The sequence below is a fragment of the Streptomyces sp. NPDC004539 genome (genome assembly GCF_040610055.1).
GTDB lineage: Bacteria > Actinomycetota > Actinomycetes > Streptomycetales > Streptomycetaceae > Streptomyces.
This window is the reverse complement of record NZ_JBEXLS010000045.1, coordinates 1-55,039: the sequence shown is the minus strand read 5'-3', so window position 1 is coordinate 55,039 and position 55,039 is coordinate 1. Positions and strand designations below refer to the sequence as shown.

At 70.2% G+C, this 55,039-nt stretch carries 61 protein-coding genes, 1 tRNA gene, 5 pseudogenes and 2 riboswitches (1 of these 69 cut by a window edge); of the genes and pseudogenes, 45 read left to right on the top strand and 22 right to left on the bottom strand.

What is annotated here, in order from left to right; genetic code table 11:
* The 22 genes from ABZX85_RS47705 to ABZX85_RS47600 form a co-directional block, all read left to right on the top strand.
* Positions 1–747 carry the 3' portion of a hypothetical protein gene (locus ABZX85_RS47705; protein WP_355884501.1) on the top strand. 75 nt of this gene lie to the left of the window's left edge, so the window shows 747 of its 822 coding nt (coding positions 76–822); the start codon falls outside the window, past its left edge; its stop codon occupies positions 745–747.
* Between the two features lie 374 nt (positions 748–1,121).
* Complete coding sequence (locus tag ABZX85_RS47700) at positions 1,122–1,529, top strand: hypothetical protein (RefSeq protein WP_355884499.1); 408 nt, start codon at positions 1,122–1,124, stop codon at positions 1,527–1,529.
* A gap of 153 nt (positions 1,530–1,682) precedes the next feature.
* Entirely contained in the window at positions 1,683–2,090 is a 408-nt protein-coding gene (locus tag ABZX85_RS47695) for a hypothetical protein (protein ID WP_355884497.1), read from the top strand.
* Positions 2,091–2,205: 115 nt separating this feature from the next.
* Positions 2,206–2,448, top strand: a complete 243-nt coding sequence (locus tag ABZX85_RS47690; RefSeq protein ID WP_355884495.1) for a hypothetical protein — start codon at positions 2,206–2,208, stop codon at positions 2,446–2,448.
* 215 nt (positions 2,449–2,663) lie between these two features.
* The gene (locus ABZX85_RS47685; RefSeq protein WP_355884493.1) at positions 2,664–3,161 is read left to right on the top strand and encodes a hypothetical protein; all 498 of its coding nucleotides are present in this window, start codon (positions 2,664–2,666) and stop codon (positions 3,159–3,161) included.
* A 2-nt stretch (positions 3,162–3,163) separates the two neighbouring features.
* On the top strand, positions 3,164–3,562 hold the full coding sequence (locus ABZX85_RS47680) for a hypothetical protein (RefSeq protein ID WP_355884491.1): 399 nt from the start codon (positions 3,164–3,166) through the stop codon (positions 3,560–3,562).
* Between the two features lie 250 nt (positions 3,563–3,812).
* Complete coding sequence (locus ABZX85_RS47675; protein ID WP_355884489.1) at positions 3,813–4,028, top strand: hypothetical protein; 216 nt, start codon at positions 3,813–3,815, stop codon at positions 4,026–4,028.
* A gap of 117 nt (positions 4,029–4,145) precedes the next feature.
* A complete protein-coding gene (locus ABZX85_RS47670) occupies positions 4,146–4,460 on the top strand; it encodes a hypothetical protein (protein WP_355884487.1) in 315 nt (104 codons plus the stop codon).
* Between the two features lie 375 nt (positions 4,461–4,835).
* Positions 4,836–5,087 carry a hypothetical protein gene (locus tag ABZX85_RS47665; RefSeq protein ID WP_355884485.1) on the top strand — a complete coding sequence of 84 codons (252 nt, stop codon included), beginning with the start codon at positions 4,836–4,838 and terminating at the stop codon, positions 5,085–5,087.
* A 159-nt stretch (positions 5,088–5,246) separates the two neighbouring features.
* Positions 5,247–5,498 carry a hypothetical protein gene (locus ABZX85_RS47660; RefSeq protein ID WP_355884484.1) on the top strand — a complete coding sequence of 84 codons (252 nt, stop codon included), beginning with the start codon at positions 5,247–5,249 and terminating at the stop codon, positions 5,496–5,498.
* A gap of 182 nt (positions 5,499–5,680) precedes the next feature.
* Complete coding sequence (locus tag ABZX85_RS47655; RefSeq protein WP_355884482.1) at positions 5,681–6,055, top strand: hypothetical protein; 375 nt, start codon at positions 5,681–5,683, stop codon at positions 6,053–6,055.
* Positions 6,056–6,067: 12 nt separating this feature from the next.
* Complete coding sequence (locus ABZX85_RS47650) at positions 6,068–6,304, top strand: hypothetical protein (protein ID WP_355884480.1); 237 nt, start codon at positions 6,068–6,070, stop codon at positions 6,302–6,304.
* A 74-nt stretch (positions 6,305–6,378) separates the two neighbouring features.
* Positions 6,379–6,633: a hypothetical protein gene (locus ABZX85_RS47645; RefSeq protein WP_355884478.1), complete on the top strand. Its 255-nt coding sequence runs from the start codon at positions 6,379–6,381 to the stop codon at positions 6,631–6,633.
* A gap of 40 nt (positions 6,634–6,673) precedes the next feature.
* Positions 6,674–6,747 (top strand) — tRNA-Ile (locus tag ABZX85_RS47640).
* A gap of 29 nt (positions 6,748–6,776) precedes the next feature.
* Positions 6,777–7,517, top strand: coding sequence for a hypothetical protein (locus ABZX85_RS47635; protein ID WP_355884476.1), 741 nt, complete (start codon positions 6,777–6,779; stop codon positions 7,515–7,517).
* Between the two features lie 140 nt (positions 7,518–7,657).
* Positions 7,658–8,212 (top strand): hypothetical protein, encoded by a 555-nt coding sequence (locus tag ABZX85_RS47630; RefSeq protein ID WP_355884474.1) that lies wholly within the window; start codon positions 7,658–7,660, stop codon positions 8,210–8,212.
* The gene (locus ABZX85_RS47625) at positions 8,209–8,556 is read left to right on the top strand and encodes a hypothetical protein (protein ID WP_355884472.1); all 348 of its coding nucleotides are present in this window, start codon (positions 8,209–8,211) and stop codon (positions 8,554–8,556) included. Before ABZX85_RS47630 ends, ABZX85_RS47625 begins: the two co-directional genes overlap by 4 nt.
* Complete coding sequence (locus ABZX85_RS47620) at positions 8,553–8,774, top strand: hypothetical protein (RefSeq protein WP_355884470.1); 222 nt, start codon at positions 8,553–8,555, stop codon at positions 8,772–8,774. Before ABZX85_RS47625 ends, ABZX85_RS47620 begins: the two co-directional genes overlap by 4 nt.
* Positions 8,767–9,957: a DUF932 domain-containing protein gene (locus tag ABZX85_RS47615; RefSeq protein ID WP_355884468.1), complete on the top strand. Its 1,191-nt coding sequence runs from the start codon at positions 8,767–8,769 to the stop codon at positions 9,955–9,957. Before ABZX85_RS47620 ends, ABZX85_RS47615 begins: the two co-directional genes overlap by 8 nt.
* Positions 9,958–10,071: 114 nt before the next feature.
* Positions 10,072–11,328: a hypothetical protein gene (locus ABZX85_RS47610; RefSeq protein ID WP_355884466.1), complete on the top strand. Its 1,257-nt coding sequence runs from the start codon at positions 10,072–10,074 to the stop codon at positions 11,326–11,328.
* Entirely contained in the window at positions 11,291–11,809 is a 519-nt protein-coding gene (locus ABZX85_RS47605) for a hypothetical protein (RefSeq protein WP_355884464.1), read from the top strand. Before ABZX85_RS47610 ends, ABZX85_RS47605 begins: the two co-directional genes overlap by 38 nt.
* A gap of 203 nt (positions 11,810–12,012) precedes the next feature.
* A complete protein-coding gene (locus ABZX85_RS47600) occupies positions 12,013–12,459 on the top strand; it encodes a DUF4262 domain-containing protein (protein WP_355884462.1) in 447 nt (148 codons plus the stop codon).
* Between the two features lie 160 nt (positions 12,460–12,619).
* Here ABZX85_RS47600 and ABZX85_RS47595 read toward each other — a convergent pair.
* Positions 12,620–12,730 (bottom strand): annotated as a pseudogene (locus tag ABZX85_RS47595) (transposase); the annotation flags it as partial.
* Between the two features lie 44 nt (positions 12,731–12,774).
* Between ABZX85_RS47595 and ABZX85_RS47590 the strand changes: the two are divergent.
* Positions 12,775–12,957 carry a hypothetical protein gene (locus ABZX85_RS47590; RefSeq protein WP_355884460.1) on the top strand — a complete coding sequence of 61 codons (183 nt, stop codon included), beginning with the start codon at positions 12,775–12,777 and terminating at the stop codon, positions 12,955–12,957.
* Between the two features lie 217 nt (positions 12,958–13,174).
* Here the strand turns inward: ABZX85_RS47590 and ABZX85_RS47585 are convergent, their stop codons facing one another.
* The 3 genes from ABZX85_RS47585 to ABZX85_RS47575 form a co-directional block, all read right to left on the bottom strand.
* On the bottom strand, positions 13,175–13,597 hold the full coding sequence (locus ABZX85_RS47585; protein WP_355884458.1) for a hypothetical protein: 423 nt from the start codon (positions 13,595–13,597) through the stop codon (positions 13,175–13,177).
* A gap of 207 nt (positions 13,598–13,804) precedes the next feature.
* Positions 13,805–15,148 (bottom strand): cytochrome P450, encoded by a 1,344-nt coding sequence (locus tag ABZX85_RS47580; RefSeq protein WP_355884456.1) that lies wholly within the window; start codon positions 15,146–15,148, stop codon positions 13,805–13,807.
* Between the two features lie 10 nt (positions 15,149–15,158).
* On the bottom strand, positions 15,159–15,584 hold the full coding sequence (locus ABZX85_RS47575) for a hypothetical protein (RefSeq protein WP_355884454.1): 426 nt from the start codon (positions 15,582–15,584) through the stop codon (positions 15,159–15,161).
* Between the two features lie 10 nt (positions 15,585–15,594).
* On the opposite strand from ABZX85_RS47575, the gene ABZX85_RS47570 reads away from it, so the two are divergent.
* Positions 15,595–16,044 carry a hypothetical protein gene (locus ABZX85_RS47570; protein ID WP_355884453.1) on the top strand — a complete coding sequence of 150 codons (450 nt, stop codon included), beginning with the start codon at positions 15,595–15,597 and terminating at the stop codon, positions 16,042–16,044.
* A gap of 770 nt (positions 16,045–16,814) precedes the next feature.
* Here the strand turns inward: ABZX85_RS47570 and ABZX85_RS47565 are convergent.
* Positions 16,815–16,937: pseudogene (locus tag ABZX85_RS47565) on the bottom strand (IS5/IS1182 family transposase); the annotation flags it as partial.
* Between the two features lie 365 nt (positions 16,938–17,302).
* Between ABZX85_RS47565 and ABZX85_RS47560 the strand changes: the two are divergent.
* Positions 17,303–17,794 carry a hypothetical protein gene (locus tag ABZX85_RS47560; RefSeq protein ID WP_355884451.1) on the top strand — a complete coding sequence of 164 codons (492 nt, stop codon included), beginning with the start codon at positions 17,303–17,305 and terminating at the stop codon, positions 17,792–17,794.
* Here ABZX85_RS47560 and ABZX85_RS47555 read toward each other — a convergent pair.
* The 10 genes from ABZX85_RS47555 to ABZX85_RS47510 form a co-directional block, all read right to left on the bottom strand.
* Complete coding sequence (locus tag ABZX85_RS47555; protein ID WP_355884449.1) at positions 17,721–18,332, bottom strand: XF1762 family protein; 612 nt, start codon at positions 18,330–18,332, stop codon at positions 17,721–17,723. The genes ABZX85_RS47560 and ABZX85_RS47555 overlap by 74 nt on opposite strands.
* 45 nt (positions 18,333–18,377) lie before the next feature.
* Positions 18,378–19,334 carry a bifunctional lytic transglycosylase/C40 family peptidase gene (locus tag ABZX85_RS47550; protein WP_355884447.1) on the bottom strand — a complete coding sequence of 319 codons (957 nt, stop codon included), beginning with the start codon at positions 19,332–19,334 and terminating at the stop codon, positions 18,378–18,380.
* A gap of 6 nt (positions 19,335–19,340) precedes the next feature.
* Positions 19,341–20,357, bottom strand: a complete 1,017-nt coding sequence (locus ABZX85_RS47545; protein ID WP_355884445.1) for a replication-relaxation family protein — start codon at positions 20,355–20,357, stop codon at positions 19,341–19,343.
* A 40-nt stretch (positions 20,358–20,397) separates the two neighbouring features.
* Positions 20,398–21,402, bottom strand: coding sequence for a replication-relaxation family protein (locus tag ABZX85_RS47540; protein ID WP_355884443.1), 1,005 nt, complete (start codon positions 21,400–21,402; stop codon positions 20,398–20,400).
* A 23-nt stretch (positions 21,403–21,425) separates the two neighbouring features.
* Positions 21,426–23,876, bottom strand: a complete 2,451-nt coding sequence (locus ABZX85_RS47535; RefSeq protein WP_355884441.1) for a DUF87 domain-containing protein — start codon at positions 23,874–23,876, stop codon at positions 21,426–21,428.
* 72 nt (positions 23,877–23,948) lie between these two features.
* Entirely contained in the window at positions 23,949–25,823 is a 1,875-nt protein-coding gene (locus ABZX85_RS47530) for a DUF87 domain-containing protein (protein ID WP_355884439.1), read from the bottom strand.
* Positions 25,823–26,866, bottom strand: a complete 1,044-nt coding sequence (locus tag ABZX85_RS47525) for a PrgI family protein (RefSeq protein ID WP_355884437.1) — start codon at positions 26,864–26,866, stop codon at positions 25,823–25,825. Before ABZX85_RS47525 ends, ABZX85_RS47530 begins: the two co-directional genes overlap by 1 nt.
* Complete coding sequence (locus tag ABZX85_RS47520; protein ID WP_355884435.1) at positions 26,863–28,392, bottom strand: hypothetical protein; 1,530 nt, start codon at positions 28,390–28,392, stop codon at positions 26,863–26,865. Before ABZX85_RS47520 ends, ABZX85_RS47525 begins: the two co-directional genes overlap by 4 nt.
* A 290-nt stretch (positions 28,393–28,682) precedes the next feature.
* Positions 28,683–29,114, bottom strand: coding sequence for a pilin (locus ABZX85_RS47515; protein ID WP_355884433.1), 432 nt, complete (start codon positions 29,112–29,114; stop codon positions 28,683–28,685).
* A complete protein-coding gene (locus tag ABZX85_RS47510; RefSeq protein WP_355884431.1) occupies positions 29,114–30,046 on the bottom strand; it encodes a hypothetical protein in 933 nt (310 codons plus the stop codon). The genes ABZX85_RS47515 and ABZX85_RS47510 overlap by 1 nt, the downstream gene beginning before the upstream one ends.
* Before the next feature lie 854 nt (positions 30,047–30,900).
* On the opposite strand from ABZX85_RS47510, the gene ABZX85_RS47505 reads away from it, so the two are divergent.
* Positions 30,901–31,587 (top strand): DUF2637 domain-containing protein, encoded by a 687-nt coding sequence (locus ABZX85_RS47505; RefSeq protein WP_355884429.1) that lies wholly within the window; start codon positions 30,901–30,903, stop codon positions 31,585–31,587.
* A gap of 322 nt (positions 31,588–31,909) precedes the next feature.
* On the opposite strand, the gene ABZX85_RS47500 is transcribed toward ABZX85_RS47505, so the two are convergent.
* The gene (locus tag ABZX85_RS47500) at positions 31,910–32,347 is read right to left on the bottom strand and encodes a hypothetical protein (protein ID WP_355884427.1); all 438 of its coding nucleotides are present in this window, start codon (positions 32,345–32,347) and stop codon (positions 31,910–31,912) included.
* 591 nt (positions 32,348–32,938) lie between these two features.
* On the opposite strand from ABZX85_RS47500, the gene ABZX85_RS47495 reads away from it, so the two are divergent.
* Positions 32,939–33,061: a hypothetical protein gene (locus ABZX85_RS47495; protein ID WP_355884425.1), complete on the top strand. Its 123-nt coding sequence runs from the start codon at positions 32,939–32,941 to the stop codon at positions 33,059–33,061.
* A gap of 363 nt (positions 33,062–33,424) precedes the next feature.
* On the opposite strand, the gene ABZX85_RS47490 is transcribed toward ABZX85_RS47495, so the two are convergent.
* The gene (locus tag ABZX85_RS47490; protein ID WP_355884423.1) at positions 33,425–33,610 is read right to left on the bottom strand and encodes a hypothetical protein; all 186 of its coding nucleotides are present in this window, start codon (positions 33,608–33,610) and stop codon (positions 33,425–33,427) included.
* A 305-nt stretch (positions 33,611–33,915) separates the two neighbouring features.
* Between ABZX85_RS47490 and ABZX85_RS47485 the strand changes: the two are divergent.
* Positions 33,916–34,530, top strand: a pseudogene (locus ABZX85_RS47485) (transposase); the annotation flags it as partial.
* 304 nt (positions 34,531–34,834) lie between these two features.
* Entirely contained in the window at positions 34,835–35,695 is an 861-nt protein-coding gene (locus tag ABZX85_RS47480) for an alpha/beta hydrolase (RefSeq protein ID WP_355884507.1), read from the top strand.
* Positions 35,696–35,771: 76 nt separating this feature from the next.
* Here ABZX85_RS47480 and ABZX85_RS47475 read toward each other — a convergent pair whose 3' ends face one another.
* A complete protein-coding gene (locus ABZX85_RS47475) occupies positions 35,772–37,205 on the bottom strand; it encodes a hypothetical protein (RefSeq protein WP_355884421.1) in 1,434 nt (477 codons plus the stop codon).
* 101 nt (positions 37,206–37,306) lie between these two features.
* A riboswitch (cobalamin riboswitch) is annotated at positions 37,307–37,382 on the bottom strand.
* A gap of 91 nt (positions 37,383–37,473) precedes the next feature.
* A riboswitch (cobalamin riboswitch) is annotated at positions 37,474–37,599 on the top strand.
* 114 nt (positions 37,600–37,713) lie between these two features.
* Between ABZX85_RS47475 and ABZX85_RS47470 the strand changes: the two genes are divergently transcribed.
* Genes ABZX85_RS47470 through ABZX85_RS47450 form a run of 5 tightly spaced genes read left to right on the top strand, consistent with a single transcriptional unit; the run spans position 37,714 to position 44,873 of the window.
* A complete protein-coding gene (locus tag ABZX85_RS47470; protein ID WP_355884420.1) occupies positions 37,714–40,455 on the top strand; it encodes a prenyltransferase/squalene oxidase repeat-containing protein in 2,742 nt (913 codons plus the stop codon).
* The gene (locus tag ABZX85_RS47465) at positions 40,452–41,333 is read left to right on the top strand and encodes a hypothetical protein (RefSeq protein ID WP_355884418.1); all 882 of its coding nucleotides are present in this window, start codon (positions 40,452–40,454) and stop codon (positions 41,331–41,333) included. Before ABZX85_RS47470 ends, ABZX85_RS47465 begins: the two co-directional genes overlap by 4 nt.
* Positions 41,330–42,472, top strand: a complete 1,143-nt coding sequence (locus ABZX85_RS47460) for an energy-coupling factor transporter transmembrane component T (RefSeq protein ID WP_355884416.1) — start codon at positions 41,330–41,332, stop codon at positions 42,470–42,472. The genes ABZX85_RS47465 and ABZX85_RS47460 overlap by 4 nt, the downstream gene beginning before the upstream one ends.
* Entirely contained in the window at positions 42,469–44,079 is a 1,611-nt protein-coding gene (locus tag ABZX85_RS47455; protein ID WP_355884414.1) for an ATP-binding cassette domain-containing protein, read from the top strand. Before ABZX85_RS47460 ends, ABZX85_RS47455 begins: the two co-directional genes overlap by 4 nt.
* A gap of 38 nt (positions 44,080–44,117) precedes the next feature.
* Entirely contained in the window at positions 44,118–44,873 is a 756-nt protein-coding gene (locus tag ABZX85_RS47450) for an ECF transporter S component (RefSeq protein WP_355884505.1), read from the top strand.
* Between the two features lie 123 nt (positions 44,874–44,996).
* Here ABZX85_RS47450 and uppS read toward each other — a convergent pair whose 3' ends face one another.
* On the bottom strand, positions 44,997–45,428 hold the full coding sequence (gene uppS, locus ABZX85_RS47445; protein WP_355884412.1) for a polyprenyl diphosphate synthase: 432 nt from the start codon (positions 45,426–45,428) through the stop codon (positions 44,997–44,999).
* Between the two features lie 385 nt (positions 45,429–45,813).
* Between uppS and ABZX85_RS47440 the strand changes: the two genes are divergently transcribed.
* Together ABZX85_RS47440 and ABZX85_RS47435 are read left to right on the top strand one after the other, a co-directional pair.
* Entirely contained in the window at positions 45,814–47,001 is a 1,188-nt protein-coding gene (locus tag ABZX85_RS47440) for an FAD-dependent monooxygenase (protein ID WP_355884410.1), read from the top strand.
* A 458-nt stretch (positions 47,002–47,459) separates the two neighbouring features.
* Positions 47,460–47,921 (top strand): annotated as a pseudogene (locus tag ABZX85_RS47435) (DUF4158 domain-containing protein); the annotation flags it as partial.
* A 96-nt stretch (positions 47,922–48,017) separates the two neighbouring features.
* Here ABZX85_RS47435 and ABZX85_RS47430 read toward each other — a convergent pair.
* Entirely contained in the window at positions 48,018–48,497 is a 480-nt protein-coding gene (locus ABZX85_RS47430) for an ArsI/CadI family heavy metal resistance metalloenzyme (protein WP_355884408.1), read from the bottom strand.
* 86 nt (positions 48,498–48,583) lie between these two features.
* On the opposite strand from ABZX85_RS47430, the gene ABZX85_RS47425 reads away from it, so the two are divergent.
* From ABZX85_RS47425 to ABZX85_RS47390, 8 genes and pseudogenes are all read left to right on the top strand, one after another.
* A complete protein-coding gene (locus tag ABZX85_RS47425) occupies positions 48,584–49,000 on the top strand; it encodes a metalloregulator ArsR/SmtB family transcription factor (RefSeq protein WP_355884406.1) in 417 nt (138 codons plus the stop codon).
* Positions 48,997–49,755 carry an aquaporin gene (locus ABZX85_RS47420; protein WP_355884404.1) on the top strand — a complete coding sequence of 253 codons (759 nt, stop codon included), beginning with the start codon at positions 48,997–48,999 and terminating at the stop codon, positions 49,753–49,755. The genes ABZX85_RS47425 and ABZX85_RS47420 overlap by 4 nt, the downstream gene beginning before the upstream one ends.
* A gap of 52 nt (positions 49,756–49,807) precedes the next feature.
* Entirely contained in the window at positions 49,808–50,239 is a 432-nt protein-coding gene (locus ABZX85_RS47415; RefSeq protein WP_355884402.1) for a hypothetical protein, read from the top strand.
* A gap of 11 nt (positions 50,240–50,250) precedes the next feature.
* A complete protein-coding gene (locus ABZX85_RS47410) occupies positions 50,251–50,454 on the top strand; it encodes a hypothetical protein (protein ID WP_355884400.1) in 204 nt (67 codons plus the stop codon).
* 45 nt (positions 50,455–50,499) lie between these two features.
* Complete coding sequence (locus tag ABZX85_RS47405) at positions 50,500–50,919, top strand: arsenate reductase ArsC (RefSeq protein ID WP_355884398.1); 420 nt, start codon at positions 50,500–50,502, stop codon at positions 50,917–50,919.
* A 229-nt stretch (positions 50,920–51,148) separates the two neighbouring features.
* Positions 51,149–51,481 (top strand): annotated as a pseudogene (locus ABZX85_RS47400) (recombinase family protein); the annotation flags it as partial.
* A gap of 100 nt (positions 51,482–51,581) precedes the next feature.
* A complete protein-coding gene (locus ABZX85_RS47395; protein WP_355884509.1) occupies positions 51,582–51,830 on the top strand; it encodes a hypothetical protein in 249 nt (82 codons plus the stop codon).
* Positions 51,831–51,889: 59 nt separating this feature from the next.
* Positions 51,890–52,489: a cation transporter gene (locus tag ABZX85_RS47390; RefSeq protein ID WP_355884503.1), complete on the top strand. Its 600-nt coding sequence runs from the start codon at positions 51,890–51,892 to the stop codon at positions 52,487–52,489.
* A gap of 111 nt (positions 52,490–52,600) precedes the next feature.
* Here ABZX85_RS47390 and ABZX85_RS47385 read toward each other — a convergent pair whose 3' ends face one another.
* Positions 52,601–53,005 (bottom strand): DUF6245 family protein, encoded by a 405-nt coding sequence (locus ABZX85_RS47385; protein WP_355884396.1) that lies wholly within the window; start codon positions 53,003–53,005, stop codon positions 52,601–52,603.
* Positions 53,006–53,408: 403 nt separating this feature from the next.
* On the bottom strand, positions 53,409–54,062 hold the full coding sequence (gene wrbA, locus ABZX85_RS47380) for an NAD(P)H:quinone oxidoreductase (RefSeq protein ID WP_355884394.1): 654 nt from the start codon (positions 54,060–54,062) through the stop codon (positions 53,409–53,411).
* Between the two features lie 432 nt (positions 54,063–54,494).
* On the opposite strand from wrbA, the gene ABZX85_RS47375 reads away from it, so the two are divergent.
* Positions 54,495–55,039: hypothetical protein (locus tag ABZX85_RS47375; protein ID WP_355884392.1), on the top strand; the 545-nt coding region annotated here is incomplete at its 3' end.

Below are 55,039 nucleotides of genomic sequence, written 5' to 3'. Positions count from 1 at the left end.
GGTGTCTCGGAAGACGACTTCTTGGACTTGCGGAAGATTGCGCGCGGCTACTGCCGCACCGTCGACGCGACCCGTTCCCGCAAGCGCATGGACGGCAGCGCGACCGCCGCAAGGGGTGGGCGCGCCCTGTACGGCACCGACGACGTGAGCGACGACGTGACACAGGACGCCGTTTTGATCTTCGCGAAGCGACTGCGCGAGATCATGGAGAAGTACGAGGTAGCGGCAGTCTGGGTCGCCAACCGTGAGCCGTGCGCATGGCAGTACGTTCGTCGGGACGGCGAAACCATCATCGTCACACGGAAGAAGATCCAGTACTGGGCGGTACGGGACGCTGCCGCGCGGAACGGGTACCGGCTGGACATGAAATTCCAGGGGGGCGACGAAAAATCAGGAAAGCAGGCTGCGCGTGGAATCCCGTATGTCGACAAGCTTTCCACGCTCGCGGTCACGTCGTATCTCGCGGGTAACAGTGCGGAGATCTTCCGTTCAGTGTGGGGCGACGGAAGTGAATTCCCAACCCTTAGTGTCTTCCTTCGGTACGCCAGCGAGGCGGATGATCTTGGCCGTGCTGGTGTCTTGGGTCGTGCAGCAGAGGAATTGTACGGTGGTCCCCGGAATTCGTCGTCGAAAGTGCAGCGTGCACGCGATGCGGGGATCAAGGAACTGCGCTCCCTGTCTGCGGCTCTTGACGCCGCGCGGGATGAAATGGTCTACCGCAGCATGCGGCAGCAGGAGACTGGCTAGGCACGGAAAGGCTACCGGAACCCCTGCCCTCAACGGGTAGGGGTGCTGGCATTCAGGGTGAAATAATCTTTGATAAATCCCCTCATGATCGGGGATTGGGGGATTTCTTGAGCCGTATTTAAGTGAGGGACGATACGGCGAGAAGTAACCCGCCGCGATGTCTCGCGCCGGTTTTCCGGTATGGCAAGAAAATGCGCGAGAAATTCACTTGATCGGTAATCGGGTGATTCCGGTCGCCGTATTTAGGTGAGAGTTCACTACGCTTTATTCGCTCTTTCACCGGCTGAGTTCCACTTCAGCGCGCGATTTTCTCGCGCGTTGAGTGGGGTGCTCATGACGGAGCCCCCATGTCCTGAATCCATCGGAGAAGGATCATGGAAGCGAAAAGTGCGATCAGGTTGATATCCGACGTGATCTACAAGCCCGGCTGGGCGTTCGTCGCCAGCGATCACACGGGCCGTTTCGAGGACGCGATCACAGTGCGGATTGCGTACCCGGCCCGCAACAGCAACCGGGACCAAGCCGCGTCCGGATACCCGGAAGAGATCAACACGTACGCGGAATTCCCGTTGGTGGTCAAGGACTGCACCAACGAGGACCTGTACGCGGAACTCCTCCGGATGATCATTTCGATCGAGGAGCACGAGGCACGGGAGTTCCTGCGCGTGGACCCGACCCAATGGGCACCGTTCCACCCTCACCGGGTGGACGGGATGCGCCGCTGGGCGGCACGTACCGGCAGGGACGACCTGCGGGCCGATCTTCAGTTCGGGCTCGCGTGATGTCCGACCCGGCGTGTCGTCCGATCGGCTGGTGCGCGCTGCTGCGCGTGATCGGACCGACCGCCGTGTCCTTGTGCCGATGAGCGAGTCTGCCGCGTTGCATGGGTGCGGCATCCCCACCGAGGGGTGCCGCCGCCCGTCCGCAACAGGCACATGATCATCGAGGAGAAGATCATGCAGCTCATCCATGACGCGACTGCCTCTGTCATCGAACCGGGCGCCACCATCCACATGGCATCCGGCCCGAGTGAAGGGCAGGCGTGGCGGTTCGAGAAGATCAGTGAGCATCCGGCGGATGGTCACCGCGTGCACGCGAGCCGGTCGCACCCCAAGATCGGCCGCGTTCACAGGGAGTTCCACCCCCGGCTGTTCGGTTGCTCGGTGAAGATCGACCTCCCTTGGTACGCCGACCGGGAGCGCATTCTGCACGCCGTTCGCCACACGGGGGCGACGTGCGCGAGCGCGTTCACGGCGGCGGTCGTCGCATGGATGGTCCATGAGTACGGCAACGCCGAATGGGGGCCGGTGCTCAACATGTTGGGCGTGCACGTCGGGGAGTGACCGCCGGATCACGAGAGGCGCGTGTCCATGCTGGGACGCGCGCCTTTCTGATCTTGCGGTCCGCGAGATCCCCGCCTCACCGGGCGGGACCGTGATCGTCCCGGAAGGACTGGCAATGGCCAGGAAGATCAGCTCGATGGACGTTCCGCCGCTGGTCGGTGAGGTCGTCCGGATCGTCGGGCAGGACCGGTGGGGACGGGTTCGCACGGCGTACTACGCCGACAGCCCGGACGCGGGACTGTTCGAGATCGAATTCGCCGACGGCACCTTGGAGAAGCTGCCGTTCGGCGCGGTCGTAGGTCAGTTCTCCGACTACCCGGAGAACCTTGCCTCAGGGCGCGTACCGCCACGGGCGTGAGCGCGTCGTACGGGGCTTGACGGTGATCCTGCCCGTCGGCCCCGGTCACCCCCCTTTTCCCTGTGTGAGGGCCCCCATGGCGCCTGCGGGGATGCCGCCCCGCGCGCCCGGAGTCCGGGCTCCGGGCGTCTCGGTGGCCCTCACCGTCCCGGTCGGATTGGAGAGAACGGGACATGCCCAAGCTTGCCACGCAATCATGGGCGGTACGGAGGGCGTTGGCGAACCGTCAGCCCTTCACCACCTACGGCGCGTTGCGCGCCACGGATCAACAGTCGTACTGCGTCGGCCTGTTGCCGCAGGAGTGGGCCGACCGGTACCGGTCGGACGCCGTCGCCGGACGCATCCGGTATCAGGTGTTCAGCTACAGCACTCCGATCGCGTGGGTGCTGGACGACGGCACGGTCGTCGTTCCGCACGTGCGTTACTCGATCACCACCAGTGGTCATCAGGGTCTGCTGTACGCACTGCACTCGGAGCCTGACACGTTCCCGCAGGACGAACGGGATGTACTGCCGTACGCTCCCACGCAGGCTCCCGGGAGCTGGGACTGGCCCCGGTACGACACTCCGCCGAAGCGCGACCGGCGGGCGGGGGTCCTCGCAGGGGACTTCGCGCCGGTGCGCATGGAGTACAGCGAGAGCTACAGCGTCCGTCAGGGCTGGGCGACGTCGTACGACGTGGGCCCCGCGTCCGGTGTGGGACAGGCGGCCTGACCATGGCGTACACGATCGAGATCACCCGCCATGTGGTCAGCTACCGCACCCCACAGGACGTCACCCCGGAAGGGGAGTCCTGCGGCGGGGAATGGATGGACGGCGACTGGCGCACGATCGAGCGGCCGTCCACCACCCGCGTCGAGTACGACGAGATCGACGCGCAGACGTGGGACGGCGACGTGATCGCCTGGGCCGTCCGCACGATCGGGCCGACCGGGGCGAGCGAGCCGTCGTTCTGCCCGGTCGGTGAGGCCGTCCCCGAACACGCCTGGCTCAGCGGCCGGTACGACGACCCCTACCGGGGCGACAACCGGGTCACGGAGACCAGCGTCCGGCTGACCGAAGACTGGTCCCCGCAGCAGCGCGCGGCCGTCTTCCACGCGGTGAGCCGTGGCTGAGCCCGCCAGCATCCCGTGCCCGCGCGACGCCTCCTGAAGCGGAGGCGCGGGCCTCGGTCGGGGTGACGCCGTCGTACCCGACGGCACCACCCCGGCTTCTCGGGCCCGGCAGAGTTCACCGGCCGACACAGAAAGCTCCCGCGCCTTCCCGGGTTCCTCTGCCCTGGGAAGGCGCGGGTTTTACGCGGGGGCGCCGCAGCGTTCGACGCGGCGGCCCCGACCCTTCCCCGACTCCGAGGAGGAGACGGACGTGAGTACTGAGACGGTGACGGTCGACATGGAGGTGACGGAGACGGTGACGTACGCGTTCCCGGTCACCGTGGAAGTCCCCGTGGGCGTGGCGGACGACCCGGACGCCCTGAACGCCTACCTCGCCGGACACGACGAACTGTGGCTCGGGCAGATGCCACAGTTCCAGCGTGAGCAGGGTGGAACGAGGTTCCCGCCGACCTGCGCGATCACATGACAGGGGTGGCCGCATCCGTGCGGTGAACGACGGGCCCCGGCCCGGCCGTTGGCGGAAGCGCCAGCGGACCGGGCCCGTTCTCCCCGCGCGCCGTTACCGCCCTGGAGGGAGGGACCGATGAGCATGAGTGACCTGTACGACATCAAGATCGGCCGGCGGGTCCGGCACGTCGACGACCCCGCCCGGGACGCCGGGGTCGTCCGGGAGTTCTGTCCCTACCGCCTGTTCGTCAAGGTCGACTGGGGGGAGACACCCCGCGAGCCGATCACGGCCACAGCCTTGCTGACACCCGCGTTCGACACGGTCACCGTGCGGCAGGTGTCGGACGGCCGGGGCCGCGTCCTGCGGGCCGTCGCCTGTGTGAGCGCCGACCCCGAGGGCGAGCGCGTCGTGATCGAGAAGTGGCTCACACCGGGCACGAACGGCGCCTGAGCGTACCCCCGGGACGATCACCTACCGGCGGATCAAGGGCGCGGCCCCGCAGGAGACGTGCCTCGAACCGGAGCGCGTCGTCACCCGGGGCGACCTGTATCCGGACGTCGCGAACCTGCTCTGACCGCACATCACCACGGCGGGGACGACCGGCCTTGCGGCACCCGTGCGCCGAACCGGAGCCGAGAGAACCTCCTTTCACGAACACGGCGGGCGCGCACAGCACGTCCGCCGCCCCTGACGCCCGTACCCCCTCCTCTTCTCCTCCCCCCCCGGAGGGAGGGGGTACGGGTCCACCCGGAGGTGCCACCGCCACCTGGAGCGGCGGCACCCCCGGTCCATCCCGGTAGAGAGGGGGACAAGGGAGTGCAGCACATGGAGAACACGGCGAACGTCAAGATCGAGCTCACGGTGACCGAGGAGGTCACCTACCGGTTCCCCCTCACCGTGGACGTCCCCACCGAGGTGGCCGACGACCCGGAAGCCCTGAGGGAGTACCTCGCCGACGACGACAGCCTGTGGGTCGACGACCTTCCCGTCACCGGCGGCGACGGGGCCAGCCTCAACGTGAACGAACGCGCGGTGGACGAAGTGAAACTCCTTTCCCGGCCGGTGAGCGATTCCTGAGCGGCCCGGCACACCAGCCGCTACGAACTCCCGGCCGACCATCAGAACCCCCGCACCTTCCTCGTTCCCGTCCCCGGGAAGGTGCGGGACCCGCCGGGGGCGCCGTGTTCGGCGGCGTCCCCGGCCCTTCCCGCGACCTGAAGGGAGAACGACGACACCATGACCAAGCAGAAGATGATCGAGATCACGGCCAAACTGAAGGTGGTCGAGGAACTGCTGCGCACGTTCGAGGCCGTCGTGACGGTACCCGTCGCGGTGGCCGACGACCCGCAGGCCCTGACCGAGTACCTCGCCGAACACGAAGAACTGTGGAGCGATCAGGTCCAGGGCGCCGACGGCGAGACGACCGACGTACACGAGAGCCCGCTGTCCAAAGGCAAGTGGATCAGCGTGCACCGCTCCACCGGGTGATGAGCACCCCAACTGCTGAGGGGACGCGTTCGAGGACGAACGCCGCGCACCGTATCTGACGCAGCCTCAGGCTGCCGCAGTACCTGACATCGGCCTCCGGGAATCTCCGGAGGCCGACGGGTTTCCCTTCCCGGCCGACGACCGTCGGCCCGATCCCGCCTGCTCCGGAGAGGAGGCACCCCATGATCCCTGTCGACGTATCCGAGGAGACGGGCGAACGGTACGTCCGCAACATCATCGCCGCATGGCGCGCCGCCACCCCGCAGCAGCGCCGGCGCGGGCGTACGTGGTACCGCACGGCCCACGACCTCGCGTCCCTGATCACCGACGGCCACCCGCGTGCCGGAGCCGGCGTGATCGCCGCCCTCTCGGCGAACAAGTCCTGGCCGCACAACCAGCGCCTGGCGCGCCAGGCGTACGAAACGGGGGTACCCACCGGTCATGTCCAGGACGCCCTGACCAAGGCCAACCGAATCATGGCCGGCACGGACCCCGAGGAGATCCTTCCGATGCACCGCAAGACAGGAATGTTCTTCCGGTGCATCGCCGACCCGTGAGACCCCGACGCGGTGGTGATCGACCGTCACGCCCACGACCTCGCCGTTGGCGAACTCCACGGAAGCCGTGACCGAGGTCTGGGCAGCGCCCGACGGTACGCCCTGCTGGCCCACTGCTACCGCGAAGCGGCCCTGAGGCTCGGCGAGTTGCCCAGCACCGTCCAGGCCGTCACCTGGGTCGTCCACACCGAACGCATTGCAGGAACCGGAACCCGGCCACCCCTCGATATCACCGATCCGCCCGAATAATCCGGCGGAGATCGGGATTTGGGCATAGCGCGGACCTGTATTTTCGTGAGTACGAAACAGTGAGGAGGAAGACATTGGGAACGTACATCGTCGAACGACCTGACATCGGTCTGGAGATCGTCACACCGGAAACGGATGTCCTCTACCCCTTCGATCTTGAGTGCGGAACATACGCGTTGGTCATGGGAAACCCGGAGAGGGCGACTGTCACCCTCGCCATCAAGGGATCGCCAAAAGACCTCCAGGAATTCGTGATGCGAGTCGCGAAGCTGGTGTGGAACCAGATCCCGGAGGAAGCCCCAGGCGGCCGGGATCATCCGCCGACTTGACGCACATCGCGGGGGAGCGCGTACGACTCTTCCCCGTCAGGGTTGTGTAGCTCAGTTGGTAGAGCGCCGGTCTTATAAGCCGTGAGGTCGCGGGTTCGAGCCCCGCCGCAACCACTTCTCTCGCTGGAACACGGAAACCAGAAATGACCTGCCATGTAGTCCAGTTCTTCGGCGGGATCGGCAGCTGGGCAGCTGCTCAACGCGTCGTCGCCGAACACGGAACGCGCGACGTCGTCCTGCTCTTCGCCGACACCCTCGTCGAGGACGAGGACCTGTACCGGTTTCTCGACGACGCCGCGGAACAGATCGGCGTACCGGTCACCCGCGTCGCCGACGGCCGTACCCCCTTCGAAGTCTTCCGGCAACGGCGCTTCCTGGGCAACGCCCGCCTGGCGCCCTGCTCGGACCTTCTCAAGCAACGCCCCTGCCGCCGCTGGCTGGAGACCCATACCGACCTGGCCGACACAGTGCTGCACATCGGCATCGACTGGTCCGAGGAGCGCCGTGCCCCCGCCGTCGTGCGTGGCTGGGTGCCGTGGACGGTGTCCTTCCCGATACGCGACTCGCCCCACCTGACGAAAGAACAGATGCTGGACGCGGCCAGGGCGGCGGGACTCGAACCGCCGCGTTTGTACGCGCTGGGCTTCGCCCACAACAACTGCGGATCGCTGTGCGTACGCGGCGGACAAAACCACTGGGCCCACGTCCTGGAAGTCTTCCCCGAACGGTACGCGCAGGCCGAGCACGAGGAACAGCGGCTGCGCGCCGAACTCGGAAGCGTGGCGATGCTGCGCGACCGCACCGGCGGCCTCTCCCGGCCGCTCACCCTGACCGAATTCCGAGAGCGTCAGGAAAACCGGGTACCCGAACCCCAGAAAGGATAAGAAACGGAGGGGTCATGAGCAGTGAACCGAACGAGGAGGGGGCATGGACGATCATTCATCGGAAGCGGGCGGAAGTCCGGGACGGTGAATTCGAGGGAGTTTTCCTCGGAGTTGACAGAGAGCGTTGGATCGTCGGCCGGATGTACACGGGGAAGAGTATTTCTGACGGGTTCGACAAGAACGGTGAGTGGTGGTACTCCCACTGCTTCGGTGTCTCCGGAGAAGCCGGGTTCGTCTGCAATATGCGCAAGGCTGTTTCCGGGTACATGGAGGTAGCGCGCGAGGCTCTGCTGTGGGACGTCGTGTTCGAGTGGGCGGCGGGGGATGCCGTCGACCGCTACCTGGTCAGGCGGGTTCCGCTGGGCGGTGTGGCCGACATGTCGGCCGGTTGGCGGCGAACCGCTGACGGTCCGTCGGTGAACGCGCTCGGCGGGAGCACCGTTCTCCTGCCCGCCGTCCTGGCGAAGCGCCAACTGCTGGGCTACCTGCGCCGTACCGCCCCCGAGGCCGGTTCCCACCCGGCGGGTGAGGGACTCGACCTCGACGAGGCGTACGAACAAGTGATCAGCACGAGCGGGCCGGTGCGGTTCGAGATGGGCCGCAACACCTACTGGCTCACCCACGACGGCCGCTACAGCGACCGGCACCGCTTCCTCCGCCACCCTCACCCGGACAAGAAGGGAGACGGTTCGTGACCGACATCTACGAGTGCATCGAGACCGGCTGCAAGGCGACCCCGACGCACGTCGTGCGGACGGACCGGCTATGGACGGTTCTGGAGGTGTGCGAGCAGCACATCGGGTGGGTGGTGCAGTTCTTCATGAGCATCCACAACCGCGAGGTCGAGCCGTTCGTGATCGCGCCGATCGCGTTCCACGCGGAGGCCCGGATCTCCGTACCGATGATCAAAGCGGACCTCCTCGACGAGGCTGCCCGCCGCATCCACGACGAGATCGCCGTGCAGAACCGGAGCGAGGAACTTGTCAGAACCCGTGCGATCGAGGTGCTGAGGGAGATGTGCCGGGAGCCCAGAACATGACCGAAGACGACTTCTGGCTCGGTCATCTGCACGGATACGGATTCGACGACACGACCGGAGAAGTCTGGCTCGACTCGATGATCGACGAACCGGGCCCCCACTTCAAGTGGACCGTCTTCGTCCGCCTGAAGAGGGACGCTCAAGTTGACCTCGCCGTATTTCTCCTCACCCAGATCCTCAGCGAACCGGACACAAAGGAGCAGAACGATGATGCGTGACGTCAACACCGCCTTCGCCCAGGAGAAGACGGGGCAGATCGATGACGCGCGAGCGCAGGCCCGCGCCTTCCAGGACCGTGTCGACCGGGGCGAGGTCGAACTCGTCGCCCCGGACCGGTACCGGGTTCTCACCGGCTTGGACGCGGGGGAGGTCTTCACCGTCCGACGTGACCTGGAGGGGAAGGTCGAAGAGATCCTCGCCCGGCACGGTCTGGACACCACCACCGGCGCCGCGGCCTTGTACACGACGACCCCGGCCTGGCACGGTCTGGGGGCCGTGATCCCGGGCGGTACCTCCGGCATCGACGAGGTGCTGCGACTGGCCCGCATCGACTGGGAGGTGGCCAAGAAGCCCGCCCTGTTCGAGTGGGACGACGGTGTCCGGACGGCCGCGGACCGATTTGTGACCGTCCGCACGGACACCGGCGACGCCCTCGGGACCGTCGGGGAGCGCTACGAGGTCTTCCAGAACCGGCGTGTCTTCCAGTTCCTCCAGGACCTCGTGGACAGCCACGACGCGGTGTGGGAGTCGGCCGGGGCCCTGCGGGGCGGGCGGAAGGTCTTCGTGACCTTGCGGATTCCCCGCTCGATCGTGATCGACCGAGGCGGCCTGGACGACGAGATCGTCCTCTACCTCGCGGTGATCAACGCCCACGACGGGAGCGCGTCGGCCGAATCGGTCGTCACCCCGTGGCGGATCGTGTGCGGCAACACCGAACGCTTCGCCGTCCGCGACGCCCCGCACCGCTGGGGCATCCGCCACACCCGGAGCGGCCTGGACAACCTGGAGGAGGCCCGCCGCAACCTCGGCCTGACCGTCGGCTACGCCACCGCGTTCGAGGCCGAGGAGAACCAGCTCGTGCGCACCGGCCTGCTGATTGACGACTTCCACCACCTGATCGACACCCTGTGGACGGTCGACGGCGACGCCTCCGACGGCGTCAGGGCGACCGCGCGCAGGCGCCACGACGAACTCGACGGCATGTTCCGCGACCAGTCCCGCCACCTCGGCCGCACCGCCTACACCGCCGAACGGACCGTCACCGACTACCTCGACCACCACATGCGCGTCGTCCCCCGCACCCTCGGCAACGACCTCGCCCGCGCCCAACGCGCCCTGGAGGGCGGCAACGACGAACTCAAGACCCGAGCCCACCGCCAACTCCTCCTACGCACACGGTGACCCGGGACACCACGCCACCAGCGGCCCGCCAAACGGCGGGCCGCCCTTTTGTGCCCACGGCGAGTGCTTGACCTGGGCCGCACCCCCTGCCCCTCAACGTCAAGGAGAGCCCCCGTGATTGCTGCCTGCTTCAACCCGCTGGACATCGAGTGCCTCGTGAAGACGGCTGTGGAACTGTGGGATGAGACCGACTGCGGCGATCTCTCCGAGCACCAACAGGACACCCTCGACCGCGCACGCTCGGCCATACTCGCCGAGCACGCCGGCCGGACGCCTTCCTCCCCCGAAGCGGTGACCTTCATCAGCCCACGCCCGGCGGGCCACGCCTGGGTACTGCGCCGCTGGGATCGCCACGACGACGTGGTGACCCTCCACGTCGACGAGGACTCCGCACTGGCCGAACTCGCCGTGTACGTACGCGAGGTCTGGCACAACCTCGTAGGTAAGCACGAAGTCCCCGCCCAGCCGCCCACGGACGACCGCGCGGCGGTGCGGCTCTACTACGGCCCCGACGGCGACGACCGCCCGGACGAGGGATACGACGTCTACGCCGAGGGCATCACCCGGCACGGGCGGACCCGCATCGTGCCGCTCGACTTTCACTTCCCCGACGAGGACGCGAGCGAGCAGGCGAACCGCGACGCCACCTTCCATCCGCAGACCGACGACAACGATCTCCCCTGCGTCGAGGTCGACGGCGTCCTGGTATTCACCTACCTCGACCACGAGGCGGGCGCGGTCCGGGTTTCCGTGGGCCGCGACTTGGCGCAAGATCGGCTGGTCCGCCCCGACGGCACCATCCCCCTGCGCGTGGACGTCGACGGCGCCGCGCTGCTGGACGACAGTGTGGAGGACGGTCCCCCGTGGGACGTGCTGAACAAGCTGCTCGACGCAGCCGACGACCACCAGGAACGCGCAATCCGCGAGGCGGCGGTCGCGGCCGGCGTTCTCTGGCACTGCCCGATCTGTGAGTGGGACAACCCCTGCGAGGCCGCCTACTGCGAGGGTCCGGGCCTCTGCCGCGCCCCGAAGCCGAAGAAGACCAGCTGCCGAAGCAACGAATCCTTCCCGAACCGGCCGCACTCGCGACCACAGACCCAACACCCCATCTATGAAATGGAGTTCAACATGCAGACCTACACCTTCGTCCTCGACCAGCCCGAACACCAGGACCTCGACGGACCGCACTACGTCGTCGCCGAGGGCGACACCTGCGACGACGCGGAGATACGCGCCCGCGACCATCTCCACGAGGTGACCAGGACCCCGCACGGATTCCGCCGCACCCTCGTGTTCGTCGGCGCACCGCTCACCCCGCCCGACACCGAAGGCGGTGAGTGGCACGACACCCGCACGCGACCGGCCTCCTGACCGGCCCGCCACCGAGAACACCACCGTCATGCGGTGCACCACACCTGGCTGCGAAGGCACCGACTTCGTCGCCTCGACAACCGCCTACCTCTCCATCGGCCTCGGACCCACCACGGAAGGAGAACCGACGGCCGAGATCAAGGGGCTCTCCTGTGAGGAGATCGAACTCGCCTGCCGGACCTGCGGCCAGCCGATCACCGACGACTGCGACTCGTCGTACGACACCGCGGTCCGCGACCTGCTGACGGAACTCCTCCGCGACCTCGGAATCCCTCTGAACCAGGCCGCCACCCGTCCCAGACCTGAGACTTCTGAGAGGTACGCCGGACGGACCATGCCGGGATCGCCGGTGGGGTCGTGCGCCGACTGCGGCAAGTCGTTGATCCGGGACCGTACCGGAGACCGGGTGCACGACGAGTGGGGCGAATACCTCTGCCCGGTCACTCACCGAGTCCACCGGACCGGACACGACGGCACGTAGCCACGTCGCCCCGTCCGATTCGACTCCGGTGGCGGCTTGGTCTGCATTCCACGCCACCGGACTCCGTCCCCTGCCGCTCCCAGGGGACGGAACGGCCCTCTCCCGAAAGACGCTCCGGGAGAGGGCCACCCCCTACACGTACCTCGCCCGGATTCAACTCTGGGACGACACCGCATTCTCGTCGAACCATGAAGGAAAGGACCATGTTTAACCGTGACACGTACCTCCGCCTCGTGGAGGGAATCATCGCCCGTGAGGGCCACGCCGTGCAGTACGTCTACGGCTCCCCGGGAGCCGGGGCCAGGCCCTTCGCCTACACGATCGGGCTGCACACCCTCCCCGATCACGACTACGAACTCGCGGTATCGGGACTGGACGACCGTTCGTCCGGCGCGCTGCTCAAGGCTGTGGCCGGTGTACTCACCGACGGCGGCACCGCTCCCGTCGAAGGACTGGAGATCGACGGAGTGCTCCCGAACAGATACAAGATCCGGCTGCGGCGAGTCAGCCGACCACATCGGCTCGGCATCATCCAGGCCCTGTACGACCGCACGCCGCCGGTCTGGCAAGTGCTGTGGCCCGACAAGGATCACGTCTATCCGGACGACGGAGACGACCGCCCTGTGAGAGAGGCTCAGCCTCTCCTGTGAGCCGACAGGACAAGTCAAGCAAAGACGTTTCGCACCATCGAAACGATCGTGCCCCCTGTCGTGGCGTTGCGGATCAACTTGCGGTCGTGTCGGTGGTGTTGGGTTGCGCGAGGGCGCTTTCGGGGCGTTCACGGCAGAGCTCATCCATGCTGCTTCCGGGGAGGTAGCGGCGGGGGAAGGCGATCCATTCGTCGTGCGTCTTGAAGAGCACGGTGGTGACCAGTTGTAAGAGCGTGTCGTCGTTGGGGAAGACCTGGACGACGTCGGTGCGGGAAGCCCGCGAACGCGGTCGGGTCCTCCTCCACTTCCAGGAGCATGGCCCTGCCCTTGGGAGACTGGGCGCCGATCATGTCGGCGACGGTGTCGAGCCGGGTACGCACGAGGTCGGCGGTGGGCTGGATGAAGATGGTGCGGATGATCGCGGCGACCTTCCTCTCCGCGCCGATGTGCGCGGTCGCTTCGGCCTCGATCAACTCCCGCACATCCGCTCGGCGATAGCGCGGTCCAGCTCGATTCCGTCGGCCGAGCGTAGTGACGCATGCAGCCGCATCAGCTCAGACCGGGACAGGACCATCGTGCACTCGTCATGGTTGAACTGGCTGTTCACCCAAGAGAGTTACCCGGTGGCCCACCCCCTGTTCAGCGAACGGCACTCACCCGTGGAAGTGTGCCCCGGGCAGGCACCGCCCCGCATGTCCTCATCTCACCGTGCCGACTACAGCAGTTGGGCTGAGACAAATCCGGACAGCAGGACGAGGGTGCCGCCGATCTCGCAGACCACCAGCGCTTCCAGCACAAAACGCAGGCTGGATCTCCGGTCCCTCATCTGGTTGTCGGTCTCGCCCTCCAGTCCGAGCCGGATGTAGTTCCCGATCGTCACCAGGAACATCGCGATGACCATCGTCGCGGCGACGATGTTCACGGCGGACGGCCAGCCGGAGAACTGGACAAGGGGCGCGAGTATCGCCGCGGTCGCGAACGAGTACATCAGCCCCGCGTTGTGGGCGACGTTGACATACCGGTGCGCCGTGCCGTCGGGCGAGGTGAGCGACTGCTTCCATTTCCACACGCCGAGGACCAGGGCGAGGGTGAAGATGGTCCCGGCAAGGGTGAACACCCAGGCAGTTTCCGTGCGCATCAGGCCATTCCTCCGAAAGTCTTGCGGGCAGGACGAGATGCCCGCCGGAGATGGCGGGCATCTCGCCCTGCTGGCTGTGGCGTCAGGGGGTGCCGGTGTTCCTGTGGGTCCCGGCATCCCCTGGGCCTGGTGAGAACTTCCCTGCCGCGTTACCCGTGTATCCGCGCCGTCATGCGCGGCGGATGCGGTGCCGGAGTGTTGTGTGCGTCACCTTGTCAGCCAGTCGAGGAACTGGCTCCACCGGCCTGCGGGTTTGCGGGCTGTGCTGTGGTTCCCGTCGCCCGTGGGAGCCACGGTCCGGGTCTGCGGGACGGACTGCCGTGCCGGCTGGACGGGGGTGAAGTTGACGGGGAGCGTGGCGAGGGTGCGGTTGAAGGGACCGGGCCGCCAGGTCAGGCTCTCTGCCGGGACGGACAGCTGGGTGTCCGGCAGTTTCTTGAACAGGTTCTCGATGGCGGTGACGGTGATGTGCATCGCGGGGTCCTTGGACGGGCAGGCGTGCGGGCCCGCGCTCCACGCCAGGTGAGCGCGGTTGCTGCCGGCCTGGCGCGCACTGGAGAGTGCCGGGCCGGTGTTGGCCGCGGCGAAACTGACCATCACCAGATCACCCTCCGCGAGCTTCTCTCCCGCGAGTTCGACGTCGCTCACCGGGTAGTGGGGGGCGAGGTTCGTGATGGGCGGGTTCTCCCACAGGGTGTCGTCGATGGCCTCCCTGACCAGGCCGCCGCCCGTGGCGTACTTGTCGAGGGTGAGAACGCGGTGGAACGTGTTGCCGATGAGGCCGCGCAGCGGCTCGGCGCCCGCCCCCAGGAGCAGCGCCAGCTGGTAGACCATCTCCTGGTCGGTGAGCTGTGCGTCATGGGCCATGAGCCAGGAGGTGACGTCATCGCCGGGACGTTGGCGCTTGAGGACCACCAGCTCACCGACAGCCTGGAAGAGGACGTCGGCCGCCTGCTCGGCGTTGGCGCCGTCGAACATGCCGGAGATACCGAAGAGCACCCGGTCCCCCACGTCCGGGGGGCATCCGAAGAGTTCGTTGAAGACGAACAGCGGCAGCTGCTTGGCGTAGTCACCCATCAGGTCAGCCGAACCCCGCGCGCTGAACTGCGCTATGAGGTAGCCCGAGATCTGCTCGACACTCTTCGCCAGCTTGCCGGAGTCGATGCGCGCCATGCTGTCGGTGACCGCCCGGCGCAGCCGCGAGTGCTCGGCGCCGTCGGCGAACATGCAGTTCGGACGGTACGCCAGCAGCGGCACCACCGGGCTGTTCGCGGGAATCCGGCCGTCTTTGAGGTCACGCCAGCGGCGGGCGTCCTTGCGGAAGGTACCGGAGTCCTGGAGCACCTGGAGTGCGGTCGTGTAGTCGGTGACGAGGGCTGCCTCCACCCCGGGGGCCAGCTCCACGGGAGTGACCGGCCCGAAGTGACGCATGTAGTCGTAGTACGCCTGCGGGTCGGCCGCGAAGTCCGGCCCGTACAACGGCACACGGCCACCCGAGTCGTGAGCCGGACACCCCGGCGGCGGTACGAGTGAGGTGGACTGGGCATCCATAATATTGCTCCTAGCTAAGCGGGGTCCGCAGAGCGGACCCGGTGTGCTGATTGTTCCAGCCGAGATCTTCGCCGCGTGCCTCCTGGGGGATGACGCGCACGGTCGGGCAGGTCTCGGTGGTGGTCGTGGGGCATCGGGTCAGCCAGTTGACGAACTGGCTCCACATTCCTGCGGACTTGCGGGCGGTGCGGCTGTGCCCGTCGCCGGCGGACGGCTCGTCAGGAGACGAGGAGGCCCCGCTGCTGTACGAGGTGATCCTGGCGGGAAGCGTGGTCAGCGCGTGGTGGAAGGGACCGGGACGCCGGGGCAGGAGTTTCTCCGGGACGGCGAGCGCGACGTCGGGGAACCGGCTGAGCGGGTTCTCGGCGGCGGTGACGGTGATGTGCAGGGCGGGGTCCTTCGACGGACAGGCGTGCGGACCCGCACTCCATACCAAAAAACTCCGGTTGCCTCCCGTCCGGAGTGCCTCCCTGGGCGAGGCCCGTGTTGGCCGCCGCGAAGTTCGTGAGGGGCGCGTTCTGCCACAGCGTGTCGTCGACGGCCTCCACGACGTCCGGGTCGATGTCCCGGACCCGGGTGAGAACACGGCGGAAGGTGTTGCCGAGGGGATTGCGGAGCGGCTCGATACCCGCTCCCAGGAGCAGCGCCAGCTGGTGGACCATCTCCTCGTCGGCGAGGCATCCGGGATCAGCCATGAGCCAGGACGTGACGCCGGCGCCGGGCTCATCGCGTTTGAGGGCCACCAGCTCACCGACAGCCTGGTACAGGACGTCGGCCGCCTGCTCGGCGTTGGCGCCGTCGAGCATGCCGGTGATACCGAAGTGCACCCGGTCGCCGATCCCCGGGGGCATCCGAAGAGTTCGTCGAAGACGAACAGCGGTAGCTGCCTGGCGTAGTCACCCATCAGACCGGCCGAACCTCGCGCAGCGAACTGGGCCATGAGGTAGTCCGCGATCCGTACGGTGCTGTGGGCAAGCCGGCGCGGTTCCACCAGTGCCATGCTGTCGGTGACCGCCTGACGCAGTCTCAGATGGTCGGCGCCGTCGCCGCACATGCAGTTCGGACGGTACGCCAGCAGCGGCACCACGGGACTGTCCGCAGGGACACGGCCGCTGCCGAGTGCTCGCCAATGCCGGGCGTCCTCGCGGAACATGGGGTCCCGCAGCACCTGGAATGCGGTCGTGCAGTCGCTGACGAGGGCCGCCTCCACCCCGGGCTCCACGGGGGTGACCGGCCCGAAGTGACGCATGTAGTCGTCGTAGTACGCCTGCGGGTCGGCCACGAAGTCCGGCCCGTACAACGGCACACGGCCACCCGAGTCGTGAGCCGGACACCCCGGCGGAGGCACGGGCGAACGGGACTGCTGAGTGGACTGGACATCCATGATCGTGTCTTGCTCCTAGCAGACGCGGCCGGGCAGGTGGTGGACCAGTGGTGTGTGCGTCATCAGCCGACGGCTTCTCGTCGCGGGTGCCGCAGATGTCAGGGGACGTGTCGCCGAGCAGGTCCGGGGCCGCACGGAACCTCGTCGCCGCGCGGATACGGTCCCGAACACGGCGGGATCAACTTTCGCAGATCTTCGCTCAGTTCACAGCAGATCCAATCAGAGTACGGACGATGCTGAGTAACTGAGTGCTTGGTCCGGTGTTCCGTATCTGGTCCCGGGTCAGGTTCCGCGCCGGTCCGGGGTGGCTTCGCCGGTGGGTCCGCGAGCCATGAGGTCGATCATGGCGAGGTGGATCGTGGCTTCGGAACGTTGCGGGTGGCGTTCGTAGTCGCGGGCGCGGCGTGCGCAGGACACCTGACTCCTGGCCCGCGAGGCGCAGAGGACCGGCATCCTCACCAGCGCGCTGGAACTCGTGAGCCAGCCCGAGGGGATGCCCCCTCCTCGGGGCCGCCCTGCGTGAAGCCGTTCTGACAGCCAATCACCTGTGAGGCGACTCGCGGACCACGTCGCGGCGAGAAGGGCGGCCGACTGAGCCTGCCGGGTCTCCACGGGGTACCCGCCGGGCCCTGGGCACGGGAGACTGCCACCCAGGGCCCCGGCGGCCGGACACTGGTGACGCGACTTCAGCACAGCGACCGTCCTATGAGCGACGCCCCGAACCTCCAGCAGCAGTACCGCGACCAGCCGAACAGGAGGCGAACCGCTTCATGAACGACGCCACCGAGACCTTGCTGCGAGACACGGCACGACGACTTGAGCGGGCCATCGTCGCGCGGGACTGTCCCGCGATGGTCGCGCTGCAAGGCGACGGGCGGAACCTGATCCTCTCGGACTACGACTACCTGCGTGACGACCCGACAGCCTTCGCCTTCGAACACCGCGCGGCGTACAAGGCACAGGAGATCAACGCGGTCCGCTTCGCGTTCGTCGTCCCGCAGGTGTGGCTGTGGGCCGACGACACCATCTACGCGCGGGCCGTCGCCAATCTGCCGCTACGGCAGGGCGAACAGGAGCTCATCGCCTGGACCACCTACGACGAAGGCGACGGAGTCGACTACGGCTATCTCCCCTACGCGCGGCGCCCGAACGGTCATCCCGTCTTCGACGACGAAGCCCACAAAATATTCAGGGCCCCGACCCGGCCTTTCGACCACTACCCGGGCCTGCGTCTGCTCCGAGCGCTGAACGCGGACGAGTGATCCGAACCCCGCGGCACATGTCCTCCCCGGTAGAAGCCGGACGGCGGAAACCCTCGGACGACGGCGGCAGTTCGAGTGCCCCGCCCCTACGCTGCTCCCACAGAATGCGCCCCACAGACTCGGTGCCTTGATCCTCACGACGCCGAGACGGTGTGTCCCATCCGGCTCGGGGGCGCCGTACGGCGACAGGCTTCCACCCGACTGCGCGCAGGCTCGCACCTGACTCGCAGTCCTGGGTGTACGTGATGGCCCGGCGGAATCCCATCCGAGAGGCGGCACCCCACGAGGCGCTGCACGCGTTCGGCGTTCCGTCCGTGGCGACGCGGGTCACCTCGATGGTCAGTCGGTCGTCGAGGATGCGGCTGATGGGGTGGCCCACGATGGCCACGCCGCACAAGGCGCCGTCAGGGCGCAGGACCCCGATGCTGAACCTGTGCCCCTGCGGCCTTCGGTGATGGCGGTGGAGCAGATCGACGATGTCGCATGCTTCACGGAACGTCAGCGGCACGATCGTCAACCGCTCCTGCTGATCTGTCATCGGCATCGCGCTCCTCATCAGGCCCACGGGCGACACCGACGGTGTCTACGGCCTGGAGTTGTCGAGGGACGGTCGTGTCGCTCCCGCGTAGTCGTCCCCCGGATACCGGTAGGGCTCGATCCTGATCGGGACGTGGGGTCGGGGCGCGTCGATCATCTGGCCGCCGCCGATGTAGAGGCCGACGTGGTGGATGCCGCCGTCGGGGGTGCCGTAGAAGACGAGGTCTCCGGGCCGGAGTTGTGTGTCGGCGGGGAGGCGGGGGCCGTGGTCGTACTGGGTCTGGGCGGTGCGGGGGAGGGGGATGCCGACGGCGGCGTAGGCGGCGGTGGTCAGGCCGGAGCAGTCGAAGCCGGTGTCGCCTGCGGCGGGGCCGTCGCCTCCCCATTCGTAGGGGAGCCCGAGTTGGCCCTGGGCGTAGTTAATAGCTTCGAGGGCGGCGGTGGTGGGGGCGGTGTCCGTGCCGAACGCCGGGCCCGCGGTGTAGGTGTCGGCCTGTGCGAGGACCTGGGAGACGTACGCGTCTGAGTGGTTGTAGGTCTTGAGCGCGCCGGGGATGTCCGCGGCGTTGCGGGCGCCGGAGTCGCACAGGTACGCGCTGGCGGCGTACACGGCGTCGTGGGCGTCGTAGGGAGACGGCGGGGTGGCTCCGCCCTCGGGGAGGGGGTGGCGGGTGGTGACGTTGTGGAAGGTGGCCGGGAGGAACTGCATGGGGCCTTGGGCGCCGGCGTGGTTGGCGCCGTTCAGGACGCCGGGGAGGGCGGAGCGGCCGTGGTCGGACTCGGTTTTGCCGACGGCGGCCAGGATCGTCCAGGGCAGGCCGGGGCAGGTGGCGGACGCCTCCATGTAGAGGGCGAGGTAGGCGGGCGGGACGTCGGTGAGCGCGGATCTGCTGGGCTGGACGGTGCTGCTGGCGACGGAGGAGAGGATGCCGCCCGCGCCGGCTGCGCCGAGGACGGCGATCGTGATGAGCAGTGCGGCGGCGAGCACGGCGAGTCTTCCCATTGCGGCTCACCTGAGGGGGCGGCGGGGGGTGGGGGAGGGCGGGACCGGCGGGGGAGGCGGGAGTCCTGCCCCGGTGTGCGGGTCGGCGGAGCGGACGGGGTTGACCGGCGGCAGGTGGGGCCAGGCGCGGGGGAGTTCGGCCAGCGGGAGCCGTCGGAGGGCGGGGCGGGCGTTGTCGAGGGGGTGCCAGCGGTTCTCGGCCGGGTCGCCGGAGCAGGCGTCGGCGTTGATGGTCGCGATCGGGACGAGCGCGGGGTCGTCGAGGCCGGCCAGCGCTTCGGCGAGCGCGTGGCGGATCTGGGCTTCCCGGCGGGGGGTCGGCATCCAGATCAGGACGGGGGTGGTGATGCCGGTGGTGGCGGCGAGCCGTGCGTAGCGGGGGAGTTTCGCGGCGACGCGGTCGGGGCGCTCGGTACCGAAGTCGAACTCCAGGAACCATTCGACGCTGGTGGGGCCGCTCTGCCAGATGCCGTAGGCGTCCGGGCGGACGATGTCCCCGAAGAGCCGGGTGCAGCGGGCCTCCGACCACCAGGCGGTGAGCCGGCCGGTGGTGTCGGGGTGGCGGGAGCGGGCGATGAGGGCGGTGAAGAAGCCGTTCGTGCCGACGGTGTGCGCGAGGTGGAGGGAGTAGGCGATCCCGAGGGCACGGTCGTGCTGGTAGTCCAGTTCACGCGGCTCGATGCCGTGTTCGCGGGCTAGGAGGGCGGCGCCGGCGATGTCCAGGACGTAGTGCATGGGCGCGCTGCCGTAGGTCATGAACGGCTGGAAGCGGTCGATGACGCGCCATCGGTACAGCCGCAGCAGTCGCATGTTCGCGGCGCGTTCGGAGGGCCAGGCCAGTTCGGTGATCTGGTGGGTGGTCAGGACGCGGTGTTCAAGGAGCATGTGGGCCAGCCAGCGGTCGCGGCCGGTCAGGCGCGGGGTGAGGCGGGCGAGGTAGGCGCTGGTCGCGGCGGTGGTGGGGGTGGGGCGTTGGGGCTGGTGGCCGCGCAGGGCGCGTTGGGGCGTCGGGTTGGTGATCAAGGGACCCTCCTGGGGTGCGGGTGTTGTCCGGGAGGCGGAGTCATCGGCGGGGTGCGGTGACCGGGGCGAGCGGGGACGGCGGGAGGAGCTCGGTCGGGGAGTCGAAGACGGGCGTGGAGGGGTCCGGCGGCGCCAAGTGAGGCCAGACGCAGCCCAGTTCGGGGAGCGGGAGTCGGCGGTGGGAGAGCCGGTCGAGGGGCTGCCAGCGGGCGTCGGCCGGATTGGTGTGGGGGGTGAGGCCGGCGCTGGAGGTGGCCACGGGGACGAGGGCGGAGTCGCCGAGGGCGGCGAGGGCGGAGATCAGGGCGTGCCGGACGCGGGTCTCGCGGCGGACGGTGGGCAGCCAGATCAGGACGGGGGTGATGGTTCCCGTCGTGGCGGCGAGGCGGTGGTAGCGGGGGAGCTTCGCGGCCACGAGGTCGGGGCGTGTGGTGGCGAGGTCGAACTCCAGGAACCACTCGAAGCCGGCGGAGCCTTCCTGCCAGCGGCCGTAGCCGTCGGGGATGACGAAGTCGCCGAAGTGGCGCCGACAGCGGGCCTCGGACCACCACGCGGTGAGCCGGCCGGTGGCGTCGGGACGCCGGGAGCGGGCGATGAGAGCGGTGAAGAAGCCGTTCGTGCCCACCGCGTGCGAGAGGTGGAGGGAGTGCGCGATGCCCAGGGCACGGGCGTGCCGGTAGGAGAGGTCCTCCGGGTCGAGGCCGTCCTCGAAAGCGAGGGTGGCGGCACCGGCGACGTCGAGGACGTAGTGCATGGGGGCGCCGCCGCCGTTGGCGAAGAACGGCTGGAAGCGGTCGACCAGACGCCACTTCCACAGCTGGAGAAGGCGCTGCTGGGCGGAGTGCAGGGAGAGGAAGGCGGCCTCGGCGATCTGCGGGGTGGTCAGCACCCGGTGTTCGTGGAGCATCCGGGCGATCCAGAGGTCGCGTTCGGTGAGCCGCTCGGCGAGCCGGGTGACGTACGCGCTGCTCGCCGCGGCACGCTCGCTCAGCCGGGAGGGCCGGGTCCCGCGCAGGGCGCGTTGAGGAGTCGGGTTGTAGGCCATGAGCTGTGCCTCCGGACATGGGGTCAGGGCGTGCGGCGGGGATCTGCCGTACGCCGGGCTTGCGGGGGAGCGGGGGCCGGGCGGGGGAGGGCGCGCGAGGCGGCGGCGGCGCGGATCTGCTCGGCGCGGCCGGGGATCGGCGGGGGGAGGGGTTCGGTGACGACGGTGAAGGCGGGCGCCTCGGCGCCGTGCAGGACGGGTCGTACGACGGCGTGGAAGGCGTCGAGGTGGGAGAGGTCGTGCGCGGTGAGACGGGGGTGGGTGTGCTGGGCGAGGTGGCGGGCGTCCTCGGGGGAGGCGTTGAAGTAGACCTTCGTGCGGGCGTTGGTGCTGATGCCCTCTTCGAGGTCCTTGGGGAGCTGGCGCAGGTACTGGTGGGCGAGGGTCATCGCCAGGCGGAAGGCGCGGGCCTCGGCGAGCATGTCCTCCAGCGGATAGGGCAGGTTGAGGAAGTTGTGGGCCTCGTCGATGTACATCCCGGCGTCGTGGCGCCGGGACTGGGGGATGCGGGCGCGGCGGGTGGCGGCCTGCCAGGTCCGTGCCACCACGATCGAACCCACCAGCCGGGCGGTGTCCGTGCCGAGGGAGTCCTTCGCGATCCGCACCAGGCAGATCCCGCCGTCGAGGACCTGCTCCATGTCCACGGTGGACGGTCCTCCGGCGAGCGCGGAGCGCACGAACGGCCGCAGGAGCAGCCCGCGGAGCTTGTTCATCAGGGGAGCGGTCACCTGCGCGCGCGAGGCACCGGACAGGGAGTCGTACCAGGACCAGAACCCTTTGAGGACCTCGTCGTGGATCTGGTCGACCGCGCGCCGGCGGAAGGAGGGCACGGACAGCAGCCGGGGCAGGTCGGTCAGGAGCGGTGTCCCGGGGAGTTCCCGCAGGGTGAGCAGGCCGGCGCGCAGGATGTCCTCGGTGCGCGGCCCCCAGGAGGAGGCGTAGATCCGGGAGAAGATCGACACCAGGTTGTCGACCGTGCGGGCGGCGTCGGCGCCTTCGAGGGGGTTGAGGACGGGCGGGCGGGAGCGGCTGTCGGCGTCGAACAGCACCACCTTCTCGCCGAGTTCCTCGGGCAGCCGCATCAGGATGTCGGTGATCAGGTCGCCTTTCGGGTCGACCACGACCAGTCCGCGCCCGGCGTCCGCGTCGGCGAGGATCATGCGGGCCATCAGCTCGGACTTGCCGGACCCGGTGGCCCCCAGAATGTGGAGGTGCTGGCGGGCGTCGGGCACCCGCAGGCCGACCGGACGGGGGCGTCCGGAGTCGGTGAGGCCGATGGGACGCACGTCGGCCCCGGCGGTGGCGATGCCTGGGGGCGGTGGAACGGCACGCGCCCCGGCGCGAGGGAGGGCGGGGATCGCCTCGTCCCACGGCAGATGCGCGATCGCCGCCAGCTCGGGCAGCGACAGCAAGTCCCCCTTGTCCAAACGCCGTTCGGCGACCCGTTCGGCAGGACGGCGGATGCGGGCGCGGCGGTAGTAGTTGTGCTCGGTGAACGTGGCGAACGCCGACGCGATCGCATGGCACCGCCCCCGCAGCCGGTCCCGCGTCGCGGCACGCTTCCTCGCGTCCGGGGAACCGGGGACGGTCGCGGTGACGGCGTACCGGATACGGGTCTCGTACGACGCGCCGCGCTCCTTGGCCACGATCGCCCGGTCCTCCGCCGCGGTGCTCAGCGCCGTCTGACGGTCCACCACCGGAAGCGTGCTCCGGGTGCGGTGGGACGGGCCCGGTGTGACGAGGTCGAGGAGGCTCCCGAAGAGATGGGTGGAGCGCCGGCCGCGGGAGCGCCGTGCGGCCCGCCGTGTCTTCTTGACGCGGTGGCCGGTGACAGGGCGGGCGAGGATCTGGACGACGGCCTCCTCACCGGACCCGAGGCCGACGGGCGCGCCGAGCAGGGCGCGCAGCGGGTCGGTGGGGAAGACAGTGCGCAGGGGGAGTGCCTCGCTCCGGGCGAGCCGCATCTCCCCGCCCGCCGACTCGGCAGGGCGGGCCCGGCCGACCGTGACCGTGGTGGTGCGGGTGTGGGCGCCGGGCCAGGCGGCCTCGACGGCACGCTCCACCGCTCCGGGCGGGACGGTGCCGGGGACCCACAGGCGCAGGCGGATGGTCTCGCGGTCGAAGACGTACTCCCACGTCACGTGCGGCTGGCCGGTGAGATGACGGCGCCAGGCCGGGCGCAGGAGGCCCAGGAGATTCGCCCACAGGGCCTCGGCACCCGCCGGGTCGGCCGTCGGCGGGGGAAGCACGGCGACGAGACGGGCGCCGCTCGCGAGAGTGCGCCGGCAGCGGCGACGCCACCAGCGGCGGGTCCACAGCAGCAGAAGACACAAGGCTCCTGTGGCCGGGGCACCGAGCGGCGCCCAGGCGGGCACGGTGTGAAGGAGGGGGCCGAGGAGGGAGCGGACGGTGCCCGCAGGGTCGCGGAGGTAGTCCTGCAACAGCGACGCGAGGTCACGGTGATCGGTGGGCACGGCAAGTCTCCGGAAGTGAACTGGCCTTGAGGGCAGAGGTGTTGGACCGCGAGGCGCGAGGGCGGGAGCGGATCACGCACCGCCGAGGTCGATCTCGTCGTCAGGGTCCGCCTCCGACTCGGGGGACCTCTGGGCGGCGTCTTCCATGTCGGGGTCGAAGAGGTAGTCCTGTTCGCCCGGGGGCTGTTGGGCGTAGGCGGCGAGTTCGGCGGGGTCGGTGGTGATGAGGTAGTGCTCGGTGGGGGAGGCGGTGGCCTGGAAGGCGACGCGGTGGGTGCCGGCGGTCAGGAGGCCCTGGCCGCGGTCGGCGGTGAGGAGGAACTGCCGCTCGCCTTCGGAGAGGTCGAAGGTGCGGGCGATCTCGTCGACGGCCTGGGGAGCTTGGCGCAGGAGGATCTGCGTGGCGGCGTTCGCGACGAGCGCCTTGCCGAGGTCGGTGGCGAGGACGTCGGCGGCGTCCTGGGTGGCGGCGGTGAGCCCGGCCCACCGTTTGCGGAACGCCTTGGCCATGCGGAACAGGTAGTCCGCTCCGGCCGGGTCCTTCATCAGCAGCCAGACCTCGTCGACGGTGACGAGCCGGGGGCGGCGTGCGGCGGGGTCGGAGACCTGGCGCCAGACGGTGTCCAGGGTCAGCAGGGTGGCGGCGGGCTTGAGTTCGTCGGCGAGGTCGCGCAGGGAGAAGACGACGAGGTGGCCCTCGGGGCGGGTGGTCGTGGGCCCGGCGAAGAGGGTGGAGAACGCGCCGTCGGTGAACGGCCGCAGCCGGGCGGCGAGTTCTGCGGCGGTGCGGTTCTTGGTGCGGCGCAGGAGGTGGGCGAGGTCGGCGAGGAGCGGGGCCGGCCGTGTCCAGGTCCTGGGGTCCGCTGTGATTCCGGCGCGCTGGTAGGTGGCGGTGATCGCCTGGTCGAGCACGGCCCGTTGCTCGGGCGGGAGCGGGGTGTCCAGGAGGGCGGCGGTGAGGGTGTGGAGGAAGAGGGCGCGTCGGGTGAGGGTGTCCTTGGGGGCGGTGCGGCGTCCGTCGGGTCGGGTGTGGAGGGGGAGGTCGAGGGGGTTGAGGCGGACTCCGTCGGCGCCGAGGCGAAGGGTGGTGCCGCCGACGGTGTCGGCGAGGCGGGTGTATTCGTCCTCGGGGTCGATGACGTACGCCTCGATGCCCCGGTAGAGGGAGCGGAGGAGTTCGAGTTTGACGAGGTAGGACTTGCCGGCGCCGGAGCGGCCGAGGATGACGGAGTTGTGGTTGTCGAGGGTGAAACGGTCCCAGTGGACGAGCCCTTGGGAGCCGAGGTTGTGGCCGTACAGGACGCCGGTGGGGGAAGTGTGGGCGGCGGGGTCGGGCGGGGGGAGGTCGGGGCTGGTGAAGGGGAAGGCGGCGGCGAGGGCCTGGGTGTCGAAGGTGCGGCGCATGCGGATGGGGTCGAGGCCGAGGGGGAGGGTGGTGGTCCAGCCCTGGAGGGTGCGGTAGGTGGTGGGTTTCGCGTCGAGGAGGAGGCTGGCGGCGAGGGTGCGGACGGCGGCGGTCTCCTCGGCGAGCCCGGTACGGCTGGTGGCGTGGACGGTGAGGTAGAGGCCGAGGCGGAACAGCTTCCCCTCGCCTCGGGCGACCCGTGCGGACAAGTCGTGGGCGTCCTCGGTGGCGGCCTCCGCTTGGGGGTCGAGGAGCCGTCCGTGTTCGGCGTCGTGGCGGCGGCCGGATTCGAGGCGGGCGAGCTGGCGCTTGAGGTGGGTGGCGCTGGTGGTGGGGTCGACGGGTTCGACGTGGAGGCTGATGTCGAGGCGGCCGGGGTGGGTGAGGAGGGGCTGGAGCCAGCCGGGGTGGACCTCGCGGGGATAACCGGTGATCGCGAACGAGGCGACCCAGTCGCCGCCGACCTCAAGATGACGCGGTGCCACGGCGATCGAGTCCGGCGCGAACTCACCGCCCGCATCAACGTGTTGAGGATGTCGCATCACGGCGTCCACCCGTCCGCCGCCTTGGTGGTGACGATGTCGTCGGCGCCGGTGAGCGGTGCGCTCGCGGGCAGGAGGCTGTCGGGGTTGCACGCGGAGGCCAGGACCGCGGTCGCCTGACCAGCGTCCAGAAGCGTGACGTGCACGCCGAGCGGGTTGAGGAGAGCGGCGGCCTCGTGGACACGGTGCACGAGGTGGGCCTCGGCCGCGCGCCGGGCGGCCGGATTCGTCGGTTCGACGCCGTGGCGGTCTTTGTGCCGGCGCAGGGCGGCGGCCAGCCGCGATGCGTTGTCGAGTCGGGCGGCGGGGTGGACGGGTTCGCGTAGGACGAGGAGGACTTGGCGGGAGAGCAGGTCGCTGCCGGCGGCGAGGTGGTCGAGGAAGTCGGTGTGCTCGTGGGCGGCTGCCTCCAGCGCGGGGTGCGGCAGGGAGGCGGCCCGCTGGCGCAGTTCGCCGATCTGGGCGGTGAGGTCGAGGCGTTGGCAGCGGATGAGGATCTGGGCGGGGGTGGTGAGGGAGTGGAGGTAGCGGCCGAACCCGGCGACGAGGGCGTCTTGTTCGGCGGGGGTGCGCAGGGCGAAGTTCACGGTCCCGCACACCGCGATCGCGGCGATGCCGTCGGCGCCGAGGTCGACGATCCCGGCTTCCGTGACCCCCTCGGCTGGCAGCCGCAGCGCGGCCGGCGATGCCGGAGTGGGTTGAGGGTGTGTGGCGCGGACGGTGAGCCAGGCGGGTGCGGGGTGGATTCCTTCCGGGGCGGCGATCTGGAGTGTGGGGGCGAGGCGTTGGCGTACGGCGGCGAGGAGGAGCCGGTCGAGGGAGAGGCCGTCGCGCCGGCCCAGGGCGATGAAGACGGCGCACGCCGCGATCGGGGTCGCGGGGATCAGGAAGACCCCGGCGGGGACGAAGGACCGTGTCGCGGTCCAGGCGGTGTAGAGGACGAGGCCGGTGACGGTCAGGATGAGGAGCTGGCGGGCGGTGAGGTTGGCGAGGACGGTGTCCTCGCGGTCGACGTCGGCGGGGATGCGGACGGGCTGGGTCACGACGGACCACCTCCTCGGGGGCGGTAGGCGCGCGGTGGCGGGGGAGCGACGAAGGTCGTCGGGGGCGGCGGGCTGGTGCGCGGCGGGCGGGCCGGTGCAGGCGGGGGTGTGGGCGGTTGGAAGACGACGGGGGCTGGGGGCCGGGTGGTGTGGCGGGGTGGGATGTGGGGCTGCGGGGTGGGCGGCTGGAAGAGAGGCCGGGTCGGCACCGGGGCCCTGCCGGTCGCCCGGACCGCCGGAGCCGGAGAGGCGGAGCCTGGTGCGCGGAACGCGGGGAGACCTGGCGGGAAGAGCGGCCGGGGCGACGATGGAGTGGTTGTCTGGGGCGTGCCGGGGGCTTGAAAGGTCGGCATCGGAGGCGGCCCCGCGGCATGGCCGGTCGGTCCGCTCGGCCCGGGATACGGGGCGTGCGGCGGGAGGAACAGAGGGGGTCCCGGAGGCGCGAGCCTGCGCGGCGCCGGACCACCCGGGCGAGGTCCGGACGGGCGGCCGGAGCGTGACGCCCACCCCGACGGCCCCGGCGGCGGACTACGCCGCGCCGCACCGGCCGTACCGGCCGCCGCGGTGTGACGTCCGTGGAGGAAGCCGAACGTCTTGTACATCACGTACGCCCGCGCGACGCTCCCGACGAGGGAGTGACCGCTGCTGAGACGCACGGACCCCAGGACCCAGAACGGGATCTTGAAGACGATGTACATGAGCGCCAGCGTGACGAGGACGGTCACGAGCCCGCTGTCACCGAGCCCGAACAGCCCGCCCCTGCCGAACCCGCCCGGGGTGAGGAACACCCGCACCCCGGTGATCAGCGCGAGGGACTGCGCGACCTGGATGGCGAGCACGCCGCCGAACGCCCGCCACCACCAGCGGGCGACGGCGTCGGTCTGCGGCAGCACATGACAGATCAGGGCCAGCGGCGCTCCTACGACCAGGATGATCGTGAGTGCGACACGGACCACGAAGGTCAGCAGCAGGGCGACCAGCACGACGACGACCACCAGCCACATCAGGATCAGGAAGACGCTGCCCTCGTTCGAGGTGAAGGCCGTGAGCACGAAGTCCCGCAGCGCGAACCCGGCTGTAGAGGCGTCGACGCCCCCGCTGAGCGCGGCCCGCGAAAGCGCGTTGGCGAGGTCGACGGCCTTGCCCGCGAGGAACAGCGACAGCGCGGCGGCCAGGAACGCGACCGGGATACGCGGGACGACCTCCTTGACGGAGTACCGGGTCTGCACGCTCTCGTGGCTCATCACCACGATCCCCGCGACCGCGATGAGCAGGGCGTAGCAGGCGAGCGCGATCTCCCACGAGTTCGCCCACAACTCCCCCACCCGCGGCAGCGAGGCGGGGTTCGGGGTGGTGAGGAGGGTGTCGCTGAGGAGGTTCAGCAAAGGGTTGAGCGCGGACTTGACGACCGACCTGAAGAACCCGGTGATCGCGCTGTTGATGCCCTTCGCGATCCACCCGGAGATCCCGCCGCCCCCGCCCCCGTCGGGAACCTCGGCCGGCGGCAGCGCACTTGCCGACGGCACGGGGGAGGGCGACGCACCGGGTTGCGGGATACAGTCCGGCTCCGTGCACGAAGGCCCTGTGTCCGACGGCATCGGAACCGGGGTGGGCGAGGCGGAGGCCGTGGGGGCTGGTGCCGGGGCGGGGCTGGGACCGGGGTCGGCGACGGCGGTGAACACCGAGGCGCACACCGCCAGCACCACGAACCCGAACACCAGCGACCGACGCCGCCGACGCCGTCCACGACCGTTCGACATCGCCACGGGTGCCGGGCCGTGGTCCCTGAGCGCCTCATGGTGCGGACGGGTTTCCATCAGGCACCCACGATCCCTTTGAGGACCTCGACGACCAGCGGTGCGAGTGCCGCCATGCCGTATCCCCAACCGGCGCTCTTGAAAGCGGTCTTGGCCTTCTCCACCTCGCCGGGGTCACCGCCGGCCATGACGTACCGCATGCCGCCCAGGGTGAGGAAGACGGTGGCCAGCCCCGCGAGGATGCCCATGATCCAGTTACGGATGTTGTTCAGCACCTCGTTCACCGACGCCGCCAGCCCGAGCACCTGCCCGGACTCGGCCGCCGACGCGGACGACACCCCCAGCAGACACACCACCAGCAGCACGGTCCCGGTCAGCAACAGCCACCAGAAGACCGGGCGTCGGTCCTGGGCGAGAACCCGGTTCAGCGCCGCACGGCCCCGGACGGCCGCGAGCCGGAGACGACGAAGAAGAAGGAGTGTCCGGCGCATCAGTCCACCTCCGGATCTGAAGGGGAGTGGGAAGGGGTCGTGGAACCCCCGCATGTCAAAAGGCCGGAATCGGGGCCGTTTTTGGCCGTGCCCGGTCGGGATTTCTGCGTACGGCGGCTGCTCACGGGGTCCGCGGAGGCGACGCGGGGAAGGGCGTTGATCGCGGTGGAGGCGACGGGGTCGTCGTCGGTGGTGTCGAGGGCTTCGTCGTGGAGGTAGGCGGCGAGGCGGGTTTCGGCGCGTCTGCGGGTCTTGTAGGCGGCGTTGGGTGTGGTCCTGTGGCGGTCCGCCCAGTCGGTGACGGTGGTGTCGTCGAGTCGGGTGGAGCCGATGAGGTCGGCTTCGGTCCGGGTGAGGACCGCTTCGCGGACCGCGCGGGCGAGGACGAGGTCCGGGTGTCCCCAGGGGAGTCGGGGCACGGCCGGCCCGAATCCGGGGGCGACGGGGGTGGGGGAGTTGAGGGTCCTGGTGAGTGCGGCGTGTCCCTGGCGGTAGGCGGCCCAGCGCAGTCGGGGCAGGACCCGGGGGCGGACCACGTCCACGGACGCGAGTGCGTGCAGGAACCCGGAGACGACTTCGGCCTGGAGGTCGGGGGAGTCCCCCGGGAGGCTGTCGGTGAGACGTCGTACGACTCCGGCGAGGGCAGGCAGCGCCATTCCGGCACAGGCCAGTACCCAGGGGGCGCCGTCCCGCCGGGAGCGGCGCACGAGGAGGGTCCATACGGCGTCGCGGGTGAGTCGGGGGCAGGCGGGGTTCAGGAGGAGGGTGCGGAGTTCGTCGAGCGGCAGGTGACGGGGCGGCAGACCGCGGATACGGCGGCCGTCGACGGTCAGCGGTTCGGGTCCGCCGGCCAGGAGCGCGAAGGATTCCCGGACGGTGTCCAGGGGCAGGACGGGGGTGGTGCGGTGGGTGTCGTGGCGGGAGGAAGCCATGACCGGACGCCTCCTCAGGCAGAGGGGAAGAGGGACGTCCCCCACGGGAGCGCAGCGGCGACAAGGAACCGCCAAGGAGCGGCAATTGCGCCCAGGCCACAGGCCCGGGCAGCGCGCTCGGCCGACGCGTGAAGCGGGGCGCGGTCGGGCTCGGTCCGGGGAGTCTGAACCGGCGGCTGTGCACGGGTGAGCGGGCCGCGCTTTAGCGGTGGCGTAGGTCTTCTTTAGCCGGTGGTGCGGTACCGCGTCCGGCCGTTGGAGGCCAGCTCGCGGGGCCCTCCTGCGGTCTTCTGCCGGGGTGTGGCTAAAACGACGGTGAATCCCGGTCTTTTAGGTGCAGGCGACATACGCGCGCCAGTCCGGAGGAGACCGAGAATGGACCCGCGAACCCGCACCAGGACCAATTGCCGCGCGGAACACGAGAACCTTCAGGACCCGGGTCCGGCCGCCCTCGACCAGGCGGTCGTCCTGCCCGGGTCCGCACCAGGACCCGGCGGAAGCCCGCAGGACGGCGAGGACGTGGCCGGAGCCGGACACCGGTCGGCCCACCGACTCCGCAGGACAAGAGGAGTCACCCCACCGACTCGTTCCCGGACGGACACCTCCGCGCGGTCCGCATCAGGACCGCATCACCGCCCCCTGCGTCGCCCACCCGACTCTCGCACCCGCTCGGACGAGACCCCGCAAAGACCGGTCGAGTCCGCCGCGAACACCGTCCCGACTCCCACCCGGACACCCGGGACCGAGCCCCACGCCCCGGCACACCGCCCCAGGGACGCGGTGTCGGGCCGGCCGGGGGCGCGGGGCCGTCCGTCCACGCGACCGCCCGGCACTTCGCGAGGAGCGTTGAGCAGATGACGTCGGGCGAGGAACCCGGTAGGACCCCGGACACACGACGCGCCCACGATCTCGACACCTGGGTGCGGTCACTGTGCGCGTTCACCGTCGCGTCCGTCGCGGCCTACGCCTCCTACATCCACCAACGCGACTTCGCCGTACAGGGCGGCGCCGACCCCGTGAGCGCCGCCCTGTGGCCGCTCTCGGTCGACGGACTCCTCCTCCTGTCCACCATCGGTCTCCTCAAGCAGCAGGACGAACTCTCCCGCCGCACCCGCTGGTCCATCCGGACCGCCTTCCTCCTCGGCATCGCCGTCTCCCTCGCCGCGAACATCGCCGCCGCCCCCACCATGCAATGGAAACCGGTCCTCGTCGCCGGATGGCCGCCCGTCGCCCTGCTCCTGTCCGTCGAACTCCTCATCCACAGCCCGGACACCCCACCGAAACCAGCACACCCCACAGACCGTCCCGGACCGCAGAACCCGTCGACCACCCAGGAGACAGACCTCTTCAAGAAGGCCAGAGGCATCGACACCCGGCACCGCGAACGACACCAACGACCCGCCTCGGCCGAGACACTCCGCAAAGAACTCCACATCGGCGCGACCCGGTCGAGGGAACTCACGGCCGAGATCAGAAGGAGCATCGACTGCGGACAGGCATACCCGGACCAGGCGGACAAGCACGCCGACACGGGCTCATGACGGTCCCTTGCCCGTAGTCACTCCAGGCTTACGGCGACAGCCTCATCCGCGAGTACCGCGACTCCGTTCCCAAGCCCCTTCTTGTCGGCCAGGCCGCCTGTGTGATCCAGGACATCAGGAAGACTCTCGGGGAACTCACACGCCGCTGAGACGGCTCCACCCGGCATAGGACGTGCCGCAGAGCGCGCACCGCGGAGTCCCTCATGCTCAACGGCTGACCCGAGGACAACACCGTGCCCGAGACGGGCGAACACATCCGGGAGGCCGCCCCCGGTGGACCAGGGGCGGCACAGTCGTCGTACAGCCGTGTTCGGCCGCCCGGTCAGGGGCAGAGCCCCCGGTCAGAGTTGTAGTAGATGCCGGTCGTGCCGCTCCACGCCATGCAGATGCCGGGCCTGGCGGGGAGGTCCTTGTACACCGGGCCGGCGTAGCTCTTGAAGGAGCCGGCGTCCTTGGCCGGCTTGCCGCTGGTCGGCGTGGTGTCGAGGGTGACCTCCATGGGCATGCGGACGCCGGGCTTGGTGCGGATGTTGACGGCGCACCACTTCTGGTCCTTGTCGCTGTAGGCCAGGTAGATCGTGGAGATCGCCTTGTACGGCGCGGACTCGACCGGAGTCTCCCGGAAGACCTCGTACCCCTTGCCGCACTCCCCGTTGTACGCGCCGGGGGTGGCGGCCGAGGCCGGAGTGGTCGCGGCGATCGTGCCGCCGAGGGCCAGGACGGCGAGTGCGCCGGCGGTGGCCGCTTTGTGGCGGGTCATCGATTTCATGGTGTTCCCCCTGTGAGCGTCGTGGTCGGGACGGCCGGTCGTTGCCGTCCACGCACAGTGAGACAGGAAGTGCGTGCGGACAGTTGCTCGCTTTTTGTCGCGGTCCTGTCACCGGTGTCACGAGGATCGTTACAGGCAGGACGGCGCGGACGGCTTGGCGGGCCACCGTGTGCACCGTCGCCTCATCGAGACCCTGACATGTGTCAGGGACGCGGAGTCCCGGCCACGGCCTACAGTCCGAGGTGCTGACTCGGGGACCTCTTGGCCGCTACGACGGCTGGGACAGGAGCGCCTTGAACGCTCCGGTGCTGCGGCATGCCGCCTGGTCAGCCGTGAAGGGTCGGATTCCGGCAATCAGGAGGAGAAGGTGCGTAAAGCCGTACTCGGTTTGTTCGTGGCGCTGGCGGCTGTGCTCGCCGTAGCGCCGCTCGCCGGTGCTGACCACACCGAGACCGTCGCCTGCTGCGGCGGCACGGGCGGTTTCTGAAACCGCCGCCTGCTGCGGAGACGGGCCCGCAGTCCCGTAGACGGTACCCACCCGCTGAAGTGCTGGACAACACTCCCCTTGGACAAGGAGATGTGATGCGTAAAGCCGTAGTCGGTCTGTTGGTGGCGTTGGCGGCTGTGCTCGCCGTAGCGCCGCTCGCCGGTGCTGACCACACCGAGACCGTCGCCTGCTGCGGCGGCGGGCCCGGTTTCCCGTAGACGGCATCCGCCCGCTGAGGTCCCCGAAGTTTTAATGGGTACTCACCGCTAGCGCGATCTTGCAGCGAGGGTCCGCCAGCATGCTGGCGGACCCTTTCCTACGGTTCGAAGCGGTGGGCGGGTTGAATCCGTCCGCACCTGATCACGTGGTGCGGGGCACCGCTCGCCTTCTGTGACAAGCTCCGAGACCGCCGGCACGAGTAGGCACGGCGTCAGCCGGCGGTTGGTGCTTTGTGTGTCCACTGGCTGGTGCGGGGGCTTTTGTGAGGCGTTGGGTCATCATGGGGTGGGGAACTGGCGACCTCGCGTAATCGGCTGTCGTGTATTCCTCGTGCGCTGAGCTTGTCGGCGACTTCGTTGAGGTCAGCAGCGTATGCGGGCGACGTCACCGTCGATACGGACGATGCACTCTTTGAAGAGCGCCATGGGCTGACCTTCGTCTTCGGGAACCAACGTTAGTCCGAGGTCCATGATGGGCTTGATGGCCTGCGCGGTTCGAGAGCCGTCGGGGTCTGGGCCGTGCAGGGTCGCCCAGCTCTCGAACAGCACACGGACCCCTTCCCATCCGGGCCCTGGGATGAAGTGGCAGAGGAAAGTTGGCTGATCAGTTGCGTACTGCCGTAGCTCGCCGATCCGGGTGTCGCCCTGTGTGAGCCACCACGTGCCGTTCACTACCGCTCCCTTCAGCTCAGCCGCGGCTTCGAGCAGGTTGCCTGAGCTCCCGAGCTCCGTAGTGTCGAATTGTCCGTCAAACTGGCTCCCTCACGCGGAAGTTCAACAGACGTGTGGGCGGCCTCCGTCCGATTCTGTGCTCCGACCAAGGAATGCACCGAACCAGAACGAAGGCCGTGTGGATGAGCCTGCCGCACCTCGATGTCCCAGGGGAAGCGTCACGCTTCCGGGACCACTTCTTCGATTGCCTGACTGCACGCGGGGACGAACTGTTCGAGCTGGCCGACGCGCTGCTGTGCGTGGATGGTCCGGTGACCTCGCCGGTGGAGCTCACGCTGGTGGCCGAGCACCGGCGTGGGCACGGCGCGATGTACGAGGCGTTGAACTGCGGGAACGTGGACGTGCCCCGGCTGCGGCAGGTGCTGGCCGGTCTGCCGATGCCGCGGGCCGCCGACGGGCGCCTGGTCCTGGCGGTCGACGTCAGCCACTGGCTCCGCCCGGACGCGCCGACCAGCGCGGACCGTCTGTTCTGTCACGTCTACGGCCGCAACGGCCGCTCCTCAGACCAGTGCATCCCCGGCTGGCCGTACTTCTTCGTCGCCGCCCTCGAATCGGGCCGCACCTCCTGGTGCCAGCTCCTGGACGCTGTCTGTCTCGGACCCGAAGACGACGTCGCCGAGGTCACCGCCGTCCAGGTCCGCCGGGTCGTCACCGACCTGATCGAGATGGGCCGCTGGCATGACGGTGACCGCGACATCCTGATCGTCTTCGACGCCCCGCGCATGGCCCAGCTCCTGGATCTTCGTATCGACCTCGATGAGCTTCCGGTCCTCGGCGATGATCTCCTCGTACCGGGCCCGGAAAACGCTACCGACCTTCGTTCTCGTGGGCATGGCGCCTACCACTCCTCGGCACGGGACGCCGGCACTCCCTCCGCCGGCGACAAGTCCCGGCTTCTGCTCGCAGCATCTTGCCGCACGAGACTCATGACAACCCATGGCCAAAGCTGTTACGTACGACGGGTTCAAAAGACGACCTCTTACGTCAACGGGCCGTTGCCGCCGAGACCCGCTGCACCGTAGGTTCTCCGCGGTGACCTTGATGGAGACGCAGAGCCTCGCGTCGATGAGCGACGGGGCGCGGTTGTGCTGGACGGCGCTGGGGGACACGGCTCGGCAGCCGCCCGTGGTGATGCTCCACGGCGGTCCGGGGCTGCCGGACTACCTGGGCGACGTCGCCCCCATGGTCGCGGACCTCACGCCCGTGTACCGGTACGACCAGCGTGGCACCGGCCGATCCCCGTGGGAGGGCCGTCATTCCCTCGGCCGGCATGTCGACGACCTCGCCGAACTGCTCGACGTATGGGAGGTGCCCAGGGCCGTGCTGGTCGGGCACTCCTACGGCACCGACCTGGCGAGCCGGTTCTGCCTGGCGTACCCCGATCGGATCGCCGGAATGCTGCTGATGTGCGGGCCGTTCGTCGGTGACTGGCGCGCCGGGGACCGGGCGGAGCGTGACCGCCGTATGACCGCCGCGCAGCAGGAGCGGCTCCGCGTACTGGAGGAGTCGCCGCGCCGTACGGAGGAGGAGGAAGTCGAGCTGCTCACGCTGGCCTGGTTCACCGACCATGCCGATCCCGAACGTGGCTGGAACTGGGCAGCGCGGGGTGCCCGGCGGCGGCGCCCCGTCAACTGGGTCATGAACAGGGAACTCGGCAGGGAGGGACGCGCGGACCCGCTCGACGGGCACCTTGCCGAACTGAGTGAGCACTTGCCCGCGCGAACGGAACTCCTCGCCGGGGTCGCCGATCCTCGGCCCCTGTCGGCTCTCGAATCACTCGCGTTCCGGCTCGGTCTACCGTTGACGCGGATCGCGGACGCCGGGCACGAGCCCTGGCTGGAGCAGCCCGACGCCGTACGTACGCACCTCCGGAGATTCGTGCGGGGCGCGGTGGACGCATAGGGCTTCGACCGGCCCTCCGGCCGTGTGCTTCCCGGCCTCGGGTGCACACCGCGACCCGGTAGCCGTACGGCTGCCGTCAGGCCCCCCAGCGCACGGCGATCGTGTCTCCGACGCCCACGGCCGTCTCCCGTGCGGCGGTCGCGAAGGACGAGCCGTCGATGCTGACCTTCCAGGTGCTGGAGCCGTTGGCGGCCGTGCCGTTGAGGGCGGTGACGGTCCCGGTGCCGGAGGACGGTGTCACGGCTGTCACGCAGCCGGACGGAGTGGCCGAACCTCCCGAACCCCCTGAACCTCCCGAACCCCCCGAGCCCGTCGCCGCGTCGAGGACGGCACCCAAGGTCGTCGTCGCGCCGGTCGGCGTCAGGGCGACCGAGCACACCCGCAGGTTCCCGGACCCGTCGTCCACGGTCAGCGCCAGCTTCGTCGCCGTACCGGCGGTGAAGGACGACTGCCCCACCCACTGCGGGGCGCCGGCGGTCGTCGGGACGGGCGGTGTGGCCGTGAAGCCGCCTCCGGCCACCGCGCGCAGGCCGTCGATGGACGCGTACGAGGACGGACTCGTGTCGCTGGGCAGGTACTTGAAGCCGCCGCCGGGGTTGAACTGCTGGGCGATCAGGAAGTCGACCGGGGTCTTGCCCTGGGCGGTGAGGAAGTCACCGGTCTGCGGATTGATCCCGCAGGCGTTGAGGCCGGACACGGCCCAGCCGTTGGAATCGGTGTTCACCCCGAACACGGCGTTGAAGGCCCCGGTGCTCGCCACCAGCTTGCTCTTGAGGAACGCCTTGGCCTGCACGACGTCGGTGTCGGTGTTCGGCACGCCCGACACGCACAGCGCCGCCATGGCCGCGCCGGTCATGTCGATGTCGCTCGCGGCGGCGAGCTGGGTGGGGTTGCCCTCGGCCTTGCCGTAGTTCCAGCCGCCGTCGTTGTGCTGGTTGGCGCGCAGCCGGGTGACGATCGCGTCGCGCAGCGACTGGGGGACGCGGACCTGCCCGGATGCCGTCTTCGCGCCGCCCAGGGCCAGCGCGGCGAACACCGTGCCGTTGAAGGTGGCCGACGGGCCGAAGTAACCGGCTTCCGAGGTCTGCCAGTAGCCGTAGATGTCGGCGATCAGGTTGCGGGAGGCGGAGACACGGGCCGGGTCGAGGCCGGCGGCGTAGGCGTTGAGGGCGGCGCGTTCGTAGTCGGTGACGACGGGGGAGGAGGACGGCCAGCCGCCGGTGGACAGCAGGTCGCGGTAGACGGTTCTCGCGTTCTTGCTCGTGTCGCCGCCCGGCGTCACGTCCACGGCGGCGGTCCCGGCCGCGGCGAAGGCGCTGAACGCCCACTCGTTGGACAGCCCCGACCCGGCGTACGAACCGTCCGCCGCCTGAAGGGACTTGAGGTAGGTGACGCCGTTCGTCTTCGAGGTGGCGATCTGCGCCGGGGTGGCGGTGGCCGCCGCGGGCAGCGTGGTGAGCGCGAAGGCGCCGAGGGCGGCGGCGAGGGTCAGGGCGGAACGACGGGACATGGCCTGCTCCTTGGGTGAGGGACGCCGACCGGACCCGCCTGCGGTGGGTGGGGCCGCCGTCCGGGACGCGTGGATCGGCTTCCGAAGGTGCTGCGCCGCCTGGGCATTCGGGCTCGGAACGGCCCTCTGCCGTCCCACACCGCTGCGCGTCAGCCCCGGACTCCCACCGGGTTCCCCCACTCGGCAGTGCCGGACGGTACCCGACCGCCACCCGCGTGGCCAGAGCGACCCGCGTCACCCTGTGCGACACCTTGACGCTCTCTGTGAACCGTGTTCAAATCCGCCTGATACGCAAGAAGTTCCAGGGGAAGCCGGTCGAAAACCGGCGCTGACCCGCAACCGTGGGCCCGGCACACGCCGGGCGAGCCGGACTGCCTGGAGCGTGATCCGAGCAACGAACGCCGTCGCGGACTACGGCGTGGTGCGACCGACTCTCGTACGGGGGAACTCCCGTGACCACGAGGGTCCTCAACCACGTCTCCGTCCCGCGCCGGACGAGGGGGCGGCCATGGGGACCGGAGAGCGAAGAGGCGCGCGGTCGGGCACAACACCCGGCGCCTGGACGGCACTTGCGACCGCGCTGCTGCTGATCGCAGCCGCCTGCACGACCTTCCTCACCACCATCTCCCCAGCCGCCGCCGACCCCATCGGCGACTGCACCGCGACCGACGGCGCGGTCGCCGCCGTCGACTTCGAGCCGTTCGGCGGCAAGGTCGAGCGCGGCTGCGACACCACCCCGACCACCGGCTACGACCTCCTCCACGACGCCGGCTTCACCACCACCGGCACCCGGCACGACGGCCCCGGCTTCATCTGCCGTATCGGCTCCGGCACCTTCAACTCCGGTACGCAGTACCCGACTCCGGACGAGGAACCCTGCGTTCTGACCCCGCAGGCGACGGCCTACTGGTCGTACTGGACCGCCGCACCCGGCCAGGACGAATGGACCTACAGCCGGTACGGAGCCATGGACCGCACACTCAAGGACGGCGACGTCGACGCCTGGGTCTACGGCGGCACCGACGTCGGCGGCAGCACGGGCCGGCCCGCCTTCACCCCGGACGACGTCCGCGCGGGCACCACCGGCACCCCCGATCCGGGCACCACCCCCACCGGCGCGCCCGGCGACATCGACCTGGCCTCCGCGGCGACCTGGCTCAAGAGCCGCCTCACCGACGGCGAACGCGTCGTCGACGACGGCGCCCCGAACCACCTCCTGACCACCGAGACCGCCTACGCCCTCGCCGCCACCGACGGCAGGAGCGCCGGCCTCGACAAGATCACCGCCTTCCTCGCCGCCCACACCGCCGACTACGCCTACCCGAACGGCACCGACCGGGCCCCCGACGCCACGGCAGCCGCCCGCCTGGCCCTCCTCGCCGAGATCACCGGACAGGACGCGCACACCTTCGGCGGCCACGACCTCGTCGGCGACCTGGCGAAGAACGTGTGCGCGGCGGGCCCGGAGTCCGGCGAACCGACCCCCGGCTGCACCGCCAAGGGCGACTTCGCGGGCGCCGGGTACGCCGAGGGACAGGCTCTGTCCGTACTGGCCCTGTTGCGGTCCGGAACGACTCCTCCGGCGGCCACCGTCGGCCGCCTCACCCAACTCCAGTGCGCCGACGGCGGCATCACCAGCATCCTCATCCGCCCCGGCGAGCACTGCGACGGCGACTCCGCCACCACCGGCCTGGTCGCCCTCGTCCTGAACAAGGCGGGCGGTCACGACGACGCGGTCACGAAGGCGCGCACCTACCTGACGAAGACCCAGCGCGCGGACGGCGCGTTCCCCGGCTACACCGGTTCCACGACCGGCGGCGTGTACGCGACCGCGTACGCCGCCCAGGCCCTGCGCGTACTCGGCGACACCACCCGCGCGAACGCGGCCGTGGGCTGGCTGTCGCGGCAGCAACTCGACGGCGGCGGCTTCGGGTTCGAGGAGGGCGCCACCGACCCGGCCCTCTATCCGACCCCGCCCGCCGTCCTCGCCGGCGCCGGCACCAGCCTCGTCACCCTGACCACGAAGCAGGCCGAGCCGACCGACCCGCCGACGACCCCCACCGCGCCCCCGACCACCCCGCCCCCGGGGGTCGGCCCCGACCTCAAGAAGGGCGTCGCCTACCTCACCGACCCCGCCAACCTGAAGCAGGGCCGCTACTACACCGCCGGACCCGGGACGACCCGCGCCGACTTCGGCCTGACCGTCGACGGCGCCTACGCCCTCGCCGCGACCGGCCTCGACAACGCCGGACTGCGCGGCATCGTCGACTTCCTCGACCACGAGGGCAAGGACGGCGAGGGCCGCACCGTCAACGACTGGACCGGCATCGGCACACCCCACGCCACCGGCGGCTCCCTCGGCAAGACAGCCCTGCTCGCCGAGGCCGTCGGCCGCGACCCGCGCGACTTCGCCGGCCACGACCTGATCGCCGCGCTCGACAAGGCCGTATGCACGAAGGCGAGCACCGCGCCCGACCGTTCCTGCGCGGCGAAGGGCGCCTACACCTATGCGCCTTCCGTGTTCGGCCAATCCCTCGCGGTGATCGCGCAGTTGAGGGCCGGGGAGAAGGCGCGGGAGCCGGTCGCCTATCTGGCGAGCCTCCAGCAGGACAGCGGCGCCTGGCCGAGCCTGATCCCGGCGACGAAGGACGCCGACGTCGACTCCACCGCGATCGCGGCCATGGCGCTCGATCTGGCCGGCGGCGACACGGCGGAGAAGGCCGTGGACAAGGCCCTCTCCTGGCTCGCGTCAAGGCAGTTGGCCGACGGCGGCTTCCCCGGCGCCGCCGGGAACTCGGTCAACTCGGCCGCGCTCGCGGTGCAGGGGCTCTCCCTCGACGCGGAGAAGTACGCCGACGAGATCGCCGACGCCCGGAGGTTCCTCGCCGGACAGCAGAACGACGACGGCGGGTTCCGGGTGGCGAAGGAGGGGCAGGCCGGCTCCGACCTGCGCGCCTCCACCCAGGCCGTCGGCGGCGCGACCGGCGTCAGCTTCGGCACCCTGACGCGCAGCCTGGCCGGCACTTCGCCCCAGCCCACACCGAGCCCCAGCGGCAGCGCCCCGGCGATCGTCACGCCGGGCGGCGGCACCGGGGGAGTGGGTACGGACGGCGGCAGCGGCAGGGGAGTCCTGGCGTCGACGGGCGTACAGGTCGGCGCCCTCGGTGCGATCGCCCTCGTGCTGGTGCTCGCGGGCTGGTGGACCGTCGTCATCGCCCGCAGGCGCGCGGCGAGCGGAGCCGGGCGATGACCGGACGAGTCCTGCGGGCCGGGGCGGCTCTTGGGCTGACGGCCGCCGCGCTCGCCGCCGCGCTCACCCCCGCCACGGCCGCGCCCCAGCCCATGGGCCGGTGCACCACCACGTCCGGAGCGGTCCTCGCCGTGGACTTTAGCCACTGGGGCGGCCCGGTCTACCGCTCCTGCGGCACCACCCCGACCACCGGCTACGAACTCCTCAACCAGGGCGGCTGGCGAACCACCGGCACCGGACACGACGGGCCCGCGTTCATCTGCCGCATCGGCTACAGCGGACACGACAGCGGCAGGCAGTACCCGACCGCCGCCGAGGACGACTGCGTCCTCACCCCGCCCGCCTCCGCCTACTGGTCGTACTGGCACGCAGACCCGGGCGACGACGACTGGACCTACAGCCAACTCGGCGCCATGCTCTACAAACCCCAGCCCGGCAGCGTCGACCTGTGGACCTTCGGCGGCACCGACGTCGGCGGCACCCAGGGCCGCCCGGCGGTCACCCCCGGACAACTGCGCGCCCACAACACCCGCCCGCAGGGCGACGCCCCCAAACCCTCCGCCACCGGGAAGACCCCCGCGTCGCCGCCCGACACGGACCCCGGCCCCGCACCCGAACAGCCCCGGACCACGCCACCGACGCCGTCACCCGAGAAGACGGAGCCCAGCGCATCCCCCTCGACGCCCCCCACCCCGCCGCCTCCCTCACCGGCTGCCGAGACTCCCCGCCCCAGCACCGGCGTGGTCGACGCCGCGCCCGCCGCCGACGCCCCGCACGACTCCGGCTCGCTCACCCCGGTCGCCGTCGGCGCCGCCCTGGTCGCGCTGATCGGCGGCGCGGCGGCCTTCGCGGCCCGCCGACGCCGTCGTACGGAGTGACCGCCGTGTCCCGTACGACCGTGGCGGCGCCCGCGACCGGTCCTGCGCCGGACACGGGCGGGCGCCGGCTGCCGCGTGTCCTGCATCCGGTGGCCTGGTGGGTGTGGGCCCTGGCGCTGGCCACCGCCGTCAGCCGTACCGACAACCCGCTGCTGCTGTTCCTCGTGCTCGCCGTCCTCGGCTATGTCGTCACCGCGCGGCGCACCGAGGCCCCTTGGGCGCGCGGCTTCAAGTACTACCTCTATCTGGCCCTGACCGTCGTGGCGATCCGGGTCGTCTTCCGAGCCGTCTTCTCCACCGGCATCACCCCCCACGACCACTTCCTCTTCTCCCTCCCGCGCGTTCCCACCCCCGACTGGTACGCGGGCATCCGGATCGGCGGCCCGGTCTCGCTGGAGGCGCTGCTCTCGGCGGCGACCGACGGACTGCGCCTGGCCTGCATGCTGTGCTGCATCGGCGCCGCGAACACCCTCGCCAATCCGAAGCGGGCCCTGCGCGTGCTGCCCGGCGCCCTGTACGAACTCGGCGTCGCGGTCACGGTCGCGATCAGCGTGGCCCCGCAGTTGGTGCAGAGCGTCCAACGCGTCGCACGGGCAAGGAAGTTGAGGGCCGGACGTACTCAGGGGATGCGGGCGCTGCGCGGGATCGCCGTCCCGGTGCTGGAGGACGCCCTGGAACGTTCCCTGCGGCTGGCCGCCGCGATGGACTCCCGGGGCTACGGCCGCGCGGGCACCGCCACCCGCCGCTCCCGCCGGATCACCGGCGCGCTGATGCTGCTCGGCATGTGCGGTCTGTGCGCGGGGGCGTACGGACTGCTGGACGCGACCGCGCCCGCCTTCCTCGGCCTGCCCGCCATGGGACTCGGCGCCGCACTGTGCCTGGCCGGCCTGCGCCTCGGCGGCCGACGCGTCACCCGTACGACCTACCGCCCCGACCCCTGGCGGCTGCCCGAGTGGGCCGTCACCGGCAGCGGCGTCCTCTCCGCCGTCCTGCTCCTGACCGGCCTCGGCTACGACCCCGCCCAGCTCAACGCCACCTTCCACCCCCTCACCTGGCCCGACCTGCCCCTGATCCCCACCGCCGCGATCCTCCTCGCCGCGACCGCCGGTTTCCTCTCGCCCCCGCCCGGAGCGCCGTGATCACCTTCGACCAGGTCACCGTCCAGTACGACGACGCCCCCCAACCCGCCCTGAAAGACGCCGACTTCACGGTCGAGGAGGGCGAGCTGTGCCTCGTCGTCGGACACACCGGCGTCGGCAAGTCCACACTCCTCGGCGCGGTCAACGGACTCGTGCCCCACTTCACCGGCGGCACCCTCCACGGCCGGGTCACCGTCGACGGCCGCGACACCGCCCACCACCCGCCCCGCGAACTCGCCGACGTCGTAGGGGTGGTGGGCCAGGACCCGATCGACGGCTTCGTCACCGACACGGTGGAGGAAGAACTCGCCTACGCCATGGAGCAGTTGGCGATCCCGCCGGGGACCATGCGCAAACGCGTCGAGGAGACCCTCGACCTGCTCGGCCTCGCCGACCTGCGCCACCGCGCCCTGAACGAACTCTCCGGCGGCCAGCAACAGCGCGTCGCCATCGGCTCCGTCCTCACCGCCCACCCCCGGGTCCTCGTCCTCGACGAACCCACCTCCGCCCTGGACCCGACCGCCGCCGAGGAGGTCCTCGCCGCCGTCACCCGCCTCGTCCACGACCTCGGCGTCACCGTCCTCATGGCCGAACACCGCCTGGAGCGCGTCGTCCAGTACGCCGACCGCGTCATCCACCTCCCCGGCGACGGCCGAGCCCGCATCGGCCCGGCCGCCGACATCCTCCGCACGTCGAGCATCGCGCCGCCGATCGTCGAACTGGGCCGCGCGGCGGGCTGGTCCCCGCTGCCCCTGTCCGTCCGCGACGCCCGCCGCGCCGCCGCACCCCTGCGCGCCGAACTGACCGACCGCACCCCGGCACCAGTACGCCCGGCACCCGCACAGGAACGGGCCCGGCTGCTCGCGGCGCGCGGGGTCACCGTCACCTACCGGGGCGTGCCCGCCGTACGGGAGGTCGACCTCGATCTGCACGCCGGGGAGGTGACCGCCCTGATGGGCCGCAACGGATCGGGCAAGTCCTCGCTGCTGTGGGCGCTCCAGGGGTCGGGACCGCGCCGCGCCGGGACGGTACGGACCGCCGACGGAACCGATCCCCACGACGTGCCCGCCGCCCGCGCCCGCCGACTGGTCGGCCTGGTCCCGCAGACCCCGGCCGACCTGCTCTACCTGGAGAGCGTGAAGCAGGAACTCGACCAGGCGGACGGCGAATCGGGCACGACGGCGGTGTCGGCACGCGAGATCCTGGACCGGCTCGCTCCCGGCATCGAGGACGCCACGCACCCCCGCGACCTGTCGGAAGGACAGAAGCTCGCCCTCGTCCTCGCCCTCCAACTCTCCGCCGCCCCACGGGTCGTTCTGCTGGACGAACCGACGCGCGGCCTGGACTACCGGGCCAAGACGGCGCTGACCGGGATCGTCGACTCTCTCGCGGGGGAGGGCCGGGCGGTCGTGATCTCCACCCACGACGTCGAGTTCGCCGCGCGGGCCGCCGACCGTGTGGTCGTCATGGCGGAGGGAGAGGTCGTCGCCGACGGTCCGACCGTCGAAGTCATCGTCTCCTCACCGGTGTTCGCGCCCCAGACGGCCAAGATCCTCGCCCCGCTACCGTATTTGACGGTGGATCAGGTCGAGGCGGCCCTGTCGTGACGGCCGCCATCCGGCTGACGCCGCGCGTCGGGGTCGTCATGACGCTCGCCGCCTTCCTCGGAGTCGTCGCGTTCTTCTGGCCGTTCGCCGTCGCCCCGGGGAAGTTCGGCTCCCACTACGCGCCCCCGCTCATCTTCGGCGTACTGCTCGTCCTCGTCCTGTGCGTGGTGCTGTCCGAGATCGCCGAGGGCGGCATCGACTCCAAGGCGCTGGCCATGCTGGGGGTCCTGTCCGCCGTCAACGCGGCCCTGCGCCCGCTGGGCGCCGGAACCGCCGGCGTCGAGACCGTCTTCTTCGTCCTCGTCCTCGCCGGACGCGTCTACGGACCCGGCTTCGGCTTCACTCTCGGCTGCACCTCCCTCTTCGCCTCCGCGCTCATCACGGGCGGGGTCGGGCCGTGGATGCCGTACCAGATGTTCGGCTGCGCGTTCGTCGGCATGCTCGCCGGGTTCCTGCCCCGGGCGACCGGCCGCCGGGAGGTCCTCATGCTCGCCGTCTACGGCTCACTCTCCGGCTACCTCTTCGGCTTCCTCCTCAACCTCTCCTTCTGGCCCTTCTCCCTCGACCCGAACAGCTCCCTCGCCTACCTCCCCGGCCTGCCCTTCACCGAACAGTGGCACCGCTACCTCGCCTTCGACCTCGCCACCTCCCTCGGCTGGGACACCGGCCGGGCCGTCACCAACTTCCTGTGCGTCCTGCTGGCCGGCCCAGCGGTCCTCACCACCTTCCGGCGTGCCGCCCGCAAGGCCCGGTTCCACGCACCGGCCCGTTTCGAGGAACCCCGGCGGACTTGACGCCGGTTCACTCCGAGGTCGTCGACCAGTTCGCGGACGATCCCGACGCGGATGCGGGACGAGGCGAGCGCCGTAGTGCCGGGGAAGCCGCGTCGTCAACCGGTGCGTACGATGCCCGGATCGTCAGCCGAGCCCGCCGAGCCGACGCCTGCGGGACGCGTACTCCTCGACCGCCTCCCGGAGGTCCTTCCTGGTCATGTCCGGCCACGGCGTCCGCGTGAAGACCATCTCGGCGAACGCCATCTGCCACAGGAAGAAGTTCGACGTGCGCGTCTCGCCGCCGGGGCGCAGATAGAGGTCCACGTCCGGAAGGGCGAGCCCGTTGAGGTAGCGGGCGAACACCTTCCCGTCCAGCGCGGTATCGGCCAGGACTCCGCTGCGGGCGTCCTCGGCCACCTGGTTGACCGCACGCAGGATCTCGTCCCGCCCGCCGTAGTTGATGCACAGGACGAGGGTCAGCGCGTCGCGGTCCCCGGTGAGTTCCTCGGCCGACTCGATCTCACGCAGCAGGAAGCCGGGGAGACCCTCCCGCGCACCCAGCCACCGCACCCGCACCGGCGACGACCTCCTGAAGCGCCCGCGCCCCCTGCCGGTGCCCGCCGCCGCGCGGCAGCCCCCGCTGCTCCGCCCACCGGCCGTTGCCGTCCGGCGACAGCGCCACATGGCGGGGCAGGAGTTCTCCCGGTATGTACGTCACCATTTCCGCTTCCCCCGTTTTCCCCGTCCAGGGGACAGCCGTCTCTGACCAGGCCGCCCGCCGACGGAGGAGTCGGAGAAGCGTACGACGGGGGGAGTTGGTGTAGGAACGGGTCTCAGGGGCTGAAGTGATCGGCATATGCCCCGCCGGCGTGATGGAGTTGGGGTGATACGGGGTGGCGGTGCGGTGCTCAGAGTGGGCGAACTTCGGAGGCGTGAGATGCAAGGTGGCCGGGTCGCGGTCGTGGGCGGGAGCATAGCGGGATGCGCGGCGGTGCTCGCGCTGGGACGGGCCGGCGCCGGGGAGATCACGGTGTACGAGCGCGCGTCGGGCCGCATGGCCGAACGCGGGGTCGGGGTCGCCGTGCACAACGACCGCTACGCCGAACTGGAGTCGGCCGGGTACATAGACGCCTCCGTTCCGTGGGCGCGGATCGTCCACAACCGTTTCTACGTCCGCGACCACACGGCACCGCACGACCCGCGAGGCCGCGAGGTCGCCGTGATGCCCTTCCCGTTCCGCACGTACAACTGGGGTTCCCTCTGGCAGGACTTGCGCCGTCGGATACCCGAGGCGGTGGAGTTCCGCACCGGTGCGGCGGTCGAGACGGTCGAGGTGACGCCGGAGGGGGCCGTGGTCCACACGGGCGGCGGCAGCGAGCACTACGACGTGGTCATCGGCGCGGACGGCTACCGCTCGGCGGTGCGCGCGGCGGCGTACGCCGATGTCCTGCCCGAGTACGCCGGCTACCTGGCCTGGCGCGGCGCCTACCCGGCGAGCCGGCTGCCCGACCCGGAACTGCTGCCCGGGGACGAGGGGGCGTACGTCCTCTTCGACGGCGGCCACCTGGTCGTGTACCGCATACCCGACGGAGCCGGCGGGCACCGCGTCAACTGGATTCTCTACGCGACCCCTCCGCCCGGACTTGACCAGGGCCTGCACACCCCCACGAGCCTTCCCCCAGGTACGGCGGACGACGGACTGCGCGCCCATCTCGCCCAGATCTGCGCCGAGATGCTGCCGCCCTACTGGGCCGACCTGGTCCAGGCGACCACCTCCGACGAACTGCTCCTGCAACCCATCTACGACTTCACGGCGCCTCACTACGCGGTGGACCGGGCCCTGCTCATCGGAGACGCGGCCACCGTCGCCCGCCCCCACACAGGCGCGGGCGCGGTCAAGGCCCTCCAGGACGTCACCCTCCTGGAGAAGGCGTTGACTTCGGCCGCCGACTGGCCCGAGGGCCTGGCCGCCTACGACGCGGGCCGCGCCCCCGTGGGCCGCGCCATGGTCGATCTCGGACGTCGGCTCGGCCAGGCGCTGGTCACCGAGACGCCGAACTGGCGGACGTTCGATCAGACGGCCCTGGAGACCTGGTGGAAGGAAGCGACCGGCGCGGGCGGGTTCGGGGGGCGGAAGCTGACACGCTAGGCGCTTCGACCCAGTCATGCGCCGAACACACCTCGCGGCTCGTCCCGCCGCGCGGCAGACGACCTCGATCGCGTTTCCGCCCTTTCCCCGCGGCCACTGAACGCCGACGTCGGGAACCTTGACGCCCGTGGTCGTGCACCCCGGCGCCACCCAAAGGGTCGGGGCAGGTTGCGGACGTCGAGGTACTGGTTGGCGCGTTCGTTGCCTGTCCCTTCGACGCCGGAGCGGGCGGCGGTCGCGTTTGAGGCAGAGGCGGCGGACAGGGTGCCGTCGCTCAGGACCATCGGCAGCCGTTCGGCGTTGACGTGCTTGCCGGATGCCGGGGCCAGGCCGGGGAGTTTGGGTGGGGTCGGTGCACAAGCGTGGGAGGGGGCAGCCGAGATACGGCCGGAAGGGATAGCAGAGCCGGTCTTGAGCGGGTGACCGCTGCCTCTGGGGCTGCTTGATGTCGGTCGCGGGTGTCGAGCGTAGGGGTCGTGCGGCGGGTGGGCGCGGGGTTCCCCGGGGCCGTCGTATCGCTTGGTGATCATCCTGGTGCGGCCCCGCGCAGAAGTGACCGTTTTCGTACCAGGGCGGGAACTGGCGGCGTGACCTCGATAGAACGGGCCGCGTATCTGCGGTTCAAGCGGTTGATGTCGGCGCGGGAGATGCCTGTCTTCTTCACGCTCAGGCCCGAGGAAGCGGCGTGGGCGCGGGAGCGGACCCGTTCCGATGAGCATCTGCTCGCCCTGGCTCTGGCGCTGAAGCGCTACCAGAAGCTGGGCTACTTCCCGAAGTCGGACGAGGTCCCCGAGGCAGTGGTCGAGCACGTGCCGGGCGCGCTGGAGCTCGTCGAGGGCACCGGGCCGCACTACGAGTCGGCCAACACCGCCAAGCTGCACCGCAAGCTGGTGCGTGAGCGGCAGGGCATCTCCTACGACCAGGAGCGGGCCCGGGGAAGAACAGCCTGCCGCGGCCTGACAGAACCCCGTGCCGGTCGTACGCTGCGCGAGGTTCTGCGCGATGCGCGGGCCGGGTCAGCTGCCGCAGGCGCATCCGGCGGCGGCCGTGGCCGGTTCGGTGTCGGCGATCTGTCCGCTGGTGCCGCAGCAGGCGTCTCCGCCGCCGGCGGCGCTCTTGCCGAGCTGGTCGACGTCGGCCTTGACGACGTAGACCTCCCAGGGCTCCTTGCCGGGGCCGTGGACCCAGACCTTGTCCTGGAGGGCATAGCAGCACGAGGTGTCGTTCTCCTCGAAGGTGGCCAGGCCGGCGCCCTTGAGGCGGGTGGTGGCGGCGGTGACCTCCTCGGTGGACTCGACCTCGACGCCGAGGTGGTCCAGGCGGGTCTCCTCGCCGGGGGCGCCCTCGATCAGGACGAGCTTGAGCGGCGGGGTGGTGATGGCGAAGTTCGCGTATCCCTCGCGGCGCTTGGCCGGTTCGGTGCCGAACAGCTTGGAGTAGAAGACGATCGACGCCTCCAGGTCGGCGACGCGCAGGGCGAGCTGGGCACGGGACATGGCGGTCTCCCCGAATCAGGTTGTATCGACGGTTGTCGATATAGCCCGACCTTGCCACCGGATTAGATAACTGTCAACATAGAAGCATGTCTAATCAGGTGGTGACGGTGGCCGTCCAGGACCAGCCCGTGGCGTGCTGCCCGCCGATGGTCCGCGCCCCGCTCGGCGAGGAATCGGCCGCTGAGCTGTCGCGCATGTTCAAGGCCCTCGCGGACCCGGTCCGCCTGCGCCTGCTGTCGATGATCGCCTCCCATGAGGGCGGCGAGGCGTGTGTCTGCGACCTGACCGGGCCGTTCGACGTGTCCCAGCCGACGATCTCCCACCACCTGAAGGTGCTGCGCGAGGCCGGGCTGGTCGGCTCCGAGCGGCGCGGGACCTGGGTCTACTACTGGGTCATGCCCGCCGCGCTCAACCAGCTCTCCGGCCTCCTTGAGGCTCCCGCCCCCGCGGTGGCCTCCGGCCCGGCTTCCGGGGCGGTTTCCGGTTCGGGGTGCTGCGGATGACCGCCGTACTCCCGCTGGGGCGCCGGGTGGCCGCCGAGGGCGTCGGGACGGCCGCGCTGGTCGCGGTCGTGGTCGGCTCCGGCATACAGGCGACCGAGCTGTCCCGGGACGTCGGGGTGCAGTTGCTGGCCAACTCCCTGGCCACCGTCTTCGGCCTCAGTGTCCTGATCGTTCTGCTCGGGCCGGTCTCCGGCGCCCACTTCAACCCGGTCGTCTCCGCCGCCGTCTGGTGGACGGACCGCCGCACCGGCGGTGGCCTGACCCTGCGCGAGCTGGCGGCGTATGCGGCAGCCCAGACCGCCGGGGCGATCGGCGGCGCCGTCCTGGCCAACGCCATGTTCGCCCAGCCCCTGGTGACGTGGTCGGCCCACGACCGCTCGGCGCCGCATCTGTGGCTCGGCGAGATGGTCGCGACCTCCGGCCTGGTTCTGCTGGTCTTCGGGCTTGTCCGGTCCGGGCGGGACCGCTTCGCACCGGTGGCGGTGGCCGCCTGGATCGGTGCCGCCTACTGGTTCACCTCCTCGACCTCCTTCGCCAACCCCGCCGTCACGATCGGCCGGGCCTTCACCGACTCCTTCGCCGGGATCGCCCCCGGCTCCCTGCCCACGTTCGTCGCGGCCCAGATCGCCGGGGCCGTCCTTGGCCTGGCTCTGGTCGCGGCTCTCTTCGGCCGCCCCGTCCCGGCCGGCGCTCCCGCCGTCCCGACACCTGCCCCGGCCGGTGAGCACGAGCTCAGCGCTGCCCCCGGTCACTGAACCACCCTGTCCTGAAAGGGGCCTGAGACCATGCCCCCCGACCAAGCCACCCGTGAGCGACGGCCTGCTGGACGTCACGGCGGTCCTGACCCGCACCGCCGAACGCCGCGTGGACCGGTTCACCGGCGTGTTCTCCGCCGGGACCGTGGAACGGTACGTTTTCGAATCGCATGCCGCCCTCCACCGGACCGCCCAAGGCAAGCAGCACCTGTCCGCCCTGACCGACCACTTCGCCACCGAACGGCTGACCGCGCTCGCGCAGGCCAAGGGTCTGATGCCCAAGCCCGTCCCCGAGGTGCTGTTCGTGTGCGTGCAGAACGCCGGACGCTCCCAGATGGCCGCCGCCCTGCTCGCCCACCACGGCCAGGGCCGCGTCCATATCCGCTCGGTCGGCTCCCAACCCGCGGCCGAACTGGAGACCGAGGTCGTCGTGGTGCTGGGTGAACTCGGCCTGGACCTGTCCGCGCGTTCTTCAAGCCGCTGACCGACGACGTGGTGAGGGCCGCCGACGTGGTGATCACCATGGGTTGCGGCGACGCCTGCCCCTTCTTCCTCGGCAAACGCTATCTGGACTGGGACGTCCCCGACCTCGACGGCAAGACTGTCGAGGAGGTCCGCGCCATCCGCGACACCATCGCCGAGCGCGTGACGGGCCTCCTGGCCGAGATCACCACCGTCCCCACAGACGCCGACAGCTGATCTGCCGTGGCCTTCAGGCCCGGTCCGAGCCCAAGGAAGATCCCCGTGAGTACTCCCGCCCGTCCGTCCGTGCTGTTCGTCTGCGTTCACAACGCCGGCCGGTCCCAGATGGCCGCCGCGTTCCTCACCCACCTCGTCGGCGACCGGGTCGAGGTCCGCTCCGCCGGGTCTGTCCCCGCCGACCAGGTCAACCCCGCCGTCGTCGAGGCCATGAAGGAATCCGGCATCGACATCTCCGCCGAGACCCCCAAGATCCTCACCACCGAGGCCGTCCAGGCATCCGACGTGGTGATCACCATGGGCTGCGGGGACACCTGCCCCGTCTTCCCCGGCAAGAAGTACCTCGACTGGGCCCTGGAAGACCCGGCCGGGCAGGGCGTCGACGCCGTCCGCCCGATCCGCGACGAGATCGAGACCCGCATCCGCGCCCTGATCGGTGAGATCGCTCCCGCCGGGCGTACCTGACGCGCGAACGCGGCCGGTGACCACCGATCTGGCAGGCGGCGGTCACTGGGCGCGGCTCGCAGGAATGAGTAGTTCTGAGAGACCGGAGACCCCCAGCGCACTGCGTCCGGTTTGTCCCCGATCTTCGTTCTCATAACCTCTCGCGGAACAGCCTTCGCACAATGCCCCTCGCGGTAGGCCCACACCCCCCGCTTCATGCTCGTCCCACCAGCTCCGGGCCGAACTGGAGGTGAAGACCCCCGCCGACCGCGGCCCCGGCCGCGCGTGGGAGTTGGGCCCCGCGTTCGACGCCACGGTGCCCGAGGCCGCGACGAAGCCCACGAGGGTGGGTTACGCCCGTTGCAGCACCGCCCAGCAGGAGCTCCAGAGCCAGCTCGACGCCCTGGCGGAAGCCGGGTGCGACCCGGTCTTCTCCGAGAAGATCAGCACCCGGATCAGGGTCCGGCCCGAGTTCGTCAAGGCGATGGACTTCGCCCGCACCATCAAGAAGGCTGTCCCCCACCAGCGCGTGATCCTCACGGTGCACGAGATGAAACGGCTGGGACGTGGCGTCGCCGAACTCCTGGCCATCGCCAAGGACCTGCGCCACCACGACATCGAGCTCGAACTCCTCACCGGCCCCCTCCGGACACGGCCCCGCCCTCTTCGCGTTCTTCGCCGGCATGGCCGAGTCCGAACGGGAGTATATCCGGGAGAAATCCCTCGAAGGCCAGGCGTCCGCCCGCGAACGCGGCCGGCACGGAGGACGCCCCAAGGTCGTCGACGCCGACATGGCCGACTACGCCCGCGCCCTGCGCGCCCAGGGCGTCCCCGTCCCGCAGATCGCCGGCGAGCTCGTCATCCCCTCCGGCAAGAACAAGAGCGAGCACCCCTCGGGTCGCCACCGTCTACCGCCTCCTCGCCGAAGCTGACGCCGGGTGACTGCGGGCGGGGCCGTCGGCGCCGCAGAGCGGTCTGGGAGACTCGGGCGGTGACCGCTGTGGACGAGACCGCCCGTATGGGCCTGTTCCGCCGGGGCTTCGCCCTGGAGTACACCACGCTCGCCTGGAACGTCGTCGGCATCGTAGTGCTCGCCATCGCTGCGGTCCCCGCCCGCTCGGTGGCACTGGCCGGGTTCGGCCTGGACTCTCTGATCGAGATCGGTGCCTCGACGGTGGTGATCTGGGAGCTGTTCGGCACCGGCGAAGCCCGCCGGCGCCGCGCCCTGAAGTTGATCGGCCTCGGCTTCGCGGCTCTCGCCGCCTACCTGTTGGTCCAGTCCACCTGGGTGCTGGCCGCCGGACACCACCCGCACCACTCACCGCTGGGCATCGCCTGGACCGCGATCACCGCCGCCGCGATGTTCGCCCTCGCCGCAGGCAAGGTCCGCACCGGCGCCGCCCTGGACAACCCGGTGCTCAAGACCGAGGGCCGCGTCACGCTCATGGACGGGCTCCTGGCCGCCGCCGTCCTGCTCGGCCTCGTCCTCAACGCAGCCTGGGGTCTTTGGTGGGCCGATCCGCTGGCCGGGTACGTGCTGGTCCACTACGCGATCCGCGAGGTACGCGAGATCTTCACCGCCGAATCATGACCCCTCGTCCGCCGCACGTCACGTCCCCGAGCTTGGACCTGCGAAAGCCGTCCCGGTGGCTCGGGGGAGGCCACCAGGACGGCTCCGCCCAGGCGTAGAGCCTGCGGCGCCCTACAGACCCACCGACTTGAGCATGTTCAGCAGCACGTCGGCGTTGTCGATAGCGTTCTGCAACGACTCGTGGGCCGCCTCCAGCTGCCCGGTCTGCGCGGCCAGGGTGTCCACCTCGCGGTTCTGCGCCATCAACCTCAACGGGGTGCCGGCCCGCAGCACCTGCCAGCGGATGAACTCTCGCCGCACCAGGTCGTCCAGAGATGCCCCGGCGGCCTTGAGCTGCTCCTGCCACGCCGCGTGGCGAGCCTCCTCGTCCAGCTTCACCCCGTCGGCCGTCGCCGCCTCGGCCTGGACCACGCCGAGCAACGCGTTTGCCGTCCGCACCCGGTACGCGTCAGGACCGTCGAGCCGGGCGTGTCCCTCCGGTGTGTTCTCCCCGGAGTGCAACCCCAGTGCGGCCATCGCCGCGGCGACCTGCTGGATCGTGGCCGGAGCCTCGCCCCGCCCATCTGCTTACTCGTCCCGGCAGGCTATCGACGCCGCTCACCCCACGTCCGGTGAAGCCGACAACTCTCCCCGTACCGGCGTACGGCACGTCTCCGGCATACTCCGGGCCAGGCCCCAGCACATCGGCCAGGACTTCAAGATCACCTCATGGGTTCGTTTGGGCTTACCTCGAAACCCCAGCAACCGCCCGCAGTTCCAAGATCGCGCTGCTGTCCCTTCCGGCCGTATCTCGGCTGACTTTTTAGGACGTCCGCCGTGGGCGGGCGCCGGGGAGGACGGGGCGAGCGCCTGGCGGGTTCCGCGTCCGTCGATCGACAGGCGCGATACCCTCGAATCACCGCAGCGCCAGGTGCGCATCTCACGTCGTCCTCACGGGTCGGCCGATGAGGCCGTCCTTGAGGGCGCCGGCGATTCTCACCACGCGTTCGGCCTGGTGACGGGCGGCGTTGCGGGTCTGCTCCCCGACGGGGTTGGTGCCGTGTGCGTCGACGTGGGAGGTGCCGTACGGATTGCCGTCGGCGAACTTGACGGGGTCGGTGAATCCGGGGCTGACGATCAGGCCGCCGAAGTGGTGGATCGAGTGGTACAGCGCGAGCAGGGTGGACTCCTGGCCGCCGTGCGCGGTGGCGGAGGTGACGAAGCCGCTGTAGACCTTGTCGGTCAGCTTGCCCTGGGCCCAGAGACCTCCCAGGGTGTCGATGAACTGCTTCAGCTGGGAGGAGACGTTTCCGAAGCGGGTCGGTGTCCCGAAGACCACGGCGTCGGCCCAGTCCACGTCGTCCCGAGTGGCGACCGGAATGTGGGCGCTCACGGCCGCGTGAGCGGCCCAGGCTCCATTGGCGGCGACGGCGGCCTCCGGGGCGAGTTCCGCGACCTTGCGCAGGCGCACCTCCGCGCCTGCTTTCTCTGCGGCTTCGGAGATCTCCTTGGCGATCTCGGCGCTGTAACCGGTCGAGGAGTAGTAGACGACGGTCAGTCTTACGGGGGCGGTTGTGACGGCGATCTCGGTCATGGTGCTTCCTGTTCTTGGTGATCGGTCGGGGAGAGGGGCGCATCGACAGGGAGACGGGCTGCGCGATCCCAGCCGAAGCAGCATGCGCCTGAATTTCATTACAGTCAATACTTGTAACGTAATTCGGTCTTTCTTTCGTGAGGGCGAGTCGCTGCGCCACTGGATCAAGGGGGTCGGTGAACGCGTCCTCCGCAGCGCCTGTCCGGCCGACACCGGCGTCCACACCGGCTTTGACCTGCGATGTTGTGCGAGGCGATCAGTTCCGCTTGCGCCCTCGGGATTGTCTGCGGCGATGAAAGCGGGGTGCTAGACAACCCTTCGGTGCCGAGTGTGGGTGGAGGAACCGAGCTGCCCCGCAGTGAACGGGAGCCGGGGTGGCGTGGTGTGTCGCGCCCTTCCACACACGAACTCACACGAAGTACGGAGAAGTGCGTGAAGCGAAACGAGAGAATCTCGCGTGGCATGGCCCGCCTGCGGCGGGCGACGTTCACGGGCATGGCGGTCCTCGCGGCCGGCGCCCTGCTCGGCGTGGCCGCGACCAGCGCGAGCGCGGACACCGGGCCGACGGACGAGCAACTGCTCTCCCAGTGCCGCACCGCGGACCTCTGCAAGTTCACCCCCACGCGGCTGGACCAGGGCATGGTCGGTCCGGAACACCAGGTCGGTCCCACCGTCATCAACTGCGGCGGCACCGTCAGCCGTACCTGGGGCTGGTCGGAGACCACGGGAGAACAGACACAGGTCAACCTGAGCCTGTCGACGACCATGCAGCTGCTGGACATCCTCAACGGGTCGGCGTCCGTCGCGTTCGGGCGGACGTTCGAGAAGAGCCACACCGCGTCCGAGACCCTGACGCAGAAGATGGAGCCGTTCACCCAGGCGTGGACCACACGGGCCACCGGCCTCCAGGTCATCACGGGCGACTGGGAGCTGCACTTCCCGTCGAGGTTCTTCGGCCACTACTACTGGTACGACAA

Excerpts from the sequence above, each read along its gene's own strand:
- ABZX85_RS47700 (WP_355884499.1), top strand. The coding sequence starts at position 1,122 with ATGGAAGCGAAAAGTGCGATCAGGTTGATATCCGACGTGATCTACAAG.
- ABZX85_RS47695 (WP_355884497.1), top strand. The coding sequence starts at position 1,683 with ATGATCATCGAGGAGAAGATCATGCAGCTCATCCATGACGCGACTGCC.
- ABZX85_RS47690 (WP_355884495.1), top strand. The coding sequence starts at position 2,206 with ATGGCCAGGAAGATCAGCTCGATGGACGTTCCGCCGCTGGTCGGTGAG.
- ABZX85_RS47680 (WP_355884491.1), top strand. The coding sequence starts at position 3,164 with ATGGCGTACACGATCGAGATCACCCGCCATGTGGTCAGCTACCGCACC.
- ABZX85_RS47670 (WP_355884487.1), top strand. The coding sequence starts at position 4,146 with ATGAGCATGAGTGACCTGTACGACATCAAGATCGGCCGGCGGGTCCGG.
- ABZX85_RS47665 (WP_355884485.1), top strand. The coding sequence starts at position 4,836 with ATGGAGAACACGGCGAACGTCAAGATCGAGCTCACGGTGACCGAGGAG.
- ABZX85_RS47660 (WP_355884484.1), top strand. The coding sequence starts at position 5,247 with ATGACCAAGCAGAAGATGATCGAGATCACGGCCAAACTGAAGGTGGTC.
- ABZX85_RS47655 (WP_355884482.1), top strand. The coding sequence starts at position 5,681 with ATGATCCCTGTCGACGTATCCGAGGAGACGGGCGAACGGTACGTCCGC.
- ABZX85_RS47635 (WP_355884476.1), top strand. The coding sequence starts at position 6,777 with ATGACCTGCCATGTAGTCCAGTTCTTCGGCGGGATCGGCAGCTGGGCA.
- ABZX85_RS47630 (WP_355884474.1), top strand. The coding sequence starts at position 7,658 with ATGTACACGGGGAAGAGTATTTCTGACGGGTTCGACAAGAACGGTGAG.
- ABZX85_RS47620 (WP_355884470.1), top strand. The coding sequence starts at position 8,553 with ATGACCGAAGACGACTTCTGGCTCGGTCATCTGCACGGATACGGATTC.
- ABZX85_RS47615 (WP_355884468.1), top strand. The coding sequence starts at position 8,767 with ATGCGTGACGTCAACACCGCCTTCGCCCAGGAGAAGACGGGGCAGATC.
- ABZX85_RS47600 (WP_355884462.1), top strand. The coding sequence starts at position 12,013 with ATGTTTAACCGTGACACGTACCTCCGCCTCGTGGAGGGAATCATCGCC.
- ABZX85_RS47590 (WP_355884460.1), top strand. The coding sequence starts at position 12,775 with ATGGCCCTGCCCTTGGGAGACTGGGCGCCGATCATGTCGGCGACGGTG.
- ABZX85_RS47585 (WP_355884458.1), bottom strand. The coding sequence starts at position 13,597 with ATGCGCACGGAAACTGCCTGGGTGTTCACCCTTGCCGGGACCATCTTC.
- ABZX85_RS47580 (WP_355884456.1), bottom strand. The coding sequence starts at position 15,148 with ATGGATGCCCAGTCCACCTCACTCGTACCGCCGCCGGGGTGTCCGGCT.
- ABZX85_RS47560 (WP_355884451.1), top strand. The coding sequence starts at position 17,303 with ATGAACGACGCCACCGAGACCTTGCTGCGAGACACGGCACGACGACTT.
- ABZX85_RS47555 (WP_355884449.1), bottom strand. The coding sequence starts at position 18,332 with ATGACAGATCAGCAGGAGCGGTTGACGATCGTGCCGCTGACGTTCCGT.
- ABZX85_RS47550 (WP_355884447.1), bottom strand. The coding sequence starts at position 19,334 with ATGGGAAGACTCGCCGTGCTCGCCGCCGCACTGCTCATCACGATCGCC.
- ABZX85_RS47540 (WP_355884443.1), bottom strand. The coding sequence starts at position 21,402 with ATGGCCTACAACCCGACTCCTCAACGCGCCCTGCGCGGGACCCGGCCC.
- ABZX85_RS47530 (WP_355884439.1), bottom strand. The coding sequence starts at position 25,823 with ATGCGACATCCTCAACACGTTGATGCGGGCGGTGAGTTCGCGCCGGAC.
- ABZX85_RS47515 (WP_355884433.1), bottom strand. The coding sequence starts at position 29,114 with ATGCGCCGGACACTCCTTCTTCTTCGTCGTCTCCGGCTCGCGGCCGTC.
- ABZX85_RS47510 (WP_355884431.1), bottom strand. The coding sequence starts at position 30,046 with ATGGCTTCCTCCCGCCACGACACCCACCGCACCACCCCCGTCCTGCCC.
- ABZX85_RS47505 (WP_355884429.1), top strand. The coding sequence starts at position 30,901 with ATGACGTCGGGCGAGGAACCCGGTAGGACCCCGGACACACGACGCGCC.
- ABZX85_RS47500 (WP_355884427.1), bottom strand. The coding sequence starts at position 32,347 with ATGACCCGCCACAAAGCGGCCACCGCCGGCGCACTCGCCGTCCTGGCC.
- ABZX85_RS47495 (WP_355884425.1), top strand. The coding sequence starts at position 32,939 with ATGCGTAAAGCCGTAGTCGGTCTGTTGGTGGCGTTGGCGGCTGTGCTC.
- ABZX85_RS47480 (WP_355884507.1), top strand. The coding sequence starts at position 34,835 with ATGGAGACGCAGAGCCTCGCGTCGATGAGCGACGGGGCGCGGTTGTGC.
- ABZX85_RS47475 (WP_355884421.1), bottom strand. The coding sequence starts at position 37,205 with ATGTCCCGTCGTTCCGCCCTGACCCTCGCCGCCGCCCTCGGCGCCTTC.
- ABZX85_RS47470 (WP_355884420.1), top strand. The coding sequence starts at position 37,714 with ATGGGGACCGGAGAGCGAAGAGGCGCGCGGTCGGGCACAACACCCGGC.
- ABZX85_RS47465 (WP_355884418.1), top strand. The coding sequence starts at position 40,452 with ATGACCGGACGAGTCCTGCGGGCCGGGGCGGCTCTTGGGCTGACGGCC.
- ABZX85_RS47450 (WP_355884505.1), top strand. The coding sequence starts at position 44,118 with ATGACGCTCGCCGCCTTCCTCGGAGTCGTCGCGTTCTTCTGGCCGTTC.
- ABZX85_RS47430 (WP_355884408.1), bottom strand. The coding sequence starts at position 48,497 with ATGTCCCGTGCCCAGCTCGCCCTGCGCGTCGCCGACCTGGAGGCGTCG.
- ABZX85_RS47425 (WP_355884406.1), top strand. The coding sequence starts at position 48,584 with ATGTCTAATCAGGTGGTGACGGTGGCCGTCCAGGACCAGCCCGTGGCG.
- ABZX85_RS47420 (WP_355884404.1), top strand. The coding sequence starts at position 48,997 with ATGACCGCCGTACTCCCGCTGGGGCGCCGGGTGGCCGCCGAGGGCGTC.
- ABZX85_RS47395 (WP_355884509.1), top strand. The coding sequence starts at position 51,582 with ATGGCCGAGTCCGAACGGGAGTATATCCGGGAGAAATCCCTCGAAGGC.
- ABZX85_RS47385 (WP_355884396.1), bottom strand. The coding sequence starts at position 53,005 with ATGGCCGCACTGGGGTTGCACTCCGGGGAGAACACACCGGAGGGACAC.
- wrbA (WP_355884394.1), bottom strand. The coding sequence starts at position 54,062 with ATGACCGAGATCGCCGTCACAACCGCCCCCGTAAGACTGACCGTCGTC.